At 69.1% G+C, this 40,786-nt stretch carries 38 protein-coding genes; 20 read left to right on the forward strand and 18 right to left on the reverse strand.

Translation table 11 applies throughout. The features are described from left to right. Nucleotides 1–519 (reverse strand): invasion associated locus B family protein (locus tag VED21_RS35230; protein ID WP_324890587.1); only part of this gene is annotated, 519 nt, incomplete at its 3' end. Between the two features lie 257 nt (nt 520–776). On the opposite strand from VED21_RS35230, the gene VED21_RS35235 reads away from it, so the two are divergent. From VED21_RS35235 to VED21_RS35245, 3 genes are all read left to right on the forward strand, one after another. Then, complete coding sequence (locus VED21_RS35235; protein WP_324890624.1) at nt 777–1,349, forward strand: sigma-70 family RNA polymerase sigma factor; 573 nt, start codon at nt 777–779, stop codon at nt 1,347–1,349. Then, the gene (locus VED21_RS35240) at nt 1,346–2,014 is read left to right on the forward strand and encodes a ChrR family anti-sigma-E factor (protein ID WP_324890588.1); all 669 of its coding nucleotides are present in this window, start codon (nt 1,346–1,348) and stop codon (nt 2,012–2,014) included. Before VED21_RS35235 ends, VED21_RS35240 begins: the two co-directional genes overlap by 4 nt. A 258-nt stretch (nt 2,015–2,272) precedes the next feature. Continuing rightward, complete coding sequence (locus tag VED21_RS35245) at nt 2,273–3,760, forward strand: M10 family metallopeptidase (protein WP_324890589.1); 1,488 nt, start codon at nt 2,273–2,275, stop codon at nt 3,758–3,760. Between the two features lie 18 nt (nt 3,761–3,778). Here VED21_RS35245 and VED21_RS35250 read toward each other — a convergent pair whose 3' ends face one another. Beyond that, entirely contained in the window at nt 3,779–4,369 is a 591-nt protein-coding gene (locus tag VED21_RS35250) for an RNA methyltransferase (protein WP_324890590.1), read from the reverse strand. 81 nt (nt 4,370–4,450) lie between these two features. Between VED21_RS35250 and VED21_RS35255 the strand changes: the two genes are divergently transcribed. The 3 genes from VED21_RS35255 (at nt 4,451) to VED21_RS35265 (ending at nt 7,780) form a co-directional block, all read left to right on the forward strand. Continuing rightward, entirely contained in the window at nt 4,451–5,569 is a 1,119-nt protein-coding gene (locus tag VED21_RS35255; protein ID WP_324890591.1) for an asparaginase, read from the forward strand. Nucleotides 5,570–5,636: 67 nt separating this feature from the next. Next, entirely contained in the window at nt 5,637–6,488 is an 852-nt protein-coding gene (locus VED21_RS35260; RefSeq protein ID WP_324890592.1) for an AraC family transcriptional regulator, read from the forward strand. Between the two features lie 53 nt (nt 6,489–6,541). Then, nucleotides 6,542–7,780 carry a class I SAM-dependent methyltransferase gene (locus VED21_RS35265; RefSeq protein ID WP_324890593.1) on the forward strand — a complete coding sequence of 413 codons (1,239 nt, stop codon included), beginning with the start codon at nt 6,542–6,544 and terminating at the stop codon, nt 7,778–7,780. Nucleotides 7,781–7,911: 131 nt separating this feature from the next. Here the strand turns inward: VED21_RS35265 and VED21_RS35270 are convergent, their stop codons facing one another. After that, nucleotides 7,912–9,246 carry an ammonium transporter gene (locus tag VED21_RS35270; protein ID WP_324890594.1) on the reverse strand — a complete coding sequence of 445 codons (1,335 nt, stop codon included), beginning with the start codon at nt 9,244–9,246 and terminating at the stop codon, nt 7,912–7,914. A 504-nt stretch (nt 9,247–9,750) separates the two neighbouring features. Between VED21_RS35270 and glgC the strand changes: the two genes are divergently transcribed. Both glgC and glgA read left to right on the forward strand, forming a co-directional pair. Then, nucleotides 9,751–11,028 carry a glucose-1-phosphate adenylyltransferase gene (gene glgC, locus VED21_RS35275; RefSeq protein ID WP_324890595.1) on the forward strand — a complete coding sequence of 426 codons (1,278 nt, stop codon included), beginning with the start codon at nt 9,751–9,753 and terminating at the stop codon, nt 11,026–11,028. A gap of 4 nt (nt 11,029–11,032) precedes the next feature. Then, a complete protein-coding gene (gene glgA / locus VED21_RS35280; protein WP_324890596.1) occupies nt 11,033–12,505 on the forward strand; it encodes a glycogen synthase GlgA in 1,473 nt (490 codons plus the stop codon). Here the strand turns inward: glgA and VED21_RS35285 are convergent. Then, nucleotides 12,489–13,982, reverse strand: coding sequence for a hypothetical protein (locus VED21_RS35285; RefSeq protein WP_324890597.1), 1,494 nt, complete (start codon nt 13,980–13,982; stop codon nt 12,489–12,491). The genes glgA and VED21_RS35285 overlap by 17 nt on opposite strands. Nucleotides 13,983–14,176: 194 nt before the next feature. Between VED21_RS35285 and VED21_RS35290 the strand changes: the two genes are divergently transcribed. The 3 genes from VED21_RS35290 (at nt 14,177) to lepA (ending at nt 16,826) form a co-directional block, all read left to right on the forward strand. Beyond that, complete coding sequence (locus VED21_RS35290) at nt 14,177–14,575, forward strand: toxin-antitoxin system TumE family protein (RefSeq protein ID WP_324890598.1); 399 nt, start codon at nt 14,177–14,179, stop codon at nt 14,573–14,575. After that, complete coding sequence (locus VED21_RS35295; protein WP_324890599.1) at nt 14,572–14,949, forward strand: helix-turn-helix domain-containing protein; 378 nt, start codon at nt 14,572–14,574, stop codon at nt 14,947–14,949. Before VED21_RS35290 ends, VED21_RS35295 begins: the two co-directional genes overlap by 4 nt. A gap of 74 nt (nt 14,950–15,023) precedes the next feature. After that, a complete protein-coding gene (gene lepA / locus VED21_RS35300; protein ID WP_324890600.1) occupies nt 15,024–16,826 on the forward strand; it encodes a translation elongation factor 4 in 1,803 nt (600 codons plus the stop codon). 71 nt (nt 16,827–16,897) lie between these two features. Here the strand turns inward: lepA and VED21_RS35305 are convergent, their stop codons facing one another. Then, the gene (locus VED21_RS35305; RefSeq protein ID WP_324890601.1) at nt 16,898–17,521 is read right to left on the reverse strand and encodes a LysE/ArgO family amino acid transporter; all 624 of its coding nucleotides are present in this window, start codon (nt 17,519–17,521) and stop codon (nt 16,898–16,900) included. Between the two features lie 97 nt (nt 17,522–17,618). Here VED21_RS35305 and VED21_RS35310 point away from each other — a divergent pair, with 97 nt between their 5' ends. Continuing rightward, nucleotides 17,619–18,509: a LysR family transcriptional regulator ArgP gene (locus VED21_RS35310; RefSeq protein WP_324890602.1), complete on the forward strand. Its 891-nt coding sequence runs from the start codon at nt 17,619–17,621 to the stop codon at nt 18,507–18,509. On the opposite strand, the gene VED21_RS35315 is transcribed toward VED21_RS35310, so the two are convergent. Then, nucleotides 18,500–19,378 (reverse strand): calcium-binding protein, encoded by an 879-nt coding sequence (locus VED21_RS35315; protein ID WP_324890603.1) that lies wholly within the window; start codon nt 19,376–19,378, stop codon nt 18,500–18,502. The two genes, VED21_RS35310 and VED21_RS35315, sit on opposite strands and share 10 nt — an antisense overlap. Before the next feature lie 691 nt (nt 19,379–20,069). On the opposite strand from VED21_RS35315, the gene VED21_RS35320 reads away from it, so the two are divergent. The 5 genes from VED21_RS35320 (at nt 20,070) to VED21_RS35340 (ending at nt 26,931) form a co-directional block, all read left to right on the forward strand. Beyond that, nucleotides 20,070–22,046, forward strand: a complete 1,977-nt coding sequence (locus VED21_RS35320) for a methyl-accepting chemotaxis protein (RefSeq protein WP_324890604.1) — start codon at nt 20,070–20,072, stop codon at nt 22,044–22,046. A 303-nt stretch (nt 22,047–22,349) separates the two neighbouring features. Next, complete coding sequence (gene lgt / locus VED21_RS35325; RefSeq protein ID WP_324890605.1) at nt 22,350–23,144, forward strand: prolipoprotein diacylglyceryl transferase; 795 nt, start codon at nt 22,350–22,352, stop codon at nt 23,142–23,144. 239 nt (nt 23,145–23,383) lie between these two features. After that, nucleotides 23,384–24,250, forward strand: coding sequence for a LysR substrate-binding domain-containing protein (locus VED21_RS35330; RefSeq protein ID WP_324890606.1), 867 nt, complete (start codon nt 23,384–23,386; stop codon nt 24,248–24,250). Nucleotides 24,251–24,322: 72 nt separating this feature from the next. Then, nucleotides 24,323–25,246 carry an SH3 domain-containing protein gene (locus VED21_RS35335; protein WP_324890607.1) on the forward strand — a complete coding sequence of 308 codons (924 nt, stop codon included), beginning with the start codon at nt 24,323–24,325 and terminating at the stop codon, nt 25,244–25,246. Nucleotides 25,247–25,356: 110 nt separating this feature from the next. Then, nucleotides 25,357–26,931 (forward strand): DUF3369 domain-containing protein, encoded by a 1,575-nt coding sequence (locus VED21_RS35340; RefSeq protein WP_324890608.1) that lies wholly within the window; start codon nt 25,357–25,359, stop codon nt 26,929–26,931. A gap of 4 nt (nt 26,932–26,935) precedes the next feature. Here VED21_RS35340 and VED21_RS35345 read toward each other — a convergent pair whose 3' ends face one another. The 5 genes from VED21_RS35345 to rpmI form a co-directional block, all read right to left on the reverse strand. Further along, nucleotides 26,936–27,340, reverse strand: a complete 405-nt coding sequence (locus VED21_RS35345; protein WP_324890609.1) for a response regulator — start codon at nt 27,338–27,340, stop codon at nt 26,936–26,938. Nucleotides 27,341–27,655: 315 nt separating this feature from the next. Beyond that, the gene (pheT, locus tag VED21_RS35350; protein WP_324890610.1) at nt 27,656–30,148 is read right to left on the reverse strand and encodes a phenylalanine--tRNA ligase subunit beta; all 2,493 of its coding nucleotides are present in this window, start codon (nt 30,146–30,148) and stop codon (nt 27,656–27,658) included. A 19-nt stretch (nt 30,149–30,167) separates the two neighbouring features. Next, the gene (gene pheS, locus VED21_RS35355) at nt 30,168–31,232 is read right to left on the reverse strand and encodes a phenylalanine--tRNA ligase subunit alpha (RefSeq protein WP_324890611.1); all 1,065 of its coding nucleotides are present in this window, start codon (nt 31,230–31,232) and stop codon (nt 30,168–30,170) included. Nucleotides 31,233–31,324: 92 nt separating this feature from the next. Continuing rightward, nucleotides 31,325–31,693, reverse strand: coding sequence for a 50S ribosomal protein L20 (gene rplT, locus VED21_RS35360; protein WP_324890612.1), 369 nt, complete (start codon nt 31,691–31,693; stop codon nt 31,325–31,327). Nucleotides 31,694–31,710: 17 nt separating this feature from the next. Then, nucleotides 31,711–31,911, reverse strand: a complete 201-nt coding sequence (gene rpmI, locus VED21_RS35365; RefSeq protein WP_324890613.1) for a 50S ribosomal protein L35 — start codon at nt 31,909–31,911, stop codon at nt 31,711–31,713. Between the two features lie 198 nt (nt 31,912–32,109). On the opposite strand from rpmI, the gene VED21_RS35370 reads away from it, so the two are divergent. Beyond that, nucleotides 32,110–32,448 (forward strand): nucleotidyltransferase domain-containing protein, encoded by a 339-nt coding sequence (locus VED21_RS35370; protein WP_324890614.1) that lies wholly within the window; start codon nt 32,110–32,112, stop codon nt 32,446–32,448. Continuing rightward, nucleotides 32,445–32,849 carry a HEPN domain-containing protein gene (locus VED21_RS35375; RefSeq protein ID WP_324890615.1) on the forward strand — a complete coding sequence of 135 codons (405 nt, stop codon included), beginning with the start codon at nt 32,445–32,447 and terminating at the stop codon, nt 32,847–32,849. Before VED21_RS35370 ends, VED21_RS35375 begins: the two co-directional genes overlap by 4 nt. Here the strand turns inward: VED21_RS35375 and pip are convergent. The 3 genes from pip to VED21_RS35390 all read right to left on the reverse strand — a co-directional run bounded on the left by pip (nt 32,833) and on the right by VED21_RS35390 (nt 35,504). Continuing rightward, nucleotides 32,833–33,783 (reverse strand): prolyl aminopeptidase, encoded by a 951-nt coding sequence (gene pip / locus VED21_RS35380; protein ID WP_324890616.1) that lies wholly within the window; start codon nt 33,781–33,783, stop codon nt 32,833–32,835. The two genes, VED21_RS35375 and pip, sit on opposite strands and share 17 nt — an antisense overlap. A 66-nt stretch (nt 33,784–33,849) precedes the next feature. Continuing rightward, nucleotides 33,850–34,680, reverse strand: a complete 831-nt coding sequence (locus VED21_RS35385) for a cytochrome c (protein ID WP_324890617.1) — start codon at nt 34,678–34,680, stop codon at nt 33,850–33,852. Further along, entirely contained in the window at nt 34,677–35,504 is an 828-nt protein-coding gene (locus tag VED21_RS35390) for a thermonuclease family protein (protein WP_324890618.1), read from the reverse strand. The genes VED21_RS35385 and VED21_RS35390 overlap by 4 nt, the downstream gene beginning before the upstream one ends. 49 nt (nt 35,505–35,553) lie before the next feature. On the opposite strand from VED21_RS35390, the gene VED21_RS35395 reads away from it, so the two are divergent. Further along, nucleotides 35,554–37,002, forward strand: coding sequence for a M48 family metalloprotease (locus VED21_RS35395; RefSeq protein WP_324890619.1), 1,449 nt, complete (start codon nt 35,554–35,556; stop codon nt 37,000–37,002). A gap of 648 nt (nt 37,003–37,650) precedes the next feature. Here the strand turns inward: VED21_RS35395 and cysK are convergent. The 4 genes from cysK to coaBC form a co-directional block, all read right to left on the reverse strand. Next, nucleotides 37,651–38,610 (reverse strand): cysteine synthase A, encoded by a 960-nt coding sequence (cysK, locus tag VED21_RS35400; RefSeq protein WP_324890620.1) that lies wholly within the window; start codon nt 38,608–38,610, stop codon nt 37,651–37,653. 77 nt (nt 38,611–38,687) lie between these two features. Further along, nucleotides 38,688–39,143, reverse strand: a complete 456-nt coding sequence (locus VED21_RS35405) for an Rrf2 family transcriptional regulator (RefSeq protein WP_324890621.1) — start codon at nt 39,141–39,143, stop codon at nt 38,688–38,690. Next, nucleotides 39,119–39,607, reverse strand: a complete 489-nt coding sequence (gene dut / locus VED21_RS35410) for a dUTP diphosphatase (protein ID WP_324890622.1) — start codon at nt 39,605–39,607, stop codon at nt 39,119–39,121. Before dut ends, VED21_RS35405 begins: the two co-directional genes overlap by 25 nt. Next, nucleotides 39,604–40,786, reverse strand: a 1,183-nt coding sequence (gene coaBC / locus VED21_RS35415; RefSeq protein WP_324890623.1) for a bifunctional phosphopantothenoylcysteine decarboxylase/phosphopantothenate--cysteine ligase CoaBC, incomplete at its 5' end; no start/stop codon positions are given. The genes coaBC and dut, both read right to left, overlap by 4 nt.

Consider the following 40,786-nt stretch of genomic DNA (forward strand, 5'->3'; position numbering starts at 1 on the left):
GTTGATCGCCTTGTAGGCTTCGGCGATGCCGTCGAGGCTGTAGGTGTCGGTGGTCTTGGTGCCTCGCCCCGACACCGCCTTCATGACCAACGGCTTGCCCCTGCCCTCGCGCATGGCGGCGACGATGGCCTTGTCGGTTTCGGCGTCGCGGGCCCAGGCGGTCTCGTTGTCGGCGAACAGCTTGAAGCTCTTGCCGTTCACGTCCACCGTCGTGTCGCCGTCCTTCTTCATGCCGTAGCCGACGATGAAGCTGACCACGTCGAAGGTCTTCTCGCCCGGGCGGTGCGTGACCAGCACATAGATGTTGCCGCGCTTGGCCGCCGCCGGCTCCTTCTTCTTCGGCTGGCTGGACATGTAGCAGACCTTGTGCCCGCCCTCGTCGAAGGCGAAGGCGTTCCAGTCCTTGAAGGTGCCCAGCACCTTCGGCTCGGCCGCGGAGGCGGCGGCCGGCAGGACGGCGAGCGTCAGAGCCAGCGCGGCGGAAGCGGCGGCGCCGCGAATGGTGCGGTTTTGCAACATCGTTTTGCGGGTGCGAAATGGTTGAGGGTGCCGAGACACTATCCGAAATCGCCGCCGGTTTGAAGGGGGCGGCGTGAATCATATTTGCGGTGTCCGATCATTCGTTTTTGCACCGGCCGGTGATCCGATCCTGCACGCCCTGCGTAACATCGGGCATGAGACGAAGCTGCGCCGCGCAACCTGCACCACCCGATATTTCATGGCCTGCAAAGCAGTTGCGGCTTGTGCGGGCGCGCGCCTTCGCCTTCAATGCCCTTATGCAGGACCCACCACCACCGGCCGCGGAGGCGGCCTCGCTCGACGAACTGCTGCTCGCGGTGGGGCGCGACCGCGACCGGGCAGCCTTCGCCGCGCTGTTCGACCACTTCGCGCCGCGGCTGAAGGCGTACCTGCGCCGCCTGGGCTGCGACGGCGCGCAGGCGGAAGAGCTGGTTCAGGAGGTGATGCTGCTGGTGTGGCGCCGCGCCGAGACGTTCGACCCGGCGCAGGCCTCCGCCGGCACCTGGGTGTTCACCATCGCCCGCAACAAGCGGGTCGACGCGCTGCGCCGCGAACAGCGGCCGGAGATCGACCCGGACGACCCGGCCCTGGTGCCGGACCCGGTCGAAGCCGCCGACGTGCGCGTCGCCACGGACCAGACCAACCGCCGGCTGCGCGCGGCGCTCAAGGAGCTGCCGCCGGAGCAGGCCGACCTGCTGAAACTGGCTTATTTCGAGGACATGCCGCACAGCGTCATCTCGACCGAGCGAGGCATCCCGCTCGGCACCGTCAAGTCCCGCCTCCGTCTGGCGCTCGACCGCCTCCGCCGCGCGCTGCGAGAGCCGTCATGAGCCTGCCAACCCATCATCCCGGCGATGCGCTGCTGATGGACTACGCCGGCGGCTGCCTGCCGGAGCCGGCGGCGCTGGTGCTGGCCACGCACATGGCGCTGTGCCCGGGCTGCCGCCACGCCGTGGCGGAACTGGAGACCGTCGGCGGCGCCCTGCTGGAGGAGCTGGAGCCGGATCCGGTCAGCGCCTGCTGCCGCGACGCCGTGTTCGCCCGTCTGGACGAGGCCGCCGATCCAATGCCCACCCGGAATGCATCGTTGCGCCACCGGAACGAGGACCGGGCGAACGGCACGCCGCTGCTGCCGCAGCCGCTGCGCCGCTATGTCGGCGACGTGGAGCGGCTGCGCTGGCGCACCAAGCTGCCGGGCATCCAGATCGTCGACCTGCCGTTGAGCGGCGGGTCCGCCCGGTTGGTCCGCATGCGCGGCGGCGCCGCGGCACCGCGGCACAGCCACGAGGGCATGGAACTGGCGGTGATCCTGGCCGGCGGCTTCAGCGACTCCCTCGGCCATTTCCTGCGTGGCGACGTGGCGATCGGCGACGACAGCGTCGACCACAAGCCGGTCGCCGATCCCGAGGGCTGCCTGTGCCTGTCGGTCACGCTTGGCCGACTGCGCCTGACCGGTCCTCTGGGCCGCCTGATCGACCCCTTCGTCACCCTGTGATGCCCCCTGGCTGATGAGGCACCGCAGCCTGGCTCTATGCGCCCGGCTGCGATCGACTACCACACCTTGTGACATCCACCTCCTACACGCACAGGATGTACCCGTGCGGTGTTGGAAGAGCTTGCCCTCCCGCCGTTGCTCTGCTCCAACTACTCCAAAGCGCATACGCTCGCTCGCATGCGCACGGAACGGAGCATCGGAAACCGCCGCGTCAGTGCGCCGCGTAGTCCGGTGCAGGATGCACACCGGGGGATCACAATGGCGGCTCAGTCGGCGAACTTGGACACCTACACCGGCAACATTGCCATCGACAATCTGCTCAGCGGATCGAAGTGGGCGACCACCACGCTGACGTACGGCTTCCCGACCGCCGCATCGTCCTGGACCGGCTACGGCGGTGCCGACACGCAGCACCCGTACCAGGGCTTCTCGGCGGTCAACGACGGCCAGATCGCCGCCATCAAGGCCTCGCTCCAGGCCTGGGCCAACGTCACCAACCTGACCTTCGTCGAGGTGAGCGAGCCCGGCACCGTCGCCGACCTGCGCTTCGCCAATTCCAGCGTGCCGCCCACGGCCGAGGCTTATTTCCCATCCAACGATCCGACCGGCGGCGACGCCTGGATGGGGCCGCAGCACCAGGGCACGAGCTGGATCCCCGGCACCGACAACTACTCGACCATGCCGCACGAGATCGGCCACGCGCTGGGCCTGAAGCACCCGCACGACACCGGCGGAGGCGGCCAGCTGGACCCCAGCCTGGATTCGGTCGAGACCTCGATCATGAGCTACCGCTCGTACCTCGGCGCGTCCGTCAGCGGCGGCTACGTCATCGCCGAGGGCAGCTACCCGTCGGCGCCGATGATGAACGACATCGCCGCCATCCAGCAGCTGTACGGCGCCAACTACGGCTACAACGCCGGCAACACCACCTACACCTGGTCGCCGGCGACCGCGAAGGTGCTGGAGACGGTGTGGGACGGCGGCGGCATCGACACCTACGACCTGTCGGCCTACACCACCAGCGTCAGCGTCAGCCTGGTTCCCGGCCAGTGGACCACCCTGTCCTCCAGCCAGCTGGCCAACCTGAACAACGCCGACCCGTCGGTGGTGGCGCGCGGCAACGTCGCCAACGCCTACCTGCACAACGGCGACACGCGCTCGCTGATCGAGAACGCCACCACCGGCTCCGGCAACGACGCCATCGTCGGCAACGACGCCGACAACGTGGTGTTCGGCGGGGCCGGCAGCGACACGGCGTGGGGCGGCAACGGCAACGACCAGCTGTACGGCAACTTCGACAGCGACGTGCTGTACGGCGAGGCCGGCGACGACATCCTGTTCGGCGGCCAGGGCGGCGATCTGGTGTTCGGCAGCGTCGGCGCCGACCAGCTGTACGGCAACATGATGAGCGACATCGTCTACGGCGAGGCCGGCGACGATTCCATCTTCGGCGGGCAGGGCAACGACCAGCTGTTCGGCGGCCAGGGCAACGACTTCATCGCCGGCAATCTGGGCGACGACACCATGACCGGCGGCGCCGGGGCCGACCGCTTCGTCGCCAACGGCAACGACGCGGTGGCCGACTTCGACTTTGCCGAGGGCGACCGCCTCGCGCTCTCGGCCGGCGTGACCTATGCGGTGAGCGCCGCCAGCGGCGGCGCGCTGGTCACGTTCAGCACCGGCGCCACGGTGACGCTGACCGGCGTCAGCGCCACGCAGGTGACCGCCGGCTGGTTCACCACGTAACCGGCCGGGCCTGACCGGTCAGGCCGGTTCGCTGTCCATCGCGTCGCCGCGGGTGTGGGTGGCGGCGCGGCGGCGGCGGTCGGCGCGGTTGCGGATCTTCTGCTTGCCGTGCACGTGCTGCGGCGGCCCCTCGACCGGGCCGCCGGGGCGCACGGGGCGCTCGGCGAAGCGGCCCAGGCAGACCATGCGGTCGTACATGACCAGCGCCCCGGCCACACCGACGTTCACGCAGAACTTCATCGGGATCTTCACGATGAAGTCGCAGCGCTCCTGCAATTCCGGCGACAGGCTGCCGCGCTCCGGCCCCAGGACGTAGGCGGCGCGCAGCGGGTGGCGGAAACTCGGCAGCTCGACCGCGTCCTCGGTCAGCTCGACGCCGACCAGCGTGCAGTCCCTGGGCAGGGTCAGCGCATCGACACCGTCATGGATGTAGAACGGCAGGTGCTCCGGCGCGCCGGAGGTGTCGACGTACCCCATCTCCCGCACGTCCGGCGCCGGATCGATGGCGAAGAAGAAGGACGCGCCGAAGGCATGGGCGGTGCGCATCAGGTTGCCGACGTTGCCCGGCTTGCTGATCCGCTCGACCCCGATGGCGAAATATCCACGCATGGCTGACCGTTCCGACAAAACTGACCTGTCCGAGAGGCGCGCACCTTGCCCCGGCGGCGTTCCGGAGGCAAGTTCTCAGCCATGAGCCAGAATCACGAGCAGGGCTGCTGCGGCGGCCACCACCACCATCACCACGACCACCACGGCGCGGGTCCGGCCGAGGGCCGCGCCGACCTGTCCGGCCCGGCCGACGCCGCCATCGCGGTGGAAGTGACGCGCGGCGGCACGGTGGAATCGCTGCACCGCGCCCACGCCGTCATCGTCGACGCGCACGGCCGGGTTCTGGCGCGCTGGGGCGACGCCGACCGGCCGGTGTTCGCGCGTTCCGCCATCAAGGCGCTGCAGGCGATCCCGCTGGTGGAGACCGGCGCGCTAGACGCCTTCGGCCTGGGCACGGAAGAGCTGGCGCTCGCCTGCTCCTCCCACAGCGGGGAGCCGGTGCACACCGATCTGGCGGCGCGCTGGATCGCGCGCATCGGCTGCACCGTCGACGACTATGAATGCGGCGCCCACCTGCCCTACCACGAGGCGACGGCGCACGCGCTGCTCCGCCTCGGCGAGGCGCCGACCGCCTTCCACAACAACTGCTCGGGCAAGCACGCCGGCTTCCTGACCACGGCCCGGCATAAGGGCGAGCCGCTGAAGGGCTACGTCCGCTACGACCACCCGGTGCAGCAGCGCATCCTGGGCGTGCTGGAGCAGATGACCGCGCAGGACCTCTCGAACGCCCCCTGGGGCGTCGACGGCTGCTCGATCCCCACCATTGCCATTCCGCTGGGCGCGCTGGCCTACGCCATGGCCCGCATCGCCGACCCGCACGACCTGCCCGACCGCCGGGCGGAGGCGGTGACGCGCATCCGCGACGCCTGGGGCCGGCACCCGCTGCTGATCGGCGGCACCGGCACCTTCGACACCAAGCTGATGACGGCGGCCGGCGGCGCCGTGCTGGTGAAGGGCGGGGCCGAGGGCGTGGGCTGCGCCGTGCTGCCGGAGCAGGGTGTCGGCATCGCCCTGAAGGTGGAGGACGGCGCCGGCCGCGCCCGCGAGGTGGCGCTGGCCGCCCTGCTGCGCGCCGCCGACGCGCTGACCGAGGCGCAGTGGGCCACGGTGCCGGAACTGCTGGCCGAACCGATCACCAACCGCGCCGGCACCCGCGTGGGCGAGGTCCGCCCGGCCCGGGGATGGGCCGCCTCCAGGTAAGGATAAGGTCAAGGTTCGCAAGCGCGATCAAACGCCCTGCGGCTAGGGTGGCGGGACCGGAGGAACCATGACCAAGCCCGCCACCATCCTCGACTACAGCCGCCGCATCGACCGCGTGGTCGAGCACATCGGCACCCACCTGGACGAGCCGCTCGACCTCGCGCGGCTTGCCGAGGTGGCCTGCTTCTCCCCCTACCATTTCCACCGCATCTACCGGGCCTTCACCGGCGAGACGGCGGCGGACACGCTGCGCCGGCTGCGCCTGCACCGCGCGGCGGGGGAACTGGTGCGCAGCAGCAGCGAAGTAACGGCGATCGCCCGGCGGGCCGGCTACGGCAGCGTGGAGGCGTTCACCCGCGCCTTCCGGCAGGCCTACGGCAGCCCGCCCGCGGCCTACCGGACGCGCGGCAGCCTGGCTCCCCCGGCACCAACCATCGACGAAACGGAGGACTCCATGAACGACGTCACCGTCCGCGACCTCGAACCCATCCGCGTGGCCGCCATCGCCCACCGCGGCCCCTACATGGAGATCGGCACCGCCTTCGCCCGCCTGTCCGCCTGGGCGGCCGGGCGCGGCCTGCTGGGGCCGAACACGCGCGCCTTCGGCGTCGCCTACGACGACCCCGACACGGTGCCGGCGGCCGAGCTGCGCTCCGAGGCGTGCCTCGCAGTCGGACCGGAGGTGGAGGGCGAGGGCGACGTGTACATCCGCGAGATCCCCGGCGGCCGCCACGCCGTGCTGCTGCACAAGGGCCCGTACGCCGAGCTGCACCGCAGCTACCGTCGCCTGTACCGCGACTGGTTCCCGGCGAGCGGCTTCGTCCCCGCCGACCGCCCGGCGGTGGAGGAGTACCTGAACGACTGCCGCACCCTGCCGCCGGAGGAATGGCTGACGGAGATCCGCATTCCCTTGGCGTAAGCGGCAAAGTAGGTTGGGCCGACCGAATCCCGGCCCAACCGCGAGCCTCCCGCATGAGCATCGACGACCTGCGTGCCCAGTACGAAGCCTACCCCTACCCGGCGCGTGATCCGGCGGACGAGAAGAAGCGGCTGATCACCGGCTCGCCCAGCCACCTGGACGAGGTCAACCACTACGTCTTCGCCGGCCGTCTGGACCATGCCCGGCCGCTGGAGGTGCTGGTGGCCGGCGGCGGCACCGGCGACGGCACCATCATGATCGCCCAGCAGCTGGCCGACACCGGCAACCCGGGCACCGTCACCTATTTGGACCTGTCCGACGCCTCGCGCGCCATCGCCGAGGCGCGAGCGAAGGCGCGCGGACTGACCAACGTCCGCTTCCTGCGCGGCTCGCTGCTGGAACTGGGTGGGCTGGGGCCGTTCGACTACATCGACTGCTGCGGCGTGTTGCACCATCTGGACGACCCGCCGGCCGGGCTGCGCTCGCTGGCCGGCGCGCTGAAGCCGGGCGGGGGCCTCGGCATGATGGTCTACGCGCCGCTGGGCCGCACCGGCGTCTACCCGCTGCAGGCCGCGCTGCGCGCCATGACCGACGGGCTGAACCCGCAGGAGAAGGTGGCGCTGGCCCGCCGGCTGATCGCCCACCTGCCGCCCACCAACTGGATCAAGCGCAACCCCTTCGTCACCGACCACCAGGGCGCCGACGCCAACCTGTACGACCTGCTGCTGCACTCCTGCGACCGCCCCTACACGGTGCCGGAACTGGCCGATCTGGCGGCCAGCGCCGGCATGGCGATCACCGCGCTGATCGAGCCGGCACGCTACGACCCCGCCATGTGGGTGAAGGATCCGCGCCTGCTGAAGCGCCTCGACGGCCTGCCCTGGCTGGAGCGCGCCGCCTGGGCCGAGCAGGTGTGCGGCAGCATGAGCAAGCACATCGCCTACATGGCCCGCGCGGAGGACGCGGCGGGCGCCGTCGCCCGCCCGGACGGGCCGGAGGTGGTGCCGGTGCTGCGCGACTTCGACGGCCCCGCCATCGCCAAGGCCCTGCCCCCCGGCGGCACGCTGGAGGCGGAGCTGGCCGGTTCCGTCGTGCCCCTGCCCTTGCCGCGCCTTGCCGGCCCGATGCTGGCCCGCATCGACGGCCGCACCTCGCTGGCCGACCTCCACCGCCAGATCGAGCAGGCGACGGGGAGCACCATCGCCTGGGAGACGTTCAAGGCGCAGTTCGACCAGCTCTTCGCCGCGCTGAACGGCATCGGGAAGATGTACCTGCGGCGGCCGGAGGGTTGACAAACGTTGGGTTCTCGCTTCGCTCAACCCAACGTCGCCCCCTTGCACAAAAAGAAACCGCCGCCGGGTGCCCCCGGCGGCGGCAGGTTTTGGTCCAGGATGGGAGGGGACCGAAACGCTGTGCTCAGTGCTTAGTGGATGGTCTCGCCGTGCAGGGCGAGGTCCAGGCCGTCGCGCTCCACGTCCTCGTCGACGCGCAGGCCCATGATCACGTCCACCACCTTCAGCAGCACGGCCGTGCCGATCGCCGAGTACACGATGGTGGCGGCGATGCCGTAGATCTGCGTCCACACCTGACCGGCGTTGCCTTCCAGCAGGCCGGCGGTGCCGCCGATGGCTTCCTGGGCGAATACGCCGGTCAGGATCGCGCCGATGATGCCGCCGATGCCGTGCACGCCGAAGGCGTCCAGCGAGTCGTCGTAGCCCAGCATCTTCTTCAGGCTGGTGGCGGCCCAGAAGCAGACCACGCCGGCGACCGCGCCGATGGCCAGCGCACCCATCGGACCGACGAAGCCCGAAGCCGGGGTGATGGCGACGAGGCCGGCCACCGCACCCGAGATGATGCCCAGGACCGAGGGCTTACCCTTGGCCATCCATTCGGCGAACATCCACGCCATGCCGGCGGTGGCGGCGGCGACCTGCGTGACCAGCATGGCCATGCCCGCACGGCCGTCGGCGGCCAGGGCCGAACCCGCGTTGAAGCCGAACCAGCCGACCCACAGCATCGAGGCGCCGATCAGCGACAGCACCAGGTTGTGCGGCATGAAGTTCTGCTCGGGATAGCCCTTGCGCTTGCCGATGATCACGGCGGCGACGAGGCCGGCCACGCCCGAGTTGATGTGCACCACCGTGCCGCCGGCGTAGTCGAGCACGCCGTCCTTCAGCAGGTAGCCGCCCGGACCCCACACCCAGTGGGTGATCGGGGCGTAGATCAGCACCGACCACAGGCCGATGAAGATCAGCATGGAGGAGAACTTCATGCGGTCGGCGAAGGCGCCGGCCATCAGGGCCGGGGTGATGATGGCGAAGGTCATCTGGAAGACGACGAACACCGTCTCCGGGATCACGCCCGACAGGGTGTCCTTGCCGATGCCGGCCAGGAACATCTTGTCGAGGCTGCCGAAGAAGGGCGTGCCCTCGGTGAAGGCGATGCTGTAGCCGATCACCATCCACAGGATGCTGGCCAGGCAGCAGATCGCGAAGCTCTGCATCACGGTGGCCAGCACGTTCATCTTGCGGACCATGCCGCCGTAGAACAGCGCGAGGCCGGGGATGGTCATGAACAGGACCAGCGCGGTGGCGGTGATCATCCACGCGGTGTCACCGGCGCTCAGCGTCGGCGCGGGGACGGCAGCGGCGGCGGCAGCGGCGGCGGCCGCATCCTGGGCAAGGGCTTCGCCAGGCAGACCGGCCAAGCCCAGAGTCACCGCCATTATCGGTGCAGCAAGAAGGGGCAGACGGCTCATCGAGGCTCCTCTCTCTCCAAAATCGCTCCGGCCCGGTTCGGTCCCCCTCCGGATTTTCCCGGATCAGGTGGCGGGCGGGGCCAGCTGGACCCATCTCTTACAAATCCCGTGCCAAGCCCGAATGCCCCGGAATCGGTCAGGTTGTGCCGGTGCCTGCACACCACCTCAGGTGCCCACACCCCGAGTCTCGGGCCCCATTTGCACAAGGAATGTGCAGAATTCAGGCTCGGCCGCGCGGCCTATGCGGCGGATTCCCTTATCGGAGGAGGCAATTCACCGTTTGGGGAGGGTTGTCGGCGCCTCTCACGCGGGCTCTGTCTAAATTTTGTGCACATGCCTGCGCCTCTTCCCGCGCCGGCCGTTCCCCGGGGGCTGCGGCGCACCGCCTATGGCCCGGCCCCGCGTTTTATGGCACCGTCACGTCTGCGCTGGCCCGTGGCCGGCGCCGTACGTGGGGACGGCCAAAAAAGCAAAGCCTGATAAGGAAGGGAGAGCGTCCTGACCATGCTCGACAAACGGGATCTGCGATTGGCGCCGCGGCGCGCGGTGGCGCTGGTGCTTGCCGGCGGGCGCGGCAGCCGCCTGAAGCAGCTGACCGACCGCCGCGCCAAGCCGGCCGTCTATTTCGGCGGCAAGTTCCGCATCATCGACTTCGCCCTGTCGAACTGCATCAACTCCGGCTTCCGCCGCATCGGCGTGCTGACGCAGTACAAGTCGCACAGCCTGCTGCGCCACCTCCAGCGCGGCTGGGGCTTCCTGCGCGGCGAGATGAACGAGTTCGTCGACCTGCTGCCCGCCCAGCAGCGCATCAGCGAGACGGCGTGGTACCAGGGCACGGCCGACGCCGTGTACCAGAACCTGGACATCATCCGCGCGCACGAGCCGGAGTACATCCTGATCCTGGCCGGCGACCACATCTACAAGATGGACTACGGCGCGCTGCTGCTGGACCACATCGCCAAGAAGGCCGACCTGACGGTGGCCTGCATCGACGTGCCGCGCGAGCAGGCGACCGGCTTCGGCGTCATGCACATCGACGAGACGCACCGCGTCGTCGACTTCATCGAGAAGCCGTCCGACCCGCCTGCCATCCCCGGCCGGCCCGACCGATCACTGGCCAGCATGGGCGTCTACGTCTTCAACGCCGAGTTCCTGTACGAGCATCTGGAGCGCGACTTCAACGAGCCCGGCTCGTCCCGCGACTTCGGCAAGGACATCATCCCCTACCTCGTCCCGCGCGCCCGCGTGATGGCGCACGACTTCGCCGAATCCTGCATCCTGCAGACGCCGGGCGACGAGCCCTACTGGCGCGACGTCGGTACGCTCGACGCGTACTGGGAGGCCAACATCGACCTCACCCGCGTCACCCCGGCGCTGAACATGTACGACCGCGACTGGCCGATCTTCACCTACCAGGAGCAGCTGCCCCCGGCCAAGTTCGTCTTCGACGACGAGGACCGGCGCGGCATGGCCGTGGACAGCCTGGTGTCGGGCGGCTGCATCATCTCCGGCTCGGTGGTGCGGCAGTCGCTGCTGTTCAGCTCGGTGCGCGTCAACTCCTACAGCGAACTGAACGAGTGCGTGGTCCTGCCGGAGGTCGACATCGGCCGCCACTGCCGCCTGTCCAAGGTGGTCATCGACCGCGGCGTCGAGATCCCCGAAGGGCTGGTGGTGGGCGAGGATCCGGAGGCGGACGCCCGGCGCTTCTACCGCACCGAGAACGGCGTGTGCCTGATCACCCGCGAGATGATCGACCGCCTCACGATCGAAGAGGCGAAGTAAGCCGATGCGCGTCCTCTTCGTCACGCCGGAGTGCTTTCCGCTGGTCAAGACCGGCGGGCTGGCCGACGTCAGCGCCGCCCTGCCCGCAGCCTTGATCCAGGCCGGCGTCGACGTGCGCCTGCTGCTGCCGGGCTACCCGGCGGTGCTGGAGGGGCTGTCGAACATCCACGAGGTGGGCGACCTCATCACCGACCTGCCGGGCACGGAGCGCGCGCGGCTGGTGGTGGGGCGCATGCCGGACGGCACGCTGGCCTACGCGCTGGACGCGCCGGCACTCTACCTGCGCCCGGGCAATCCTTACACGGGGCCGAACGGCAAGGACTGGCCGGACAACGCCCAGCGCTTCGCGGCACTCTCCTGGGCGGCGGCCGGCTTCGCCGCGCCCGAGCCCTATGACCCGTGGTGGCGCCCCGACGTCATCCACGCGCACGACTGGCAGACGGGGCTGGTGCCCGCCTACCTGAAGACCCGCCCCGACCGCTTCGCCGGCCCCTACCGGCCGGGCACGGTGGTGACCATCCACAACATCGCCTACCAGGGCCACTTCGGCGCCCATCTGCTGGGCGAGCTGAAGCTGCCGTCGTCCTGCTATTCCGTGGACGGGGTGGAGTACTACGGCGGCCTCGGCATGCTGAAGGCCGGCTGCTACTACGCCGACCGCATCACCACGGTCAGCCAGACCTACGCGCACGAGATCCAGACCGACGACCAGGGCATGGGCCTGCAGGGCCTGCTGGCGGCGCGTGTCGACGATCTGCGCGGCATCCTGAACGGCGTCGACTACGGCATCTGGGACCCGCGCACCGACACGCACATCGCCACCAACTACGACCCCGACCACATGGCCGGCAAGGCCGACTGCAAGACCGAGCTGCAGCTGGCCTTCGGCCTGGAGCGCCGCGCCGACGCGCCGCTGGCCGTGGTGATCAGCCGCCTGACCTGGCACAAGGGCCTGGACCTGGTGCTGGAGGTGGCCGGGCAATGGGCGGCGATGGGCGGCCAGCTGGCCGTGCTGGGCACCGGCGAACCGGGCATCGAGGCCGGCTTCCGCCACCTCGCCGACTGGTTCCCGGGCAAGGTCGGCGTGCGCATCGGCTATGACGAGGGGCTGTCGCACCGCCTGCAGGCCGGCGGCGACATCATCCTGGTGCCGTCGCGCTCCGAACCCTGCGGCCTGACGCAGATGTACGGCCTGAAGTACGGCACCCTGCCCCTGGTCCGCCGCACCGGCGGCTTGGCCGACACCATCATCGACGCCACACCCGCCGCGCTCTACGACGGTGCCGCCACCGGCTTCAAGTTCGTGAACTGCACCGCGCAGGAGCTGCTGTTCACGCTGCGCCGCGCCTTGGCGGTGTACCGCCGTCCCGACCAGTGGGACGCCATGCGCCACCGCGCCATGACCCGCGACCTCGGCTGGGACCGCCCGGCGCAGGAATACCTGGAGCTGTACCGGGGGATTACGGCGGAGGGGTGATGGGCAGGTAGGGGCCGTACAGCCACTTGGCGAAGGACAGCCAGCCCGGAAGCTGGTTGGGGTCGATCCCCTTCAGCGCCAGCACCGCGTAGCCGAGGCTCACGCCCAGGGTCGCCAAGGTTACGATGGTTCGCAGCCGGGTGACCAGACGCAGGATCGTGAGGTCATTGCGGTCGGCGGCGCCGGTCAGTTCATAGGACCGGTGGGCCTTTTCGCTGAAGCCCCAGACGAATGCGGTGAGAGCCGCGCTTGCAACCCCGCCCCACTGCCAGGGCGCAAGATTGCGCAAGTCGAAGGCCAGCAGGTACATCAGCGTCGGAGCCTGGGGGAAGGCGTTGCGAAGCGCAGCCCAGTCGGACCAGAGAAACGTGCTGATGACGACGCTTACGACGACCAAAGCCGCCGCGACCCGGCTGAAATCCTCCATGCGCCCGCGATGGAGAAGGCTGACCCACACACGGTCACGCTCCTTGGATTCCGCGTGCGGCCACGCGAGATAGGCCAAAGGGAAATAAAACCAGAACGTTGATTTCAAGCTCCAACGGTAGAGCAGCGCTGGCATAAATAATATAGGAGCCACGACAACGAAACCGCAAATTTCAACAAAGTTCTTTGTCTTCCTAAATCGATTAATAGCAGCCTCAAATGTTAGTATTTTACCAGAAAATGAGGCGCCAGGCACCAATTCTGGCGGACGAGTGAAATCGACTGCAACAATCGTATGCTGCCAATTCCTGTGGAAGCTCCGCAAGCCTGATATAATGTGGCGAAGAGTAGCCGTAACGCGGACTGCCAATGATCGCATCCACATACCAAAAGAAGCATACGGCACAAGCACCAATAAAGTTAATACCCCAAATACATTTCCCCAATTCGCTACCACTACTACCCCCGCTCCCATCACCACTCCTGCCGCCACTCCCGCCGCCAATCCCGCCACCGCAACCGCTCCCGCCGCCACTCCCGCTCCTGCTCCGGCTCCCACCACCGCTGCCAGAACCGCTACCGCTTCCGCTACCACTTCCGATTCTGCCTCCCATCCCTCTACCGCTGCCCCTATTGTGATTCCTACCGCTATCGCTCCATAGACGGTGACGAGGCCGGTTACTAGCGCACGCCAGAACAGGGGCGGGCCAGAAATCTCCGGCAACCACAGGGTGGACAAGCCGAAAGCAACCGCCGCCGCGCTCCCGCCGCTCAGCAGAACCATCAGCCAAAACCGCTTCGGCGTGCCATACCGGGTAATCTTGGTTTCGTCACTCCAATACGCCTCGAACAACTCGACGCCGAGCTTTGTCGACTCGGGCGAGCGCAGCAGCAGCAGGGGGGCGACCAGGATGCTGACGAGAAGATGGACGTGGGTGTCGAAGGCCCAGGCGATTCCCCAATAGGCGGCAACGGCCAGGACGGTTTCCGCCATCGCGAGCGCCGAAGCCTCACCCTTGTTGACCGATTCCGGTGTGGACACCCAGCGCATGACGGCAACCGCAAGACAGTTCATTCCCGCGCCAGTGTACCCATCCACCCCGCGCCACACCATCCGAAGGTGCTATACCACGACTCGCCACCCGTCAGCGTGCCATCGCCTCCGGGGAACGGCACCCTTCCCGATGCTATCCTGTGATGATAGGATACGCCCGGTCAGCCCCCGCCCGCCGGACGGAGTTCGCGTTGAGCGATGCCGAGCACACGTTGGAGTTCCTGCTGGCCTTCGACGGGCAGGTCCATCGCCTGGAGGGCGGTTTCTGGCTGAAGTTCGAGATCAAACGAGCGGCGGCGACGACCGAAAGGCCGCACGGTCTGCGCTATTCCTTCACCTTGCACGACGAGACGGGGAAGCGGCTGATCGGGTTCGACAACGCGCACGGGGTGGCCCCCGCCGGATCGCGGTTCTCCCAAAGGGTGGCAGCCACCGATCATTGGCACCGCACCGAGGACGATCCGGGCCGCCCATACCATTTCATGAACGCCGAGCGGCTGGTGGCCGATTTCTTTGGGGAGGTGCGCCGCGTGCTCGGGGAACGGGGGCTGGCGCTCACGGTGGTTGACGTGGAGGAGGCATCGCGATGACGGCGGTCAAGATCATCGGCCTGGATCGGCTGGAGGCGGACATGCGCGCCGTGGCGCGGGGCGAGCGCGCCGCGCCCGACTACGCCGGCACCACCACCTGCAACTCCGTGGAGGCGCTGACGCGATTGCTGACGCCGGAAAACCGGCGCCTGCTGGCGACCATCCGCGACGGCCGGCCGCAATCCGTTGCCGACCTCGCCCGGCTCACCGGCCGCGCGCCGTCGAACGTCACCCGCACGCTGGACAAGCTGGCGGCGGCCGGCCTCGTCACCCTGCGCACGGAGGATCGCCGCCGCGTGCCGGCGCTGGCCGTGCGCCGCATCCGCATCGAGATCGACCCCTGTGCCGACGACGACCGGCTGGACGTGGCTTGATCCCCCCCTTCCTCATTGCGTCAAACCCCCGTACGCCCTATGTTCCGGGCACATTTCAGCGCTCCCGGGTTCCGATGACCGACCTCTCGCACATCCGCAATTTCTCCATCATCGCGCACATCGACCATGGCAAGTCGACGCTGGCCGACCGGCTGATCCAGCTGTGCGGCGGCCTGGACGCCCGCGAAATGCGCGAGCAGGTGCTCGACAGCATGGACATCGAGCGCGAGCGCGGCATCACCATCAAGGCGCAGACCGTCCGCCTGCTCTACAAGGCCAAGGACGGGCAGCAGTACACGCTGAACCTGATGGACACCCCGGGCCACGTCGACTTCGCCTACGAGGTATCGCGCTCGCTGGCCGCCTGCGAGGGCTCGATCCTGGTGGTCGACGCCTCCCAGGGCGTGGAGGCGCAGACGCTCGCCAATGTCTATCAGGCGCTCGACAACAACCACGAGATCATCCCCGTCCTCAACAAGATCGACCTGCCGGCGGCCGAGCCCGACCGCGTCAAGCAGCAGATCGAGGACGTCATCGGCCTGGACGCCTCCGACGCCGTCGAGATCTCCGCCAAGTCCGGCCTGAACGTCGACGCCGTGCTGGAGGCCGTCGTGCAGCGACTGCCGGCGCCCAAGGGCAACGCGGACAGCGAGCTGAAGGCGCTGCTGGTGGATTCCTGGTACGACCCGTACCTGGGCGTCGTCATCCTGGTGCGCGTGGTGGACGGCAAGCTGAAGGTCGGCCAGAAGGTCCGCTTCATGGCCACGGGCAGCGCCCACGACGTGGACCGCGTCGGCGTGTTCACGCCCAAGGCGCTGCTGACCGGCGAGCTGGGGCCGGGCGAGATGGGCTTCATCACGGCGGCCATCAAGGACATCACGCAGACCAAGGTCGGCGACACCATCACCGAGGAGCGCAAGCCCGCGGCCGAGCCGCTGGCCGGCTTCAAGCCCTCCATCCCCGTGGTGTGGTGCGGCCTGTTCCCGGTGGACGCCGCCGACTTCGAACGCCTGCGCGACAGCCTGGGCAAGCTGAAGCTGAACGATGCCAGCTTCCATTACGAAGCCGAAACGTCCGCCGCGCTGGGCTTCGGCTTCCGCTGCGGCTTCCTGGGCCTGCTGCACCTGGAGATCATCCAGGAGCGCCTGGAGCGCGAGTTCAACCTGGATCTGATCACCACCGCGCCGTCGGTGGTCTATAAGCTGCACATGACCAACGGCAAGGTGCAGGAACTGCACAACCCGGCGGACATGCCCGACGTGATGAAGATCGATCACATCGAGGAGCCGTGGATCAAGGCCACCATCATGCTGCCCGACGAGTACCTGGGCGGCGTCCTCCAGCTGTGCACCGAGCGGCGCGGCCAGCAGATCGAACTGACCTACGCCGGCAGCCGCGCCATGCTGGTCTACCGCCTGCCGCTGAACGAGGTGGTGTTCGACTTCTACGACCGCCTGAAGTCGATCAGCCGCGGCTACGCCAGCTTCGACTACCAGATGGACGGGTACGAGGAAGGCGACCTCGTGAAGATGTCGATCCTGGTGAACGCCGAGGTGGTGGACGCGTTGTCGATGATCGTCCACCGCTCCCAGGCCGAGCGTCGCGGCCGCCAGCTCTGCGAGCGCCTGAAGGAGCTGATCCCGCGCCAGCTTTTCAAGATCGCCGTGCAGGCCGCCATCGGCGGCAAGATCATCGCCCGCGAGAGCATCAGCGCGATGCGCAAGGACGTGACCGCCAAGTGCTACGGCGGCGACATCAGCCGCAAGCGCAAGCTGCTGGACAAGCAGAAGGAAGGCAAGAAGCGCATGCGCCAGTTCGGCCAGGTCGAAATCCCGCAGAGCGCCTTCATCGCCGCGCTGAAGATGGGCGACGAGTAAGGACCGCCGGCGCGGAGCGAAGGGGCCGCCGGCCCCTTCGCTCCAACGGGCGCCAACCTGCAATCCGCCGTTCACACCACCAGCATCCCCGCGATCGTCCACATGACGCCGCCGATGGCCGCCTCCAGCGCGCGCCACGTGGCCGGCCGGGCGAACACCGGGCGCAGCAGGCGGGCGCCGTAGCCCAGCGCGAAGAAGAACGCGAAGGACGCCGTCACCGCCCCCAGCGCGAAGGCGCCCTTCGCCCCCGCGAACTGTGTGGACACCGACCCGATCAGCACCACCGTGTCCAGGTAGACGTGCGGATTCAGCCACGTCAGCGCCAGACACGCCGCCAGCGTGGCGCCCAGGCCGGCCGGCACCGCCTCCGCCGGGCGCAGCGCCGCGCCCGACGCCACCGCCGCGCGGAAGCTGCGCAGACCGTACGCGAACAGGAACGCCGCCCCGCCCCAGCGCGTCGCCGCCTCCAGCCACGGCGCGCGGGCGCTGGCCTCGGCGAAGCCCGACACGCCCGCGGCGATCAGCGCCGCGTCCGACAGCGCGCAGGCGAGGCACACCCACAGCACGTGCTCCCCGCGCAGTCCCTGGCGCAGGACGAAGGCGTTCTGCGCGCCGATGGCGACGATCAGGCCCAGCCCCAGGAACAGGCCGGAGGCGAAGGCGGACGGCACGGCAAACGGCATGGCGGACAGCATGGGCGGCCCCTTTTCATGTTCGGGTCCGCTTCCGCTACCACGCCCACCTGGATTAGCATCGTTAAAGATCCTTGACTCGATTCAGCGTTGCTAATCCATGTTGGACTATGCCCTGCTCGCCGCGCTGGCGGCCGTCATCCGCACCGGCAGCTTCGAGCGCGCGGCGCAGCAGTTGCACGTCACCCCCTCCGCCGTGTCCCAGCGCGTGAAGCTGCTGGAGGAGCGGGTGGGCACGGTGCTGGTGGTGCGCGGTCAGCCCTGCACCGGCACCCCGGCCGGCCAGCGCCTGTGCCAGCACGCCGAGCGCGTGGCGCTGCTGGAGAGCGAGCTGCACCGCGACCTGCCGGGCCTGGAGCCCGCCGCCACGCCGGTGACGCTGCGCGTCGCGGTGAACGCCGACAGCCTCGCGACATGGTTCGTCGCCGCCATGGCGGAGGTGCCGGACTGCCTGTTCGACCTCGTCCTCGACGACCAGGACCACAGCGCCGACTGGCTGCGCCGGGGCGAGGTGCTGGCCGCCGTCACCGCCCACGCCAAGCCGGTGCAGGGCTGCGACAGCTCGCCCCTGGGTGCCTTGCGCTACATCGCCACGGCCAGCCCCGCCTTCGTCCGCCGCCACTTCCCCGACGGGCCGAACGGCGAGATGATCGCCCGCGCCCCCTGCCTGACCTTCAACAGCAAGGACCGGCTGCAGGCGCAGTGGCTGCACCACGCGCTAGGCACGGAGGCGACGCCGCCCACCCACTGGCTGCCCGCCTCGCAGGCCTTCGTCGACGCGGCCCTGGCCGGCCTCGGCTGGGGCATGAACCCGGAGGTGCTGGTGGCCGATCACCTGCGCGCCGGGCGGCTGGTGGCGCTGATGCCGGACCGGCCGCTCGACGTGCCGCTGTTCTGGCAGCGCAGCCGCATCGCCAGCCGCACCCTGGCGGCGCTCACCGCCGCGGCGCGCCGCGTGGCGCGCGGCGTGCTGGTGCAGCCCTACCCGTAGACGAACCAGTCGGCCGAGACCTGGCTGGCGGTGATGCCCTTCAGCGTCAGCATGTCGCCGCCCAGGTCGATGACGGCGTCGCCGGTGGCCGAACTGCCGATGGTGTAGCCGACCCGGTCGGCCAGCATGATCCGGTCGCCCTCGCTGGCGCGGAAGTCCATGACCATGTCGGACGCGAAGCCCGGTTTGAACACGAAGGTGTCAGACCCGGCCCCGCCGGTCAGGACGTCGTCGCCGCGGCCACCGTTCAGCGTGTCGTTGCCCAGGTTGCCGGCCAGCACGTCGTGGCCGACCGGGTCGCTCTCCGGATCGTCGCCGTACACCACGTCGTCGCCCTGGCCGCCGAACAGCGTGTCGTTGCCGGTGCCGCCGAACATGATGTCGGTGGCCATGTTGCCGTACATCTCGTCGCCGGCGTCACCGCCGTACAGGGTGTCGCCGCCCTGCCCGCCGAACAGCGTGTCGATGCCCGCCTCGCCGTACAGGAAGTCGGAACCGAAGTTGCCGTACAGGACGTCGTTGCCCGCGCCGCCGTACAGGCTGTCGTCGCCATAGTTGCCCGACAGCGTGTCGGCGCCCAGCCCGCCGACAAGGCTGTCGTATCCCGTACCGCCGGTCATCAGGTCGTTGCCTCCGGTGCCGGTGGGGGCGTTCAGCGGCATCGGGCTGCTCAGCGTCAGCGTCACGCTGCCATAGGCCGAGGCGTCGGCGCTCGACACCTGGAACAGGTAAGTCCCGGCGGTGGGAACGTACAGATTGATCGTGGAATCGTGCGTACCGTTGTAGTCGTCGTTGGCCGAACCGGTGGCGCCCGTGCTGCCGATGGCCGTCAACGTCGGGTTGACCAGTGTTCCGCCGCTGCCGTCCACACCGGTCGCGGAAATTTTATAAACGTATCCGGCACGAAGAGAACCTTCGTATGTAATGGTTCTTTCCGTCTGCGAGATGAGCGAAGTGGCGAAGCCGCCGTTGCTTACGTAGATGTTCACGACATCCTCCACCCGTAAATGGCCGAAAGTCGCGAACATGATATACCCGGTTCGGCCACTTTTCCTGTGACCCGTTGTCACTGATGCAGCAGACGGTTGAAGTGCTGCGAAATTACAATTTCTCCGCGCATCCGCGGCCACTGCGGAGCCGGCTCCACGTTTCGGCTGAAGAAGCCGGCGCGTCCTCTCGGCCCGATCGGATCCGCGAAGCAAAACACGTCTTATAAGGGTACGTCCGGCCTGCGACAAAATGTCTGATGACAAGGTGCGATTACGTCGGCACCTATGACGTGAAAATCACACCACAGTCAAACTCAAGCAAAAACGCTCACGCGGCATGGCGGTACCAAGCGGACGGTGTCGGATGTCACAGGAGACTTGCGCAAATCCCTTTATCATTAGCCATCTAATTATATAGCCAGGCACCGTTGTACGCTCTCTATGCTTCGATTTTTTCACGCGTATGTCGATTTTTAAACGACGCTCATCGCACGCTATTGAATTCGCGGGTCCGAGACATTGCCTACTAAACACATCGGCTTCTGCACGTGACGGAAACGGGAAAGGGAAGATGGCGATGCTGGCACTGGTGTTCGGACGGCAGGAAAGCGACGACAACACCCACCTGACGCGGCAAATATTGCTGCCGTTGTTTGCGTCCATTCTTGTGATCGGCATTCTGGCCGTGTTCGGCATCAGCTGGCAGGCCGTATCCGAACGCCAGACCGAGGAGCGGACCTTCACCGACCACCTCGGGCTCGTGATCGCCCAGGGCCTGAAGGCCGAGACGGACAAGCTGGCCGCCGCCGCGCGCACCGTCATGGAGGTGACGCCCCTGCGCGAGGCCTACGTCGCCGGCGACCGCGACGCGGTGGTGAAGCTGGCAGCCCCCCTATTCGCCGATCTGAAGGCGGCCTACTCCATCACGCACTTCTACATCCACTCGCCCGAGCGCAAGAACTTCGTCCGCGTCCACAACCCGCCCCAACACGGCGACGTGGTCGAGCGCACGACCATGCTGAAGGCGCAGCAGTCCGGCGTCCAGGCAGCCGGCGTGGAAATGGGCGCGTCCGGCCTGTTCACCCTGCGCGTCGTCCTGCCGTGGAAGCACGCCGGCACGCTGATCGGCTACGTCGAGTTCGGCGAGGAGATCGACCACGTGCTGGCCGACATCAAGAAGGCCTCCCGCATCGACCTGGACGCCCTCGTCGCCAAGGCCGTGCTGAAGCGCGAGGCGTGGGAGGCCAACGCCAAGGCGGCCGGCCGCGCGGTGAACTGGGACCAGTTCGCCACCCACGCGCTGGTCAGCGGCAACGACCGCAGGCTGCCCCTCGACACGCTGCGCCCGCAGCTGGAGGAGGCGGTGGCCAGCCGCGAAGCGGTGCACCAGCGCGTCAGCCTGGACGGCCGCACGCTGCGCGTCTCCATGCTGCCCTTCTACGACGCCGCCGGAAAGGACGTGGCCCGGCTGGTGGCCACCGTCGACGTGACCGACGCCGCGCGCGGCTTCTGGATGCTCATCGCCGCCGCCGTGCTGTGCATCGTCGTGGTCGGCGCCGGCATCACCGTCGTCTTCCGGCGCGCCGCCGTCCAGGTGCAGACCCACTTCAACGAATCGCACGCCAAGCTGGTGGCCGAAAAGGAGGAGGCGCAGCGCCTCGCCGCCGAACAGAGCCGGGAACAGGCCGCCAAGGAGCAGCGCGCCGCCACCGTCGGCCGCCTCGTCCAGTCCTTCGAGGCCAGCGTGGTGCAGATCCTGGATACGGTGGCCGCCGCCGCCCGCAAGCTGGACAGCACGGCCCAGGGCATGGCCTCCACCGCCGAACAGACCAACGGCCGGGTCGCCGCCTCCGCCGCCGCCGCCCAGCAGACGTCGCTCAACGTGCAGACCGTGGCCGCCGCCAGCCGGCAGATGGCCGCGACGCTCCAGGCCATCTCCAGCGCGGTCAAGCAGTCCAGCGCCATCGCCGGCCAGGCCGTGCGCGAGGCGGACGAGACGAACGTCACCGTCAACGGCCTGTCGGAAGCGGCGCAGAAGATCGGCGACGTGGTCAGCCTGATCAACAAGATCGCCAGCCAGACCAACCTGCTGGCGCTCAACGCCACCATCGAGGCCGCCCGCGCCGGAGAGATGGGCAAGGGCTTCGCCGTGGTGGCCAGCGAGGTGAAGAACCTCGCCAACCAGACCAGCAAGGCGACCGAGGAGATCTCCGCCCAGGTCGCGGCGATGCAGCAGGTGACGGGTGGCGCCGTGGCTGCCATTCAGGACATCGGGCGCACCATCGGCTCGATCAACGACAGCACCGCCACCATCGCCGGCACCGTCGACGAGCAGTCGGCCGCCACCAGCGAGATCGCCCGCAACGTGGAGCAGGCCGCCCAGGGGACGGAGGAGGTGTCCAGCAACATCGTTCAGGTCACGCAGTCCGCCCGCGAGACGCGGGCCGCCGCCAACCACGTGCTGGACGCCGCCAACGAACTGACCCGCCAGTCCGCCGCCCTGCGCCAGGAGGTCGAACGCTTCCTCGCCGGCATCCGCGCGGCGTGAGTGCGTCGGCGGCTTTGACAGAATTCCTAGAATCCGCTAGGCTTCGATCCATTGAAGGCCCGTCGTGCATCCGCACGCCGGGCCTTTCGCGTTTGGGCGCCTGCACGGCTTCCCGCACGGGGCTCCCGAATGTGCACACCACCCGATTCCTGTTTCACGGTGTTGCATCCGGTTGCATTTGCGGCGGCGCGGCGGATCGCCCACCCGCACCCTTGACGCGCCGCGCCGGGTGCGTAGCTTGGGCGGTGCCTTGAGGCCAGCCCAGTCTAGTCGTAGCAATTCCACCCAGGTAAGGATCCAGCCGTGCCGGAGCATTTCGTCGTCACCATCGACCCCGTGCTGGTCTCGCTGGGGCCGCTGGCGATCCGCTGGTACGGGCTGGCCTACTTCGTCGGCTTCATCATCGGCCTGAAGATCTTCGAAACCGTCATGCGCCGCGAGGCGAAGCTGCCGAACGGCGTCGAGCCCGGCGACTTCCTCACCTGGGCGGTGCTGGGCGTCATCGTCGGCGGGCGACTGGGCGAGGTGGTCTTCTACCGCGCCGATCATTACCTGGCGCACCCGCTGGAAATCCTGATGGTGTGGAAGGGCGGCATGGCCAGCCACGGCGGCATGATCGGGCTGGCGCTGGCCGCCGTGCTGTGGGCGCGGCGCAACGGCGTGTCGCCCGCCCGCCTGTTCGACGCCATCGTCCTGGCCGCACCGCCCGGCCTGTTCCTCGGCCGGATGGCCAACTTCATCAACCAGGAGATGGTCGGCAAGGTCGCCGACGTGCCGTGGGCGGTGATCTTCCCGGTGCACGACTGGATGCCCCGCCACCCCGTGCAGATCTATCAGGCGCTGACCGAAGGGCCGCTGCTCTTCGCGCTGGTCTGGCTGTTCCCGGCCCGGCGCTTCCCGGCCGGGGCCCGCGCCGCCTTCGCCATGATCGTCTACGGCCTGCTGCGCACGTGGACCGAGGTCTACCGCGAGACCGACCCCGGCTACCTGGGCGACGTCGGCGGGCTGACCAACGGGCAACTGCTGTCGCTGCTGCTGGCCGCCGCCGGTGCTGTGCTGCTGGCGTGGCGCCTGCGCGCCAAGCGGGCAAGCGCCTGAACCAGCGTCCGCGGACCCCCGCGCCGGAGCGCTGGAGCAGGCACCGGCCCCTCGGGCAGCCGCGCCGCCACGCACACCACGCTCCGCATCGCGTCGAACAGGGTCATCGTCGCCTCCGCACCGATCGGCGGACAGCCTAGGCGCACGGGCGTATCCATTTGAAACAAATAGGCTTTATGTATCCATCACGGTCGGTGATGAGCGGCGGGGCATGGACGCGCGGGGCGCCGTCTGCTTCAATGGCGGCGATGCCGGCCAACCTCGACACCGACCTGCTGCGTGCCTTCGTCGCCGTCGCCGACGCGCGCAGCTTCACCCGCGCGGCCGAGGCGCTGCTGCGCACGCAGGCCGCCGTCAGCCAGCAGGTCAAGCGCCTGGAGGATGCGGTGGGCAAGCGCGTGTTCGAACGCGACACGCGCGGCGTGCGCCTCACCCGCGACGGCGAGCAGTTGCTGCCCTACGCCCGGCGCATGCTGAGCCTGAACGACGAGATCATGGCGGCGATGCGCCCCGCCGCCGCCGCGCGGCCGATCCGCATTGGCTCGCCGGACGACTACGCCACCATGCTGCTGCCACGCGTCCTGGCGCGCTTCGCCCAGGCGCATCCCGACGTGCCGGTCGAGGTGACCTGCGACAACAGCGTCGACCTCGTGCCGGCGCTGGAGGCAGGCCGCTACGACCTGGCGCTGGTCACGCAGCACCCGTCCGCGGAGCGCGGCACGCTGGTGCGGCGCGAGCCGCTGGTGTGGGTGGCACCGCCCGACGACGGCGTCGAGCGGCAGGAACCGTTGCCGCTGGCGCTGTTCCCTCAGGGCTGCCTGTGCCGCGGCTACGCGGTGCGGGCGCTGGAGGGCATCGGCCGGTCCTGGCGCGTCGCCATCACCTCCGACAGCGTCGTGGCCATCCACGGCGCCGTGTTGGGTGGGCTGGGCGTCACCGCCATGGAGGCCTGCACGGTACCGCCGGGCCTGCGCGTCCTGGGGGCCGAGGACGGCTTCCCCGACCTGCCGCCGGTCGACATCGCCCTGCACCACGCCCCCGGCACGCCGTCGGCCGCCGTCCGCGCCCTGGCCGGCGCCGTGCTGGAGGTGCTCGGGCGGCCCTGACTGCCCCTTCGTGTTGCCCCGCGCGGGCGGGCGAGGCAGAATGCCGGCCGCTTGGCAGGGGGAAACGGGCGCATGCGGGGACGGATCGGCTTTGGCGCGTGGGTGACGGCGGCCTTGCTGGCGTTGGGCTCCATCGGCCCCGTATCGGCGCAAAGCCCGGTCGCCATCGGCGCGCCGCTGGAAGGGCCGGTGGTGCTGAACCGCGACGTCGAGGTGCGCGTCGGCCCCAGCCAGGACGCCCGCATCATCCGCACGCTGCCGAACGGCAAGGCGCTCAACGCGCTGGGCACGCCGCGCGGCACCACCTGGACGCAGGTCGCCATCGGCGGCCAGCCGATCGGCTACGTCCCAGTGGACTCGCTGGACCCCGTCTACGTCCCCCGCCCGATGCCCATCCCCAACGCCGCACCGGGCAAGGATAAGGACAAGCCGGACGCAGCGGCGGAGCGGCCGAACGCCGCCGGCGCGGTGGTGCCGCGCGCCGCCTTCGACGCCGCCCGCCACGATCAGGCGCAGGGCTACGTCGTCGCCTTCCGCAACGTCGGCGCCACCGAGCAGGTCGATCCCAAGAAGCGCCGGTCCTTCACCATCCGCAGGGGACAGGTGGCCGCCGTGCTGGGCGTGTCCGGCAACCGGCTGACGCTGGGCGTGCCCGGCCGCGCCACGGTGACGGCCGGCATCGAGGGCTTCATCGGCGTCGTCACCGCCTACCCCCTGCCCGGCGTGCCGCCGGTGGGCACCGGGCCGCTGTACGCCAGCCGCCTGGGCGAGTTCGTCAGCCACGCCGAAGGCCTGCGCGCTTGGACGGAGTTCACCGGCGGCCCCGGCGCCCAGTACCGCGACCGCCCGCCGATGGTGTGGCCGGTGTTCCACGGCGGCAAGGTCGGCTACGAGATGGGGGTCGGCCCCTTCACCCGGTCGCAGATCGACACCGCCTGCGCCACGCTGGCGCAGGGCGGGCGCGACTGCCACATCGTGGAATTGCAGGCGTACTGAACTTTTTCACGGGCACATGGCTGCCCTTCGCCGTTGCGGCCGTCGCCACGCGGCGCCGGGCGTGGTAGGTTTTCCCTGACACGACTGCCGGACCGGACAGAGCCGCCGCCATGACGAACTCCGACGACGACCTGCTTTTCCTCGACGACCAGGACGGCCGGGGCGACAAGCCCACCGGCGCCCCGTCGCCGCGCTGGAAGATGATGATCGTCGACGACGAGCCGGAGGTGCACTCCATCACCAAGCTCGTGCTCGCCGATTTCGCCTACAAGGGCCGGCCGGCGCAGTTCCTGTCCGCCTACTCCGCGGCGGAGGCCAAGGAGATCCTGGCCCGCGAGGAGGACATCGCCATCATCCTGCTGGACGTGGTGATGGAGACCGACGACGCCGGCCTGAAGCTGGTCCACCACATCCGCGAGGAGCTGAAGAACCGCCACGTGCGCATCATCCTGCGCACCGGCCAGCCCGGCCAGGCGCCGGAGCGCGCGGTCATCCTCGACTACGACATCAACGACTACAAGGCGAAGACGCAGCTGACCGCACAGCAGCTCTTCACCACCACGGTCGCGGCACTCCGGTCCTATGAAGACATCATGGCGATCGAGACGAACCGCCGGGGTCTGGAGAAGATCATCGAGGCGTCGTCGTCGCTGTTCAAGGCGCGCTCGATGAAGCTGTTCGCGGCCGGCGTGCTGACGCAGCTCTCCGCCATCCTGGGCGTCGGGCCGGACGCCATCCTGTGCGTGCAGCGCGGGCCGGTCATGGGCGGCACGACGGACGGCATCTACGTGCTGGCCGGGTCCGGCCGTTTCGAGTCGCTGATCAACGAGCCGGCGACCGAGCACATCGACCGCGACGTGCTTGGCTCCGTCCTGAAGTGCATGGAGCACCGCCGGAACTTCTACGAACCCGACCATTGCACCCTCTACATCCGCACGCCGAACCTGCGCGAGAACGTGGTCTACCTGCGCTCCGACCGGCCGCTGTCGGAGTTGGACCGCCAGCTGATCGAGGTGTTCTGCGGCAAGATCTCGGTCGGTTTCGACAACCTCTACATGTATGAGCAGCTGCGCAAGGCGCAGGAGGGCACGCTCGTCCTGCTGGCCGACGTGGCCGAGGGGCGCGACGCCTCGCGCGCCGAACCGACACTGCGCATCGCCGGCATCGCCGAGCGCATCGCGCGGCGCCTGCAGGCCGAAGGCCGCCACCCGGACATCATCGACGAGGCGTTCATCGAGTTGATCGGGCTTGCCTGCATCATGCACGACGTCGGCAACGCCCACGTCGACCCCGCCATTCTCGGCAAGGCCGGCGCGCTGGACGCCACCGAGCGCGCCGCCATGCAGGCCCACGCCGGGGCCGGCGGCGAGCTGCTGGAGCGCGTCAGCCGGCTGACCGAGTGCCGCACCCACCTGCACCTGGGCGCCGAGATCGCCCGCCATCACCACGAGGCGTGGGACGGCAGCGGCTATCCCGCCGGCTTGGCGGGCGAGGCCATCCCGCTGCCGGCCCGGATCGCCGCCGTGGCCGACGCGTACGACGCCATGACCTCCGCCCGCCCGCACCGCCCCGCCATGGAGCACGCGGCGGCATTGGCCGAAATCCGCCGGCTGGCCGGCGTGCGCTATGACCCGGTGGTGGTGGACGCGCTGGTCGCCGTGGCGGATGAGGTCGCCGCCTTCTGACGGCTCAGCCCCGGATCAGCTCTTCGATCGCGGTGCGCAGGGGAGCCGGCAACACCGGCTTGTGCATCAGCCGGTAGCCAGCGGCCGTCGCCTCGGCCTGCCGCTCGGGCGTCGTGTCGCCGGTCAAAATGATAGCCGGTACGGAGCCGCCGCTGTGGCGTCGCACCATCTCCACCGCATCGGCCCCCGTGCCGCCGGGCAGGAAGTGGTCGGCCAGCACGAGGGCGGGCTTGCTCGTCGCGGCCGGTAGCCCACCGGCGAGTTCGTCCAGCGAACGCGCCGTCAGCACGTCGTAACCCCAGCCTTCCAAGACCAGCGCCAGCCCCTCGACGATCGAGGGGTCGTCGTCGACGACAACGACAAGCCGGCTGGCCGATGGAGAAGTGTTCTGTGCGTCCAGGTTTCCCATAGTCCCGCCAGGTCAGACGATATGCACACGTTCTATAGGGCCATCGCGGGGTGCCCGACAAGGCCCTACCGCATCGCACCATGAAGGAGAACAATTGCCGGACGGCACCGGCGGGTGTGACAAAAGAAGAGAAATTTTAATAAGAACCAGGGCCGTATTTTATTCTTCCTCCGGTCACACCGCGTAGCCTTACCCTCGCTTTATCGCATGCAATGGAACATTCTCAACCCGGCAAAAGCGCATATGAGACGATGCGCCAAATCTAAAAGCGAGTGAGGAGTGCCAGCCCATGCACGGCCCGGCACTCCCGACAACTCAACCGCGCAGCGTGCCACCGGTCGCTTTGGCAACCGCTGCCACGATCTTCTGGCCGATCGCCTCGATCTCCTCCTCGGTGAGCGTGCGGTCGGTCGGCTGCAGGGTGACGCTGATGGCCACCGACTTGCGGCCTTCGCCCACCCCGGCGCCCTCGTAGACGTCGAAGACGCCGACATCCTTGATCAGCGACTTCTCCGCCCCCTTGGCGGCGCGGACGATCTTGTCGGCCTCCACGGCGCGGTCGACGACGAAGGCGAAGTCGCGCTCCACCGGCTGGAAGGCGGACAGCTGGACCAGCGGCTTGGCGGTGCCGCCCTTCTTCTTCGGCTGCGGCACGGCATCGACGAACACCTCGAAGCCGACGACCGGGCCCTTCACCTTCAGCGCCTCCAGCACCGCCGGGTGAATCTCGCCGAAACGGGCGAGCACCGTGGGGCCGAGGCGGAACACGCCGGAGCGGCCGGGATGGTACCAGTCCGGCGCGTCCGTGGTGACCTGCAGGTTCCCGGCCGGGGCGCCGCACGCCTCCAACACCGCCAGCGCATCGGCCTTGGCGTCGTACACGTCGACGCCGCGCTGCTTCACCGACCAGTGGCGCGGCACCGCGTCGCCCGAGCGGATGCCGGCGGCGACCAGATCCTGGCCGGACGGCGTCTCGTTGCGGTACGCCGGACCGACCTCGAACAGGCCGACGTCGGGGTAGCCGCGGTCGGCGTTGCGCCCGGCCGCCTGGATCAGGTTGGCGAGGATGGACGGGCGCATGACGTCCAGGTCGGCGCTGATCGGGTTGACCAGGCGCAGGCCGGCCGGGATCTCGCCGAACAGGCCGGCGACCTCGGACGACATGAAGGACCACGTCACCGCCTCGAACAGGCCGCGCGCGGCGAGGCTGCGGCGGGCGGTCATGGCGCGGCGCTGGCGGGCGTTGAGCGCCGGCTTGGTCACCGTGCCCTCGCGCACCATCGGCGTCGCCGGGATGGCGTCGAAGCCGTTGACGCGCAGCACCTCTTCCACCAGATCCGCCTCGCCGTGCACGTCGGCGCGCCAGGACGGCACCTCCCACGTGGTGCGGTCGGCCGCCTCTTCGGTCTTGCGGAAGCCCAGCGCCTCAAGAATGCGGGACTGTTCCGCCACCGGAACGTCCACGCCGCCGAGGCCGGCGACGCGGCCGTGGCGCAGCGTGAGGGTGCGGCGCCAGTCGGGCTCGACACCCGCGACGACCAGTTCGGACGCCTCGCCGCCGCACAGCTCCAGGATCAGGCGGGTGGCGCGCTCGACGCCCTGGATGACGGCGGCCGGATCGACGCCGCGTTCGAAGCGGTAGCGGGCGTCGCTCTCCACGCCCAGGCGGCGGCCGGTGTGCGCCGTGCGCACCGGGTCGAACAGCGCCGCTTCCAGGAAGACGTTGACCGTCGTCTCGGTGCAGCCGGTCTCCTCGCCGCCGATGATGCCGCCCAGCGATTCCGCCTTCTCGTGATCGGCCACAACGGTCATTTCGGTATCGAGATCATACTCCTTGCCGTTCAGGGCATGGAGCGTCTCGCCCGGCCGGGCCATGCGCACGACGATGCCGCCCTTGACCTTGTCGGCGTCGAAGACGTGCAGCGGGCGCGCCACGTCGAAGGTCATGTAGTTGGTGATGTCCACCAGCGCCGAGATGGGACGCAGGCCGATGGCCAGCAGCTTGTCCTGCATCCACTTGGGCGACGGACCGTTCTTCACGCCGCGGATGGTGCGGCCGACGAACATCGGGCAGGCGTCCGTGCGTTCGATGGCCACGTCCAGCGGGCTTTGGAACGTCCCCGGAACGGGTTCTACATCTCCGCTACCGAATTTAACGTGCCCAGACACGCGAGTGGCAGAGAGTAAAACTCGGCCGCTGTCAGATGTCGCAATCGACGACCCACCTCTTACTTCTTTCAGCGGTTTCAGCGTGCCCAGACCGGCGGCGGCGAGGTCGCGGGCGATCCCGCGCACGCCGGCGCAGTCGGCGCGGTCGGGCGTCAGGCTGATGTCGATGACCGGATCGGCGAGGCCGGCGTATTCGGCGAAGGGCGCGCCGACCGGCGCGTCCTCCGGCAGCTCGATGATGCCGTTGTGCTCGTCGGACAGCTTCAGCTCGCGCTCCGAACACATCATGCCGTTCGACTCGACGCCGCGGATGACGCCCTTCTTCAGCGTGATGTCGGACCCGGGGATGTAGGTCCCCTCCGCCGCGAAGACGCCCGTCAGGCCGGCCCGCGCGTTCGGCGCGCCGCAGACGACCTGCAGGGTCTCCTTGCCGGTGTCGACCATCAGGACGCGCAGCTTGTCGGCGTCCGGGTGTTTCTCAGCCGAAATGACCCGCGCGATGCGGAAGGCGGCCAGCTCCTTGGAGCGGTCCTCGACGCCTTCGACTTCCAGGCCGAGCGCCGTCAGCGTCTCGACGATGCGGTCGAGCGAGGCGTCGGTGTCGAGGTGGTCCTTCAGCCAGGACAGCGTGAACTTCATGGGATCGGACTCCTCGTCTTCAGCGGGTCAGGCCCTGGGCCAGCGACGGCACGTCGAGCGGCACGAAGCCGTAGTGCTTCAGCCACCGCAGGTCCGCCTCGAAGAAGGTGCGCAGGTCGGGGATGCCGTACTTCAGCATGGCGATGCGCTCGATGCCCATGCCGAAGGCGAAGCCCTGGTAGCGCGTGGAATCGACGCCGCAGGCCTCCAGCACGTTCGGGTGCACCATGCCGCAGCCGAGGATCTCCAGCCAGTCGCCGAAGTTGCCCAGCTTCAGCTCGCCACCCTTGCGCGAGCAGCCGATGTCCACCTCCGCCGACGGTTCGGTGAAGGGGAAGAAGCTGGGACGGAAGCGCAGCGGCAGGTCGTCCACGTCGAAGAAGGCGCGGCAGAAGTCGATCAGGCAGCCCTTCAGGTGCCCCATGTTCGTCGTCTCGTCGATGACCAGCCCCTCCACCTGATGGAACATGGGGGTGTGGGTCATGTCGTAGTCGGAACGGAAGGTGCGGCCGGGAATGATCACGCGGATCGGCGGCTTTTCCTTCAGCATCGTGCGCACCTGCACCGGGCTGGTGTGCGTGCGCAGCAGCATCTTCTTATCGCCGGAATCCGGCAGGTAGAAGGTGTCGTGCATGTCGCGCGCCGGGTGGCCGGGCGGGAAGTTCAGCGCCGTGAAGTTGTGGAAGTCGTCCTCGATGTCGGGACCGTCGGCGACGGTGAAGCCCATCTCGGCGAAGATGGCGACGATCTCATCGATCGTCTGGCTGATCGGGTGGATGCGCCCTTCGACCTCCGGACGGACGGGCAGCGTCACGTCGATGCGCTCCGCCTCCAGCCGCGCCGCGAGCTGCGCCTGGGCGAGGTCGGTCTTGCGCGCGTCGATGGCGGCCGCGATCTCGTCCTTCAGCGCGTTCAGCGCAGCGCCCCGCTCGCGCCGCTCGTCCGGCGACAGGCCGCCCAGGTCCTTCATCAGCGCGGTGATGCGGCCCTTCTTGCCGAGCGCGGCCACGCGCACCTCGTCCAGCGCGGCGAGGCTGGGCGCGTCGTTCACCAGCGTGAGCAGTTCGTTCTTCAGCGCATCCATTTCTCAGATCCCTGGATCGCAATGAAAAAAGGAGCCGGCCCCCGAGGACCGGCTCCCTTGTCTTTTCAGGCGTCGTGACCCGCGCAAGCGGATCAGGCGGCCTTCGCGGCGAGAGCGGCCTGGGCGCGGTCGACCAGGGCCTTAAAGGCTTCCGGCTCGCGCGCGGCCAGATCGGAGAGCACCTTGCGGTCCATCTCGATGCCGGCGAGCTTGATGCCGTTGATGAAGCGCGAGTAGGTCAGGCCGTACTGGCGGACACCGGCGTTGATGCGCTGGATCCACAGGCCGCGGAAATCGCGCTTCTTGTTGCGGCGGTCGCGGTAGGCGTACTGAAGCGCCTTCTCGACCTTCTCGATCGCAATGCGGAAATTCTTGGAGTTGCGGCCCCGATAGCCCTTGGCGAGCTTCAGGATCTTGCGGTGACGGGCGTGCGTGGTGACGCCGCGCTTGACACGAGCCATGGTTCAGTCCCTTCCGATCAGGCGTTGCGCAGCCAGTTCTTCAGCACGATGCGACCATCCGGCTCCGCCAGGGTCATCATGCCGCGCGCATTGCGCTTCATCTTCGGGCCCTTCGAGCTCAGGCAGTGGCGCTTGTAGGCCGCCTGGGCGCGGACCTTGCCGCTCGCGGTCACCTTGAAACGCTTCTTGGCGCCGCTCTTCGTCTTCAACTTGGGCATTTTCGATCCTCAAGTCAGGGTTCGTACGTCATGACGGGTGGGCATGCCCTGGGCACCACGGCCCAGCCTCGCCGCCATGTGGAGTGCGCGGTTATACGCGCCGCAACACCGCAACGCAAGCGGAGTCGTCGAAGCACCCGGCATGGCGGAAATGCAGCCCCGCGCGTATATTCGACGGTACAGCCGAGAGGACCGGGCATGGGCAGCGTCTCCTTCACACCCGACCATTTCCTGGTGAAGTTCCGCCGCGCCGTGGAAGAGGCGTTCGGCGACAAGGTGGAGCGCGTCGTCCTCTTCGGCTCCCGCGCCCGCGGCGACGCCCACCCCGACAGCGACTGGGACGTGGCCGTGTTCCTCAAGGAGGGAGCAGGCGAGTGGAAGACGTTGAGCGCCTTATCGGAAATCGCCGGAGAGATCGGCTGGGCGAATGAAGAACGGTACATTCAGCCCGTTCCCTTGGACGCATGTCAGACGAACAGGAGTTTGGAGCTTCGCCGCCACATCCGCGAAGAAGGGATCGAGGTGCCGAGGGCATGAACCCGGAAGCGTCGGAAATCCTGGACAAGGCGTTCCGCCAGATCAAAGCCGCCGCCATGCAGGATGTCGCGACAACCGCTGGCGCGGCCGCCCACCTTTCATACTACGCCATGTTCCGCGCCGCGCGTGCCGTGCTGCTCGACACGCACGGCACGGTTTCGTCGAAGCATGGAAGCGTGCATACCGGCTTCGACGCGCTTGTGCAAAGCGAGGGCGACGATGTCCGTCGCCATGCAATGGCGTTGCGGAAGGCCTACAGCGCCCGACTGATCCAGGATTACACGACGGAGGATGTGTCGCCCGAAGCCGCTGCGGAACTGATTGCCCTCGCCGTCGACTTCGTCGCGTGGTGCGCCCGTCGCCTGGGTGCCGAGCCGCCGCCCCCTAACGCAGATCCTTGAACCGCTCCGTCGCCTGCACCAGGGCGGCGCGGATGCCCGGCTCCATGGCGCTGTGGCCGGCGTCGGGAACAATGCGGTAGTCGGCTTCGGGCCAGGCGCGGCGCAGTTCGTCGGCGGTGGCGATGGGGCAGACGATGTCGTAGCGGCCCTGCACGATGACGGCGGGCAGGTGGCGGATGCGGCCGACGTTGCGCAGCAGCGCGTCCTCCGGCGTGAAGGCGTTGGCGCGGAAGTAATGCGCCTCGATGCGGGCGAGGCCCAGGGCGTGGTTGTCCTCGCCGCTGGCGGCGATCAGCTCGGGCGAGGGCAGCAGGGAGGAGCAGGCGCCCTCGTACACGCTCCACGCCCGCGCCGCCGCCATGCGCACGGCGGCGTCGGGCGAATCCAGGCGCTTCCAATAGGCTTCCAGCAGGTCGCCGCGCTCGGATTCCGGGATGTGCCCGGCGAAGGAGGTCCAGGCCTCCGGAAAGATCACCCGCATGTGGTAGAGGAACCAGTCGATCTCCGGCCGGCGCATCAGGAAGATGCCGCGCAGGATCAGGCCCAGGCAGCGGTCCGGATGCGTCTGCGCATACGCCAGCGCCAGCGTCGAGCCCCAGGAGCCGCCGAACAGCAGCCAGCGCTCCACGCCCAGGCGCTGGCGCAGCACCTCCAGATCCTGCACCAGCAGCTCGGTGGTGTTGGCGCGCACCTCGCCCAGCGGCGTGGAGCGGCCGGCGCCGCGCTGGTCGAGGATGATGATGCGGTAGTGCGCGGGGTCGAAGAAGCGCCGGTGCGTCGGCGAGGCGCCTGCCCCCGGCCCGCCGTGCAGGAACACCACCGGCACGCCGCGCGGGTTGCCGCACTGCTCCCAATAGAGGGTGTGCAGCCCGTCCACAGGCAGCATGCCGGTCTGGAAAGGCTCGATGGGCGGGAAAAGCTCGCTGCGGGGCATGGAGGCGTCCTGTGGTGGGCGCACGGAGTGTAGGGCGGCAACAACCGCCCGCCAAGAGCCGCGCCGCTACTCCGCCTTTCGCCCGGCCATATGTCTCAGGTAGGCGAGGATCAGGTCGATCTCACGGTCGCTCAGCATCTCCTCGGTGAATGCGGGCATCTGCTGACCCGACCACGCGCGCACCGAGCGGCTGTCGCGGATCAGCCGCTTCAGCGCGTGCGGCTGCAGGTACTCGGTCGGGTTCATGGGCAGATTAAGGTCGGGGCCCATGCTGCCGCTGCCCGCACGGTTCAGCGTATGGCAGGTCATGCACTGGGTGACGAACAGCACCTGCCCGGCGCGCACCGGGTCGGCGGCCGGCAGGGACGCGTCGACGGCCAGCTGCGGCCAGCGCTTGGCCGGCGACTCGGCGCTGCCCAGGCGCGCCATCTGGTAGGGCCATTGTTCGGAGCGGATGCCCGACGCCGCCGGGTTCACCCAAACCATGTAGAAAGGCCCGGCCGACGCGCCCTTGCCCGGCAGGTTCGGCCAGGGGGCGTCCGCCGGTTCCACGGCCACGAAGGCGACGGCTCCGTTCCCATCGGTGCTGCACACCACGTCGGCGCGCAGCTGCGCGACGAAACCGTCGGTCGCCACCGCCTCCAGCACGCTGTCGGACGGCAGCTGGTCGGCGGAGACGAGATTGCCCACCGGCACCGCGCGGTAGGTCATCGCCCGGCCGTAGGCGACGTCGTGCGGGATCTGGACGGTCACCGCGTCCGGCCGCGCCAGCAGGGCGGTGCGGGTGAACGTGCGCTCCGTCCCGCCAATGGCGATGGTCAGCACCGGTTCGGCGGCCCACGCCGGCAGTGCGGCGGCCAGCGTCAGAAGAAGGGCGGCAATCCAGCGTGCGGTCATCCGTCGGTGTCCTCGTCGTCCTCAGCCTGTTCCGGTGCTCCGCTCTTCTTCGGGGCGGGTGCGCACTCCACCCGTTCGATCTGCTCGGGGTGGGTGGCCTCGATCATGGGACCGTTGCGCTCCGTGATCCAGCCCCGAACGCGCAGCACACAGCCGGCGAAGGACAGCGGGTCGATCAGCGCGCGGGCGAAGGCGCGCGCCGCGTCGCGGCCGACGCGCACGGTGACGTCCGTCCGCCAGTCCTCGCCGTAGTTCAAATAGATCTGGTCGCGCACGCGGGCGGCGTGCAGCACGCGGCCCTCGACGATCTGGAAGCTGTCGCGGTCCCGCCGCAGCTCGGCCGGGTCGGCCGGGCGCACGGCGTAGACGCGGGTGCGCCAGATGCCCCGCTGGACGGTGCGCGCCTCGGCCTCCGCCGCCAGCATCTCGGCGGCGCGCTCGCGCGCGTCCGGGCGGGTGTGCACGCGGGCGAAGCCGCGTTTCAGCAGCGCATCCTGCAGCCACGTGCCGTCGTCGCGCAGAACCAGCGCCAGCACCCGGCCGTAGCGGTCCGTCACCGCCGAGCGCAGTTCCACCGCGCGGCCCAGCGCCAGTTCCGCCAACGCCTGCGTCGCCCCTTCGGCCAGCGGCCAGCGGCGTTCCTCCGCACGGCCCGGCGGCGGCTTGGCCGCCTCGATGCCGGCCAGCCGCACCGTGCGCCCGTCGTCCAGCGTCAGCGTGTCGCCGTCCACCACCGACGCCACGCGCGCGCCGGCCGCCTGCGCGGGCCACGCCGCGAGCAGGAAGAGCAGCAGCGGAACAATCCGCCCCGTGCCTGAGTTCATCACCGGTGGAGGTCCACCAAAAGGCCAAACCCCAACCGGTATGCCGCCCATGTCCGCCCACCGCAAGCCCCTGCTCCGCCCCCTGCGCGGCATTGCCGCCGCCCTGCTGGCCATCACCCTCGCCTTCACGCCCGTGTCCGGCCACGCCCAGTTCTCCCTGGGCGGATCGGAGGAGGCCCTGGGCGCGCAGGAGCATCCGAAGATCGTCGCCCAATACGGCGGCGAGTACCGCGACGCCAAGGTGCAGGACTTCGTGCGGCGCATCGGGTTGCGCCTTGTCCAGGCGGCGGGGGCGACGGACCAGAACTGGACCTTCACCGTGCTGGACAGCGACGTGGTGAACGCCTTCGCCCTGCCCGGCGGCTTCGTCTACATCACGCGCGGCCTGTTGGCGCTGCCCAAGGACGAGGCGGAGGTGGCCGGCGTCATGGCACACGAGATCGGCCACGTGCTGGCCCGCCATTCCCGCCAGCGCATGAACCGCGGCGCCATCACCAGCCTGCTGGCCGCCGGCTTGGGCGCCGTGCTGGGCAGCCCGGAGATCGCCCAGGCGCTGAACCTCGGCGGCACCGCGCTGCTGGCCAAGTACTCGCGCGACCAGGAGTTGGAGTCCGACCGCATCGGGGCCGAGCTGCTGTCCAAGGCCGGATACGACCCCTTCGCCATGGCCACCTTCCTGCAGACCATGCTGCGCTACAGCCAGTACGAGGGGCTGCGCAAGGGCAAGGAGGCGGAGGACGGCTATGATTTCTTCGCCACGCACCCGCCCACCGGCGACCGCGTCGAGCGCGCGGCGGAGCTGGCGCGCCGCTTCCCCCAGGGCGGGGCACGCCCGGCCGACACCTACGCCGCCGCCGTCAACGGCATGATCTACGGCGACAGCCCGGACAACGGCTTCGTGCGCGGACAGGAGTTCATCCATCCCAAGATGGGCTTCCGCTTCACCGTGCCGCGCGGCTTCAGCTTGCTGAACGGTGCCGACCAAGTGGTGGCGCAAGGGCCGGGCGGCGTCATGATGTCCTTCGATGCCGGCCCGTCCCAGGGCGTGCGCGACCCCGCCGCCTACGTGACGCAGGTGTGGGGCCGGCAGGCGCGGCTGCAGGGCGTGCGGGCGATCACGGTGAACGGCCTGCCCGCCGCCACGGCGGTGACGCAGGGCGAGACCGAGCAGGGCCGCGTCGACGTGCGGCTGGTCGCCATCCGCGACGGCGACGCCATGTACCGCTTCACCTTCCTCAGCCCGCCCGGCGCGTTGAACCGTTACGATCAGGCGTTCGAGCAGACGGCGGCGAGCTTCCGCCGCCTCGCCTCCGGCGAGGCCGGCCGCCTGCAGCCGCGCCGCATCCGCGTGGAGACGGTGCGCCCCGGCCAGGAGGTCGAATCCTTCATCAGCCGCATGCCCGGCGAACCCTACGCCGAGGAATTGTTCCGCATCATCAACGACGTCCCGCCCGGCACACCCCTGCAGCCGGGCTGGACGGTGAAGGTGATCGGATAGCGGGGCCGGTCGACGTTGGGCTTTCGGTTCCGCCTCAACCCACGGGCTTCTTGCGTCGGCGATGCGCCGCTCTCTTGGGTGCCGAGTCCTTAATATTGACAATCATCCCATGCCCGGCGCATGATCGATGCGATCATGGGCACACGTGCGCCCGCACGCCGACAGGGATGGAACACAGAGGAGGCGCCGCGATGGCCATGAGGCCGGTGTCCCGATGAGACACCTGCCGGAAAGCTGTATCATTCGGTAACATTGAGTAACATTCGCCCGGCGCTCCTGGTCCGCCGCACGCCGGTCCCGAATGCAACACACCGCCGAATCCGTTGCATGGTGTTGCATCCGGTTGCATTCGCCCGGCGCCGCCAGCCCACTCACTCGCACCCGCTCACGCGGACCCGCTCACTCCTCGCCGTGCAGGCGCTCCACGGCGCGGCGCTCGCGCTTGGTCGGGCCGTACGGTCCGATCGGACATGGCGATCCCTTTTCAGACGCGTCCGTGTCCGCCGGCAGACAGAAAAGGGATGATAGGGTCGTTCAAACGCCAAGTGGTTGCGGGCGCAGCCCTTTCCGCGGACGTGGAGGCCCCAACCAGGGCCGCCTCCATCGTCCTGCGGATCGGTCTGCCCGTCAAGGCGGCTTGATGAGCCCTTACTCAAGCCCCTCGAATAGGGCGGTGGACAGGTAGCGCTCGGCGAAGGACGGCAGGATCACGACGATCAGCTTGCCCTCGTTCTCCGGCCGCGCACCCACCTCCAGCGCCGCGGCCAGCGCCGCGCCCGAGGAGATGCCGACCGGCAGGCCTTCCAGGCGGGCCACCTTGCGGGCCGTCTCGAAGGCGCGCTGGTTGGAGATGCGCACCACCTCGTCGATCATCTTGGTGTTCAGGATGTCGGGCACGAAGCCGGCGCCGATACCCTGGATCTTGTGCGGGCCGGGCATGCCGCCGGACAGGACGGGGCTGTCCTCCGGCTCCACCGCGATGGCCTTGAACTCCGGCTTGCGGGCCTTGATCACCTCGGCCACGCCGGTCAGCGTGCCGCCGGTGCCGACGCCCGAGATCAGGATGTCCACCTTGCCGTCGGTGTCGCGCCAGATCTCCTCGGCCGTGGTGCGGCGGTGGATCTCCGGGTTGGCCGGGTTCTTGAACTGCTGCGTCATGAAGGCGCCGGGGGTGGAGGCCACCAGCTCCTCCGCCCGGCGGATGGCGCCCTTCATGCCTTCCGGCGCCGGGGTGAGCACCAGCTCCGCCCCCAGCAGCTTCAGCATCTTGCGCCGCTCGATCGACATGCTCTCCGGCATGGTCAGGATCAGCTTGTAGCCCTTGGCGGCGGCGACGAAGGCCAGCGCGATGCCGGTGTTGCCCGACGTCGGCTCGACCAGCGTGGACGTGCCCGGGGTGATCTTCCCCTCGCGCTCGGCCGACTCGATCATGGCGAGGCCGATGCGATCCTTGACGCTGGCGAGCGGGTTGAAGAATTCCAGCTTGCCGACGACCTGCGCCTTCACGCCGGCCTCCTCGGCCAAGCGCTTCACGCGCACGAGCGGGGTGGCGCCGATGGTGTCGACGATGCTGTCGTAGATCTTGCCGCGGAACTCGGGACCGGACATTGGTTCTACCTCCCGGTTACGTGAAATCGGTATGTTTCACACATTCTTATTGAAGCTTAGCCGCAACGACCTTCGAATCAAATGGTAAAGTCGATGCGGTCCTCGGTTTCGCTCTCCACGCCGGCGGCGCGGGCTCGCATGCAGAGATCCTCGATGGTCACCGATTCGAGGCGCTTCATGCAGTCTTCCTGCAGCTCGGTCCACAGCGGGCGCACCACCTTGTGGCCGAGGATGGAGCCGGCCGGTTCCTCAATGGGGTCGGTGGCCGTCTCCATGGCGCGCACGACACGCACAATCTCGCCGATGGTGATGCGCCGCCGCTCGCGCGCGAGGCGATAGCCGCCGCGCGGGCCGCGCACACCGGCCAGGATGCCTTCCCGCACCAGCTGCTGGAGCACCTGTTCGAGGTAGCGTTTGGGGATGCCCTGCCGGCGGGTGATCTCGCCCGACTGCACGGGCTCGGTCCCGGCGTTGTAGGCGATGTCCAGCACCGCCTCGATGGCGAACATCAGCTTCTTGGAGATGCGCAGCATGGTTCCGCTTCCTGGCTGAATTGGCCCGTCGAACCGAAGCCGCCCGTGCCCCGCGCGCTGTCGGGCAGGGTGGCGGCCTCGCTCCAGGCGATGCGCTCGTATCGCGCGATGACGAGCTGGGCGATGCGCTGCCCGCGCTCGATGGTGAAGGTCTGGTCGCCGTGGTTGATCAGGATGACGCCGATCTCGCCGCGGTAGTCCGCATCCACGGTGCCGGGGCTGTTCAGCACCGTCACCCCGTGCTTCAGCGCCAAGCCCGAGCGCGGGCGCACCTGCGCCTCGAACCCCTCGGGCAGGGCGATGGAGACGCCGGTCGGCACCAGCGCGCGGGCACCCGGCGCCAGCACCAGCGGTCCGGCGACGGCGGCCTGCAGGTCCAGTCCGGCGGCGTGCTCGGTGGCGTAGGCCGGGAGGGGAAGCCCTTCGGCGTGCGGCAGGCGGACGATGGGGATGCTGACGGTCACGTGGTCTTTCCCTGGAAATGGGCAGCAATGGTATCGGCGAGGCGCTGGGCGACGGCGTCCTTTCCCATGCGCGGCCAGTCCTCGACGCCATCGGCGCGGATCAGGTGGACGGCGTTGTCGTCGCCGCCGAAGGTGGTGGTGCCCAGCGACACGTCGTTGGCGACGATCCAGTCGCAGCCCTTGCGGGCGCGTTTGGCGCGCGCGTACTCAACCACGTCGCCGGTCTCGGCGGCGAAGCCCACCACCAGCGCCGGGCGCAATGCGCCGGAGCCGGCGACGGTGGCGAGGATGTCGGGGTTCTCGGTCAGCTCCAGGGCCGGCGGGGCGTTGCCGTCCTTCTTCAGCTTGCGCTCCGATTCGCCCTTCACACGCCAGTCGGCGACGGCGGCGGCGAAGACGGCGATGTCGGCCGGCAGCGCCTCCGTGCATGCCTTCAGCATCTCGCGGGCACTCTCGATGCGCACCACCGTGCAGCCGGCCGGGTCGGCCAGCCGGGTCGGCCCGCTGACCAGCGTCACCTCGGCGCCCAGCTTGGCGAGCGCCGCGGCGATGGCGTGCCCCTGCTTGCCGGAGGAGCGGTTGGCGATGTAGCGCACAGGGTCGATCGGCTCGTGCGTCGGGCCGCTGGTGACCAGCGCCCGCTTGCCCGCCAGCGGCTTCGGCGCTTCCAGCGACGCGAAATGCGCCGCGACGGCGTCGACGATCTCCATCGGCTCGGCCATGCGGCCGGGACCGAACTCGCCGCAGGCCATGTCGCCCTCGTTGGGGCCGACGCGGGTCACGCCGCGCTGCTCCAGCAACGCCATGTTGGCCTGCGTCGCCGGGTGCAGCCACATGCGCACGTTCATGGCCGGCGCCACCAGCACCGGCTTGTCGGTGGCGAGCAGCGCCGTGGTCGCGAGATCGTCGGCCATGCCGGCCGCCATGCGGGCCAGGATGTTGGCGGTGGCCGGGGCCACCACCACCAGGTCGGCGCTGCGCGAGAGCTGGATGTGGCCCATCTCCGACTCGTCGGTCAGCGACCACAGGTCCTGGTAGACCTTGTCCTCGGTCAGCGCCTGCACCGACAAGGGCGTCACGAACTGCGCGCCGGCCTTGGTGAGGATGGCGCGCACGGCGCAGCCCCGCTCGCGCAGGCGGCGGATCAGCTCCAGGCTCTTGTAGGCCGCGATGCCGCCG

The organism is Azospirillum sp. (genome assembly GCF_035627195.1).
GTDB lineage: Bacteria > Pseudomonadota > Alphaproteobacteria > Azospirillales > Azospirillaceae > Azospirillum.

Excerpts from the sequence above, each read along its gene's own strand:
- VED21_RS35235 (WP_324890624.1), top strand. The coding sequence starts at position 777 with ATGCAGGACCCACCACCACCGGCCGCGGAGGCGGCCTCGCTCGACGAA.
- VED21_RS35240 (WP_324890588.1), top strand. The coding sequence starts at position 1,346 with ATGAGCCTGCCAACCCATCATCCCGGCGATGCGCTGCTGATGGACTAC.
- VED21_RS35245 (WP_324890589.1), top strand. The coding sequence starts at position 2,273 with ATGGCGGCTCAGTCGGCGAACTTGGACACCTACACCGGCAACATTGCC.
- VED21_RS35250 (WP_324890590.1), bottom strand. The coding sequence starts at position 4,369 with ATGCGTGGATATTTCGCCATCGGGGTCGAGCGGATCAGCAAGCCGGGC.
- VED21_RS35255 (WP_324890591.1), top strand. The coding sequence starts at position 4,451 with ATGAGCCAGAATCACGAGCAGGGCTGCTGCGGCGGCCACCACCACCAT.
- VED21_RS35260 (WP_324890592.1), top strand. The coding sequence starts at position 5,637 with ATGACCAAGCCCGCCACCATCCTCGACTACAGCCGCCGCATCGACCGC.
- VED21_RS35265 (WP_324890593.1), top strand. The coding sequence starts at position 6,542 with ATGAGCATCGACGACCTGCGTGCCCAGTACGAAGCCTACCCCTACCCG.
- VED21_RS35270 (WP_324890594.1), bottom strand. The coding sequence starts at position 9,246 with ATGAGCCGTCTGCCCCTTCTTGCTGCACCGATAATGGCGGTGACTCTG.
- glgC (WP_324890595.1), top strand. The coding sequence starts at position 9,751 with ATGCTCGACAAACGGGATCTGCGATTGGCGCCGCGGCGCGCGGTGGCG.
- glgA (WP_324890596.1), top strand. The coding sequence starts at position 11,033 with ATGCGCGTCCTCTTCGTCACGCCGGAGTGCTTTCCGCTGGTCAAGACC.
- VED21_RS35285 (WP_324890597.1), bottom strand. The coding sequence starts at position 13,982 with ATGCGCTGGGTGTCCACACCGGAATCGGTCAACAAGGGTGAGGCTTCG.
- VED21_RS35295 (WP_324890599.1), top strand. The coding sequence starts at position 14,572 with ATGACGGCGGTCAAGATCATCGGCCTGGATCGGCTGGAGGCGGACATG.
- lepA (WP_324890600.1), top strand. The coding sequence starts at position 15,024 with ATGACCGACCTCTCGCACATCCGCAATTTCTCCATCATCGCGCACATC.
- VED21_RS35305 (WP_324890601.1), bottom strand. The coding sequence starts at position 17,521 with ATGCTGTCCGCCATGCCGTTTGCCGTGCCGTCCGCCTTCGCCTCCGGC.
- VED21_RS35310 (WP_324890602.1), top strand. The coding sequence starts at position 17,619 with ATGTTGGACTATGCCCTGCTCGCCGCGCTGGCGGCCGTCATCCGCACC.
- VED21_RS35320 (WP_324890604.1), top strand. The coding sequence starts at position 20,070 with ATGGCGATGCTGGCACTGGTGTTCGGACGGCAGGAAAGCGACGACAAC.
- VED21_RS35330 (WP_324890606.1), top strand. The coding sequence starts at position 23,384 with ATGGCGGCGATGCCGGCCAACCTCGACACCGACCTGCTGCGTGCCTTC.
- VED21_RS35335 (WP_324890607.1), top strand. The coding sequence starts at position 24,323 with ATGCGGGGACGGATCGGCTTTGGCGCGTGGGTGACGGCGGCCTTGCTG.
- VED21_RS35340 (WP_324890608.1), top strand. The coding sequence starts at position 25,357 with ATGACGAACTCCGACGACGACCTGCTTTTCCTCGACGACCAGGACGGC.
- VED21_RS35345 (WP_324890609.1), bottom strand. The coding sequence starts at position 27,340 with ATGGGAAACCTGGACGCACAGAACACTTCTCCATCGGCCAGCCGGCTT.
- pheT (WP_324890610.1), bottom strand. The coding sequence starts at position 30,148 with ATGAAGTTCACGCTGTCCTGGCTGAAGGACCACCTCGACACCGACGCC.
- pheS (WP_324890611.1), bottom strand. The coding sequence starts at position 31,232 with ATGGATGCGCTGAAGAACGAACTGCTCACGCTGGTGAACGACGCGCCC.
- rplT (WP_324890612.1), bottom strand. The coding sequence starts at position 31,693 with ATGGCTCGTGTCAAGCGCGGCGTCACCACGCACGCCCGTCACCGCAAG.
- rpmI (WP_324890613.1), bottom strand. The coding sequence starts at position 31,911 with ATGCCCAAGTTGAAGACGAAGAGCGGCGCCAAGAAGCGTTTCAAGGTG.
- VED21_RS35370 (WP_324890614.1), top strand. The coding sequence starts at position 32,110 with ATGGGCAGCGTCTCCTTCACACCCGACCATTTCCTGGTGAAGTTCCGC.
- VED21_RS35375 (WP_324890615.1), top strand. The coding sequence starts at position 32,445 with ATGAACCCGGAAGCGTCGGAAATCCTGGACAAGGCGTTCCGCCAGATC.
- pip (WP_324890616.1), bottom strand. The coding sequence starts at position 33,783 with ATGCCCCGCAGCGAGCTTTTCCCGCCCATCGAGCCTTTCCAGACCGGC.
- VED21_RS35385 (WP_324890617.1), bottom strand. The coding sequence starts at position 34,680 with ATGACCGCACGCTGGATTGCCGCCCTTCTTCTGACGCTGGCCGCCGCA.
- VED21_RS35390 (WP_324890618.1), bottom strand. The coding sequence starts at position 35,504 with ATGAACTCAGGCACGGGGCGGATTGTTCCGCTGCTGCTCTTCCTGCTC.
- VED21_RS35395 (WP_324890619.1), top strand. The coding sequence starts at position 35,554 with ATGTCCGCCCACCGCAAGCCCCTGCTCCGCCCCCTGCGCGGCATTGCC.
- cysK (WP_324890620.1), bottom strand. The coding sequence starts at position 38,610 with ATGTCCGGTCCCGAGTTCCGCGGCAAGATCTACGACAGCATCGTCGAC.
- VED21_RS35405 (WP_324890621.1), bottom strand. The coding sequence starts at position 39,143 with ATGCTGCGCATCTCCAAGAAGCTGATGTTCGCCATCGAGGCGGTGCTG.